Genomic DNA, 56,952 nt, shown 5'->3' on the forward strand with positions numbered 1-56,952 from the left:
CCATGAAGTTCGCACTCGTGGAAAACCACGCCCGCGGCAATCGCCGCATTATGCAGGTTGAGCCTCGTCTTGGCTTCAGCAGTCCCGAAACGGACATGAGAGAAGGTCAGATCGCCGGCAATGGTCGCGCCCATTAACGAGAGTTCGCCGCCGATCATCGCGGGCGCTTGCGGCGTCCCGGCGAGCTGGAAGCCGCCGCCAATCTTGGCTCCCTGTGCGATAAGCGCCAGCCGGTTGCCGGCGTCGACCGAAACGACCGAAAATTGAGCGCCGCCACCGATCGTGGCTTCGCCCATGCGGATGTTCCCGTTCGTCACCACGACATTTTGCAGACGCATGTCGCTTCGCAGGCGAATGTGCATCAGTTCGAGCAGCACATCCTCGGGATGCGAGTAGGCCTCGGGAAGCCCGTCGCGAACCGTTGGGAGCGCGGTGCGGACGAGTTCGACATTCTCGATCTGAAGCCCGTTGGCTTCGCTGTTATCAAGCCGCAGCGGACCACTTGCCCGGATATTGTAGCATGTGATTTCTTTGGCGATCCGCGCCTGCCGGGCATTTGCGCCCGCCTCGTCGCCCGAGAAATCGAGCGATTCGAGGATCAGGCGGCCTTCGAGGTCGCAGAGATCAACATTGAGCGTCCCGGCGAAGCTTGTCGTTGCCGATGCATGGCCAATCATAACGTCGCCGCCAACGCGGCAATTGTGCAGGACGAGAAGCTCGTCCGCGCCGGAAAAGGCGGCATCGAAGCATTGGATTTGCCGGCCGATGATCGACGAGCCGAAGCGGAGCGCGCCCTCAACTTCGAGTTTCTGCAATCCGTGCGAGGTCAGGCCGCTGATATCGAGGGTTTCACGAACCTGGAGCTGGTCGCCGACGATCGCCGGCTGCCCACAGCCATCGAGTTTTGCCGCCTTGATCGCCATCGCGCCGAAATCGGCGGAGTCGACGTGGATGCGCCCATGCGCGATAAACCGGCCCTTGCCCGGACACAATCTGACCGACCCCGCCACCCGCGCGCGCGCGAGATCGAGCGCTTTGGGTTCTTCGGCGTCGCGGCCATCGAGCTCGGCTCCATCGAAGAAGGCGCTGCCCCCCACATCGATCCGGTTCGCGACGAAGCAGCCGCGGGTCCGCACATCACGTGCGGCGAAATCGCCCTCGATAAGGGCATTGGTTGCGACCACTGCGCCCCGATCGTCTGAACCGGCAAAGCTGCTGCCGCACAGCGAGACGGTCCCGCCGACACGGCTTTCGCGCATCTCGAGCCAGCGTTTGACCTTGCAAAGCTCGATCGCGACGCTGTGATCGACGCGCATTTGCGGCAGGTCGATGCAGTCGAGGCGCGAGTTGGCGATGACCAGTTGCCGCCAGTGCGACGTGCGGGCGCGAAACTGACCGAGCCGGCAGCCGAGGATTTGAAGCGACAAGGGGCCACTGCTCTCGCCGATCTCGTCAAGCAACAGGTCGCCGTCGATCACCGCGTTGTTGAGGCCGATGACGAAGGGCGGGCCGGCGTGGGCGTTCGAAAAGAGCCGGGATTTGAGTTTCTCGGCGGGAATGCGCGCGCCCTTCCAGTCGACCGATTGGCCGGAAAAGACGAGGTCGAGCTTCGCATCGACAGCGCTTGCGGGCTCGCTCATGTCATTCCCCGGCCTCGTTCGAGCGCTTCAGGAATCGCCATATTCGCTTCATAGGCTTCCACATCCATCATCGGAAATTGCATGAAGAGCCTCCGCTCGCCCATGGATGGCACCGGCATATCGACCCAGCGAACCGCGTCACGAAACGGGTCCATACCCGGAATCGCGGCAAAGATCGCCGGGAGCATCGCCTCCGCTTCTCGGGCGTCGCGATAGAGGCGCCGGGGGACGTACACCGGCGTTTGCCCGCTATTCTCGTTGAAGAGCGCAGCCCCGGACGAAAATTCGCCTCCAGCAAGAAACAGCTCGAGGAATCGCGTATCCGTAACGAGGCAATCGTCGAACGCCCATTCGATGCCATTGCTCTGGTTCACGAGAACGAGCGGCACGATGCGCATCGCCGTGGTCGCCACGCCAATGCGCTTCACCGCTTCCTCGGGATGGCGCTCGATCCAGCGCGCCTTGCGCTGCGCCTGTTTGCACGCATCCTCCAGCTTGCGCAGATAGTCGAAGCGGTCGTTCGGCTCGGAAGGGCAGACGAGACATTTGATCTCGCCCACGATGCAGGTCGAGCCGACGCGGACCAGCAGATCGATCTCTTCTCCGGCCTCGCCGGCCGCGATCGACGACAGGCCGCTTTCCGGCGCCAGAATGTCATTTGCCGACAGCGCCGTTGCCAGCCGATCCCGGTAATCGGCTTCGAAGCGCAGCCCGAAACTCGTCGTCGAGAGGTCGGGGCCACCGGCATCCTGAAGCCAGCGTTCGGTTCGCCTGAGCGGCGATCCCCACATCAGAGCCCCCGCGACCGGCATCAATTTGCCATCGGCGGTCGCGATGAGCGGCCGATGCCAAAGTCCGGTGACGAACAACTGCTTGAGGGCACCGATCGGATCGACCGCGAGGACCCCCAGCACCGCATCGGCCAGTGCCGGGTTGATGGCGAGGGCATCGATCAGCAGGCGTAAGACGGCGTCTCGATCGAGCGCGCACCTTAGCATCTCGTGATAATCCGATGCGAAGGTCGCCGGATCGAGATCGTCTGGAAGCAGGACATGGAGCGCGTCCTGGAGAATGCAGATTGCGGATTCGAGCAGGCGCGGCGTAAGCCCGGGTACTGGACCGATCTGTTGATCGAAGAAGAGGCCGAGATAGGAATCCTCGACGACCTCGAGCATCGAGCGGTGCAGTTCGGCCTGCTCGGCCGTCGGGGTGCCGAGGCGCAGCGCGCCGGTCTCGTCGGCCCCGACGACGGTGCGCGGAAGGCGGGTCACCGCGAGACCGAGATGCCGTTCGAGGTTGCGGGCAACCAAGGAATATTGCGCTGCCAATGCCTTGTCGCGATGCTCCCAAGCCTGCCAGCGCCCCATGTCTTCCGGAAACAGCGCGACGAGATGAAGACGATCCTCGGTTTCGACGAGATGCCAAGGCTCCCATAGGACTTCCTGCCATATGTGTCGGTAGCTATGCTCGAGATTGAGCATCAGCTGGGCGCGAAGCGCGATCTGATCGAGCGGGAGCGTCGGCGTGCCTGGTTCGGGTGGCGCTTCCGCCGCGATACCGAACCAATGGGGCAGCGTGTCGATCAGATTGTTGTTTGCCTGGTCGATCGGAATCTCGGGTCCGCCGCCCGCCGTGGCGACGCCGATCTCGCCGAGCGACGAATAATAGCCGGGACGCCCGCTGGCCATCGCGGTCGCGACCGCTTCGTTATGTTGCCTGCGTAGAATCACCCAGGCGCGATTGGCGTCGGCAACTGCCAGGTTGATGATCGTTTCTCGCGCGACGCCCTCGAAGAGCGGCGCAAGGTAATTGGTTCGGAGCACCCCGAGGTTCGCGCCGATAAGCCGGGCGACACGCGCGATCGTCAGGTCACGCGTGTCGAGCGCATCGTCTGCGGCAATGCGTTGCCATTCCTCGAAACGGAAGGCACGGGCGGTAGGATGAACGAGCTTCGGTTGGAGGCGACCGGTCAGTCGCCGGAATAGTACGCAATCAAGAAGCAAGGTCGATAACATCGGCGCGGACTATCAGCAAATATGGTGCGCCACCAGTTCATGCGCCTTTCTTTCGGCACCATTGCGGCGGTAAGACGGCGCTCGATCCTATTGGGCTGCGGCGTCGAAAGGGAAAGAAAAGGACGTGTCGATGAAGGAGGAAATGGGAATCTGCGCGGCGCTCACCGAGCGTCACGAGGGAGCCGGACGGCATGTAACATCGAGCGGACTGCGCTGGCGGCGGATTGTGGAGAGCGGCGAGGGAAGGCATCCCGAACCGTTCGATCGCGTCGAGCCGACGGTCTAGCGGCGACGCGATCAATGGGGACTGCCAAACGCTACTATGAAGCGATGATGGAATCGGGGCGCATCGATCCGCGACCTGGCGTCTATGTCTCGGCCGCCTGCTTCGAAGATGGCGCGCTGCGCTCCTTCATCCGCAAATCCATCACCAACCAGCCTTGCTCCTATTATTGCGGGCGCGGCAAGGTGCCGAAGGGCGCGCCTTTCGATGTCGTGACCCAATTCATCTTCGAAGGTCTTTGCTCGCGCTATGACGATGCCAATCAGGGCGTCGGCTGGGCCGATGACGAATATGTCGGCGCATCGACCTACGACAGCCTCGAACTCTGCTACGACCATCTCGACCTGACCGAATTTGCGCGTGATGGCCTGATCGACGATATTGCGGGCGCACTGCCCGATTGGACCTGGAGCGAAACCGATCCCTATGCGGCGCGCGACCATGAGGTGCTCGCGTGGAGCTGGGATCGCTTCGTCGATGTCGTGAAGCATGAGCGCCGCTACTTCTTCGAGGGGACGGCGCCGTCCGACGATGAGGAACGGATCAGGCCCAGCGAACTGCTTGCCGCCGTGGCGAACAAATGCCGCCGGGCGCGCATGATCCGCAAGCTGAAGACCGGCACCGCATTCTATCGTTGCCGCTATCGCAAGCGAGGCGAACACTTCAAGGCGCCCGCCGATCTCGGCCCGCCGCCTAAGGATCGGGCCTCGCAAAGTCGTATGAGTCCCGCCGGTATCCCGATGTTCTACGGAGCGGTCGACGAAGCGACGGCGCGCGCGGAGACGCTCGCCTCCGATAAGGATCGTCACACGATGGCACTCTTCGGACTCGGCCGGGACATTCATGTTCTTGACCTGACGCAGTCGCTCTTTATGAGCATCTTCGATCCAAGACGTCAGCCGCTTTACGACTTCGCGATCTTCATGCGGAAGTTCCTCGGCGATCTCCGGAAAAGGGTCGAAAAGGATGACCGGGTCCATATCGAATATGTGCCGACGCAGATCGTCACCGAATATTTCCGGACCTTCCTCCGGACCGCCAAGGGAAAGCCGATTGACGGCATCCTCTATCGCAGCGCCACCGACGGAGGGCGCGACTGCATCGCGCTCTTTGCGGATGCCGGCGATGTCGCGCCGGCCTTGGTAAGGACGGTCGACAGTAGGAGCGGCCATCTCCTGCAAATGCTGTCGTCGCGTGAGCACGGCTAGAATCATCCGGCGGAGGACATATGGACACGGGCATCCTCGAAATCATTGCGAATATATCGGCCATCCTCACGGCGGCGGTCGCGTCATTGGCCTACACCCGCTTTCTCTGGGGCCAACGCCGACGTCGGCGAGCGCTCGAGGCGCATCTTCGCGAAGAAGCCATCAACGATAATGATGAGGGCAAGCGATCCGTCCTGCACCTGATGGCCCATCTTGCGATGACGGAGGCTGAAGTCCTGCAGGCGGGATATCAGAGCAAGACGGTGCGGGCTGTCCCCGGCCGGGATGACCAGGGCCGGGCGGCGCGGATCTACTTTCAATATGCTCAATCCGATCGTCCGGCTCCAAAGACGCTCTGATCGGCGCTTTGGGGATCGAGTGCTGGCCCTCCTTTCGGCTCAGCCGCGCAATGTCCTGGCGATCCAATCGTCGAGCTCGTCCCGATCGACCTTTCCAAGCTGATAGCGATCGCGCTCCACCCGCGCCAACGCGCCGCTCGTGAGGAACGAGGTGGTGACGATAATCGCCTTGCTCGCGCCATGTTCGATCCGCGTATCGGCGAGTTCGCGGACCATCGATAAGCCGACCTTCCGGTCGATACGATGCTTCTTCGCCTGCCACACCGACTTCAGCAGGCCGATGCCCTCGAGATTCTTGACCGCAACGACATCGACGCCGCCGTCCTTCGAACCCTGCATCAACTCGACCTGATACCCCTCGGCCTCGAGCATCTGTGCGATCAGCCGCTCGAAATCGCGCCAGCCCAACTCATCGATCCGGACAAGCCGTTGGCTGACCTTCTCCAGTATCCCTATGCTCGGCGCCAGCGGGCGAAGCCGGGATTGCGCTGCGGGCTGACCGAGGGCGTCACGTCCGAAGAGCTCGCGGTTGAACGTGAAGCGCGTGTCGACGCCGAGCGGCGGGGTATCGGTCGCAATAAAGAGGGCGCGCGAACCAGGAAAGCGGGCGAGCGCGTCAGCGGCGAGCATGTCCGCCCGCCCGGCATCCCATTCAACATCTTCGAACACCAGGAGCCACTTCGTTCCCGGAGATTGATCGGCCAACCAGTCATCGGGATTGGCGCTCAAGCCGGCATAGGTCGCGACCGTGATCCGGTCCGCGATGGATTCAAGCGCTCGGCCCTCGGCGGGGAGCTCTTTCCGCCATTGCTCCGCAAGCATGCGGGTGCCGGCAGCAAGGAGCACGCGGTCGATGGCCCCCTCGAGCAGCAACTGCATCGCCGCGATGCGTGCCATCGAAGTCTTGCCCGACCCGGGCGGGGCGACGAGCAAGGTTCGTGGATCATTGCGTTCGACGAAACTTGACAGAAAGGCACTCTGTTCAGGCGTAAGTCCATGGGGCTGTTCGCTCATCGCGGTATTCTAGCATCTGTCACGCATGTCGCACCTTGTTCTTTGCTCCCGTCCGCAGAGCCTCTATGTTCGGAAAGGTGAGTGATGCTCCCGATTCCGCTGACGAAAAACCTCCCTGGGAAGCGCTTGAGGGCTGGGATCGCACGTTCGCGCAAATGTGGCACATGACGTTTTTGCCCGAAATCGAACGCCGCCGCGAAGCGGGGGCCATCGGGGATGACTTCCGACTCTTCATTGCGCAGGCGCTGTTTCCGCCGGAAGGCCCGAACCGGGTTCTCTTCAACGATGAAGTCGGCGGGGAAGGCTTGCTGCGCGCCCCGCGCGCGTTCGAAGCGGGCGATGTCGTCCTTCAGTCGGACACCGCGTTCCTGGAACGCTACGAGCTGCCCGACGACCTGCTCGACAATGGCCATTTCACGATCGTCAACAGCGGCGATTCGTGGCGGATGTTCTTCAATTTTCTGAGCGGCCGGGCGAAGGCCAAGGACATGCTCGAACTCGCCAGCGAATTTCTTGCCGCCGCGCGCGTCAGTCATGGCGAAGGCAATGCGGGTCCTGCCGTCGACAATCTCTTCAGTGCGGCCGAACTCGTCTCGAAAGCCGAGCTCATCTTGAAGCGCAGCCGCGCCGTGCACTCGAAAAAACACGGGATGATCGCAAGCGAGATCAATGCCTGGGCGAAGCTTGGCAATATCGATGCGAGCTTCGTCGCCCTGTTCAACAGATTGAGTCAGCAGAGGCCACAGGCGCGCTATGGCGACAAGGCACACCGGCCATCGCTTCCGGAAGCCGACAGCCTCGACCTCGTCTCGGCGATGATCGATCGCGGTCTCGACCGGGTTCGCAAGGCCACCGACCCGCTGACCCAGGCTGGGCTCGCCGACTGACTTAATCTTGGCGCGAGGCTAGAGGCGGTAGGCGGCGCGTAGGCGGTCGACGACGTCGGCGCGGCTCATCGCCACATCGAATTGCTTGGGATCGAAATCCTCTTGTCCAGCCAGCGTGTCGACGAACGCCTTCATGTCCTCGGCGACGCTTGCGGGAAGCGTAACCGTGGTGTGAAGGCCGCCTTGCGGGACGGCGTTCCGGGGTGCTGATAGCCGCTCTTTGCGAGGAGCGGTGATGAGCGAGGATATCGGAGCGGCGGGAGCGAGTGCTCTTGTGACTGGTCATATGAGTGATCGTATGAGCAGTCGGATCGCGGTCGTTGGCGGCCGTCGCCGTTGGTCGGTGGATCAGAAGCTGTCGATCCTGCGCGAGGCATTTGGCCCCGACGGCTCGGTCTCGGCGACATGCCAGCGGCACGCGGTCGGCAGCGGGCTGCTCTATACGTGGCGCCGACAGGCCCTGGCTGGCGATCTGACGGGAGCGAAGCGCACGCCGGCACCCTCGTTCGCCGAGGTGGAGGTGTCCGTTCCGGCCCCGGCAACGGCAGGCAGCGGCCAGATCGGGATCGAGCTGCCGTCAGGCGTGCGGCTCACCGTCGACGCGGCGGTCGATGCCGATGCGCTGGCCCGGGTGATGTCCGTCCTTGCCCGATGATCCCGTTACCGCCGACGACACGGATATATCTGGCCTGCGGCGCCACCGATATGCGCAAGGGGTTCGACGGCCTCGCGGTGCTAGTGCAGCAGGTGCTGGAGAAGAGTCCGCACTCGGGCGCGCTGTTCGCGTTCCGCGGCAAGCGCGGCGATCTGGTCAAGCTGCTCTGGTATGATGGCCAGGGCCTGTGCCTCTTCTCGAAGCGCATGGACCGTGGCCGGTTCGTCTGGCCGATCACCAAGGCGGGCAAGGTCAGCCTCACCGCGGCGCAGCTTTCGATGCTGCTCGAAGGCATCGACTGGCGGCGTCCCGAACGCACCGCGGCACCCTTGCTCGCAGGGTAAAAAGCGGCGGATTATCGTTAGTTTTACTGGCATTGCGGAGCCTGTTTTGCTAGGCATCCGGGGTGTCGGAACCAGCCTCTTCCATCATCGACAAGGACGCCCGGATCGCCGAGCTCGAAGCCGCTCTCGCGGCCCGCGACACGCTGATCGATACCCTCCGTCACCAGCTTGCGCAGCTTCGCCGCATGACCTTCGGCCAGTCGTCGGAGAAGCTCGCGCTGCAGATCGAGCAACTCGAGCTCGCCCTCGAGGAGCTCGAAGGCGAAGCCGAGGTCGCGGATAGCCGTACCGCCGACAGAGCACCCGCCGAGCGACCCTCGCCGGTGCGCGCTCTGCCCGATCATCTGCCGCGCGCCGAACGGCGGATCGAGCCCGAGGCCGGCAACTGCACCTGTCCCGATTGCGGCGGCGCACTGCGCCCGCTTGGCGACGACAGCGACGAGCAGCTCGATATTGCCCCGGTCCAGTGGCGCGTTATCCGCACCGTGCGGCCCAAGTATAGCTGCCGCGCCTGTGAGAAGATCGTCCAGGCACCGGCGCCAGCGAAGGCGATAGCACGCGGTAAGGCGAGCTTTGCCACGCTCGCCCATGTCGTCGTGAACAAGTTCGATCATCATCTCCCGCTTTACCGCCAGGCAGAGATGATGGCAGCGCAGGGTATCGACATCGATCGCTCCACCCTCGCCGGCTGGGCGGGCCAGGCCGCGCATCTGCTCGACCCGATCGTCAGCCGCATCCGCGAAGAAGGGCTGAAGGCCGCCAAGCTGCACACTGACGACACGCCGGTGCCGATGCTCGTGCCCGGCAAGGGCCGCACCGCGCAGGCACGGCTCTGGGCCTATGTCGTCGATGATCGCGCATCGGGCGCCGCAACCCCGGCACTCGCCTGGTATCGGTTCACCCCTGATCGCAGCGGCATCCATCCGCAGAGCGAGCTCAGATCGTTCACCGGCCTTCTCCAGGCCGACGGCTATGCCGGATATGAGAAGCTCTATGAAGGCAACCGCATCCGCGAGGTCGCCTGCTGGGCACACTTTCGCCGCAAGATCTTCGAGTGCCACCAGACGAGCCCGACGCCGCTTACCACCGACCTGCTGACACGTATCGCCGGGCTCTACCGGATCGAAGAGGATGTGCGCGGCCAGCCGCCCGATATCCGGCGCCGACAACGACAGGAGCAAGCCAGGCCGCAGATCGATGCGCTTCGCGGCGCGATCGACGACGCCCTGCGTCGTCTGTCGCCCAAGTCGGCGATGGCGAAGGCGCTTGCCTATGGCCGCAAGCGTTGGGATGCGCTCACCCGCTACATCGATGACGGCATCGCGGAGATCGACAACAATATCGCCGAGCGCGCGATCCGCGCCATCGCGATCGGCCGCAAGAACTGGCTGTTCGCCGGATCGAAGGCTGGCGGCGAACGCGCCGCTGCCACCTACTCGGTCATCGAGACAGCCAAGCTCAACGGCGTCGAGCCGCAGGCCTATATCGCCGATGTCATCGAGAAGATCGCATCGGGCTGGCCCGCCTCCCGCTGGGACGAGCTCATGCCGTGGAACTGGACAGCGCAAAGCGCACCCGTCAGCATGGCGGCATGACCGACCAGATCGCACGGATTCGCATAACGCTCGAAGACATGAAGCCCGCCATCTGGCGCCGTGTCGAACTTCCCGTCACCAACAGCCTCAAGACCCTGCACCTCGCGATCCAGGCCTGCATGCTCTTCGAGAACTACCATCTGTTCCAGTTCGACATTGGCGATGCCGCCTATGGCATCCGCTTCGATGATGACGATGCTTTCATGGTCCGCACCCGCGACGCCGCCCATATGCGCATCAACAAGCTCGTCGAGCGCGGCATAACCAGCTTCACCTACACCTATGATTTCGGCGACAACTGGCGACATCGTATCGAGATCGAAGAGATCTCATCCACCATTCCCGGCACCAATTACCCCCGCTTCGTCGATGGCGAACGGCGAGCCCCGCCCGAAGATGTCGGTGGCACACCAGGGTTCGAAGAGTTCCTTGAGGCCATGTCCAAGCCGCGTCATCCCGAACGCAAATCCATGATCGAATGGTATGGCCGACCCTTCGACCCCGCCGATATCAGCCCCGACGAGATCAGCGCACGCATGGCAAAGCTCGCCAAGCGAAGGGCGCAGGGAAAAGCCGCCTACGCCGACGCTAAATCCCGCGACAGCTAATCGATGGCGGTTTCCTGACCACGCTTACCGGGAAGCTCGTAAGTGGTGCCTGCGGGCAGCAGTTGGAGCATGCGCGCGACATCGTTGCGATGCTTCTTGATATCCTTTTGGCTCACGTCTTCGCCTGCCGCCTTGCGTGCGGTGAGGTCGGTACAGGCGCGCGCCTTGAACGGGATGATCGCTTCTTCCTGGAGTACCGGGATTCCTTGGAGGTTGCGCACCATCGACTTCAAGAAGGCGTAATAGTCGGGATTGAGCAGGATGGCCGAAAGGCTCGCGGCGGTTTCTCCTATGGATAGACGGGCGAGCATGTCGCCATCCTTGATCGGCAAGCCTTCTGGCGCATTGGAGAAGAGCTCGATCATCGCAGGATAGTCGCCGGCGGGCTTTGCGAAGCGGTAGAGAATGCGATCACCTTCGCTGCGTTCGCGGATTTCATACCGGCCTGCCTCGATAAACGCCATGAATCGATCGGCAAAGGCCGGGTCGAGCGCTTCGACAATCAGGACGAGATCGAGGTCCTTGGTCGCCCGGAACGGAAGGCCCGCTTCGTCCATGATCAGTTCGCAAGCAGCGCCGCCGATCAGGACGAATTGATGCTCATGTCCCGCGAAATGATCACGAAAACGCTCGATACCGACTACCATCCAAGGGGCTCCAGAAGTTGTTCCGCCGCGAGCGCGACGCGTTCGTCGGGGTTGTCCCGCACCGACAGATACAGGGAAATCCGATCGGCTATCAGATGGTCGACCAGCGGTAGCGGGTTATATCGCCATGTTTCGATTTCGACCACGTCTTCCTCGCCGTCCCAGGCTTCTTCGACGGCGAGCTCGCGGACGAGGCCTTTCCACGACGTCGCATCGACCGCATATCGCTCGATGCGGGGCGGCGCGAGCATCGTATAGCTGGACAGCGCGCTGAGCCCGGCCAGCACAAGCTGATCCGAGGACAGTCGGCCGCGGACGGTCCGCAGCTTGCGGACAGGCGACCTCAGTCGCTGCTCGGTTGCGCGCCACAAATCGGCGCCTTCCGCGCGGAAGCGGACGCGGCGCTGGCGTGACTGGCGGAAGGTCTTGATCAACCCCAGCGTTTCGAGTTCGTCAAACGCCCGGCTCACACTCATCAAGGCCAGATCAAATCGTTTTGCCAATTCGCCGAGGCTGGCGCTGTCGATGTCCATGCCATGAAGACGGGCAATTGTGATGAGCTGCGCCGTGGGCGAGAGTTGATCGGCGGGCGGGGGCTTTGGCCTTTGGGGGTGCTCGCTCAGCGCCAGCAGCAGCTCGGGAACATAGATTTGGTGTTTCGGGCAAAGAAATGCGGCCTTGTGGGCGATCAGCCGGTCGCGAAGCGCAGCGGGCAGCGTTTCGAGCAGCAGGATGATCGGCATGCCGGACAGATGCTGGCGCGCCGTCCCTTGGTGCTTCGCAATGTCCCCTGGCGCTGCCCACGGCTCATCCGGCTGCATGAACAGCACGCGCTGCCCGAGTATTTCGGCATCCCAAAAACGGTAGCGATCAAGCAGGAAATGGGGGAGGTTGCGGGGTGCGGCTGGTGTGAGGTCGACGGGCATGTTGAAGGCACCGGCTAAATAGGCGGCGGCTTCGCTGGCGATCCTGTCGGCACTCTTCATGCTGATATCCTAACAATAGGATTAGTTCTTATCACTACAGATGTTAAGATACAATTCCAATGATATGCTGGCTGGCCAATCCTAAGCTTGGCTCATTGGCTCGACCAATGTGGGTCGTCAGGGGGCGGCATAGCCCACACGTCTCATGACATCGACGTCTGCGTCCGGTAAGCCGAGCGAGGAGGGAAGGACGCCAATGAAAGTCGTGAAATATCTGTCAGGGAATTGGGAGCGCGTGCTGTTTGCGCTGGTCGGCATCGCCTGCCTTACGTTCGGCTTTGTTTTCATCTTCGATGAGAAGATCACCAGCGCCTCGGCAGTTTTTGCGATCGGTTTCTTCAGCTTTCTCTATTCGAACCTCGCGCGGTTCAAACGCTTCAAAGGTCTGGGCTTCGAAGCCGAGCTTTGGGAGGACAAGCAAAGGGAGGCTGCCGATCTCATCGATCGGTTGAAGAATGTCGTCGCGATATACAGCCGCGAGGTGGTCATGGCACAGGTGATGCGCGGGCGCTGGAGCAGCGGCGCCGATTGGAAGGCAAACTGGCTGCTCTACGACGAACTCGTCGGACAACATGATGCGCTCGGGCAGAAGATCGACTTTGCGCCTTTGAAGCGAGACATCGACCAAGTCTTTCTGTTCGACATGAGCCATCATTTGGGGTCGGCGCTCCAGAAGTCGGTCGAAAACGCTCGTTCGGAAGCGCGAAAGAAGATCGAGACAGAATTCGGAAGCTCGGTCCGCGACAATGCGGGTCATAACGCGCACTACACCCAATTTCGCAAAATCCGGTTCGACACCAAAGATATGTATTCGCGACGTAGCGAGAATCTCGCGCAAGATTTGCTCGATCAGGCCGCGAAAGCGAAAGAGGCCTTTCAACGCGATTTTGGGATCGAGGTCCATTTTGACGACGAAGTGCTGCGACACCTTGCGCGTGTCTCGCAGTGGTTTGCGGAGCAGCCGCTGTCCGTCACCGATGAGATGATCGGCATGGCCGAGAAAGAGAGCGTTGATTGAGCGGGCGATTGCTTTGACGTGGGGGTGACATGGTTTGATTTTCCAGCTTCCACACGCTCGATCCGGTAGCGCACAATATCGTTCTGGACCTGCTTGCGAAAGCCGACGAACAGCCATTCGCGCGATATGCGTTTTTCAGTCGTTGCGCACGGGGAGGTGTGGGTGACAATCGTGCGCAGGATCGTCGACAGCAATTATTTGCGAACGCCGGAGCTTGAGGAATATCTTTCCACGTCGCCCCAAAACATGGTGGTGGTTACCGAGTTCGTCCTGCTCGAAGCCCATAAACGCGAGCCCCTGATTACCCTGCCATGCTCGATCGCCATCCTCTCGCGGTTCACGCGGCAGGTCGAAATACTGCGGTCGTCCGAAGACCTGATGCGGTTTCAGGGGCGGTCCGCGGGGTTGCAGCGGCGGCTGATCGATCGCCAGAAGTCTGCGGAATTCTCGCGCTTCTGCCGCCGCGTGCGACAAGCGGTGGACGGCGATGCTTCGTCCAACGCCCAAATTGAAGCGACAGCGGCACTGGCCGCGCGGCATATCGACAGCCTGACCGAAGCTGCTCCCACGATCATCACGCTGTTTCAAGGGCAGGCCGCGCGCTTCACGACCGGCGAAATCGCGGCGCTGCGGACGAAGCAGCCGCGATCCGCCGCCGTTCAGGCCAAGCTTTTCGACCTGATCTTCCGGAGCAGCATCGACATCGCGCAGAGCACGAAAGTTTTGCCCGAGCGCATGGCGCCGGGTGAAATCGTCAATCTCCCCGTGTTCCGCTATTGCCTGTGCATGGCCTTGCTCTTTATCCGCTGGGTCGAGGAGGGGCGCAGCGCCACCTTGCCCAAAGCGCGCATCGCCAATGATGTTATCGATGCGAATATCGCCGCCTATGCCACCTTCTTCGACGGGGTGCTCAGCAACGACCGAAAGCTTCGGGCGCTCGAACGCGAAGCCCGGTTCCTGATCGACGCGCTCAGGCAGCATCCGCCGCGTGCCTAGCTTGACCCGGGCGTCTCGTCGGCGTCTGGCAGTGTCGGCAATGCGATCGCACCCGGCCACACAAATCGCACTTGGGTTGCGTCGCGCGGCAAGACAATCCGGGCTTGCTTCGCGAGGCTCGCGGGCCAATCCACCGGGGCGTCGAGCTCGGGCGCGAGTTTGAGAAGCAATGTCTGCAATTCCTCGATCCACTCGGACGCACTGCGATCTACCCGTAAGATGGTCGTCGCAATCTCGAGAAAATCGGCAACGAGCGGTGCGGTCCCACCGACAGAAAAGCTCCTCGCGAGGCCATCACCGAACCAGCGCACCGTGACCGAAACCCATGCACATTCGCTTGTGCTCGCGCAGACCCTGATCGACCCGACGAGGTCATGCGCCAGAGCGACCCAGTCTTCCTGCTTCGCCGGCATCCCCGGCAGGAGGATCGGGCTGATGTTGACCACCGGGGATTCCCAATGCAGCAGCCCGAATCGATCCTGATCGGTGTAGGATCCGACCAGCTCGCCGAGCGGGCCGGGCCCGGCCTCCACGAATCTAATTGGTTGCCCGTCCCACTCGATAACCTCGTCGGGCGAGGCGGAGAGAGTCGGCGGTCCATCCCGCGCCGCTATTTCATAGCTGACATAGAATGCGAGCGCCGGCGTCTGCCGGTCGGCCGTTTCCCGGGGCGGAGAGGGAAGTGGGGTGTCTGCCTCGGACGGTGCGCCGAGATATTCGGGAACCAGCGGGTTGCCGCGGTAGAAATCGGACAGGACGCGTTTCCACTGCGGAACCGGAATTTCGCCGTCGAGCCGGAACAGCTTGTTATAGGATGAGCGTTTGCCGGCGCGGTCGATACGAAGATCGATGCGCTCGAGATAGGCGTCGCCCCCATAGGCCCTGATCGCGCCGTCGAAATGCGAGATATGACGGGCATCCGCATCATATTCGGCGTGGGCGTACCGGCACCCGAAATTGTTATCGCCGAGCCCGACACTCGGCTGCTCGATCAACTCTTCGATCTCAAACGTCCGGATTTGCGCTGCGCCCCGCCGTTCCGGATCCTTCCACCAGAGCTGTGTCTTGTCGATCTCGGAATATTCCCGCTCTCGCCCGCTGCTCTTGTGCTCCGTGACTCCTGTCGGGATCGTTGAGATATCGTCATTGTATGATGGGCCGTTCCACCATTCGAGTTCCATGATCGGACGCACGCTGCCGGGATGCCCCACCATATCGGGATCGAGGCGCAGGCGGCCCCGCACCTCCTCGGTTTCGGCCGCCGCGCAGAAGCTGCGCAGAACATATTGGTTGAGGCAGTTGCGTCTCGACAGATTTCGCCTGAAAAAGGGATGAGCGAACAGAATCAAATCGCGCGACCGCTCGTGAAACACGCCGGGCTCGACTTGTTCGGCAACGCTCAACAGGGCGTCCAGATCGATGAGGCCATCCTTGTCGACGATGGGGCTTTCCGGATCGAACAGGTCCGGAAATATCGCTGCGGCGAGCCCGGGCGCGCACAACGCGGCCGCCTCGCTGCATTCGACCTTGCAGTCGTCACCGGCGAAACCGACCAACCGATCCCGAAGCTCGGCAAGATGGGGGGTAGCGCGACGTTCCTCGGCATGCTCGCGGAAGGCTTCGCGCAATTTGCCGAATTGCTCCAGTTCCTCGGTCGTCTCGGCGCCGAGCATCAGCGCCACCTGCCGCGCCATATCTTTCGCGACATAGACACCCTTGGGCAGCGCCCAACCGATAAGCCGGTGCTTATCATGCGACATGTTGATGGGAACGCCTGCCGGGGCGCCCATTTTCAGACTGTCGAGCAACTGCGTCTCGATCATGCTGGCGAGCCCCGCAATCGCGAAGGCTGTCATTTGGCGGGTCACGGCGTCGGTCGCGACAACGGCAGGGTCTAATTTCATAAAATCTTCTCTAAGGATAAGAAGGCGAGGGCACCCGCGGCGCGCGACCTCGCCCACCAGGAATGTGGGGGAGGTCAGTGGCCGCAATCCTTAGCGGTTCAGCCGTGCCCTGCCGCGAGGCGGGCCAGCGTCTTTTCGGGCATCCTTGTCTGATGCCGGACCTGACATCATGGAAAATAGGCATCTGCCGGCGCCGTTCAAGGCCAAATTTCACGCGACCTTGCCAAACGGCAGCGACGCATATTCTCCCCAAAGCGGCATCGAAGCGAGTTGAACACGAAGGGGCGAGGTTCTAGCGAAGGCGCTATGGGGATGGGGTGGCGAATGGAGTGGCGAAATTGCCGACTCGACGTGGGCATGCGGTGCTGCGCGCGATCGACGAGGCGCTGACGATGGATAGCGATCGCCGCCCGCCCGACTTCATCGAACTCGACCGCCGCTTCGTGTCCCACACCCGTCATGACGAGGACGGCGACAGCATATGGGCCGAGGTTCTGGCGGATCGGGAGGAGCGCCGCGACTGGGCTTGGCTATTGGGCCATCGCACGGTGGCATTGCTCGCCGAGGCGGGCGCAGGGAAATCCTATGAGTTCCGAGCTCAGACCGATCGCCTCAATGCGGCTAGGCGCCCGGCCTTCTACCTGAGGATCGAGAGACTCCTTGGTGAGAGCATCGACGCAGCGTTTGAGTCGACGGCCCAGGGCAGCCTCTTTCAGGCATGGCGTGGTTCGGGACGCGAGGCTGTCTTCTTTCTTGATTCGGTCGACGAAGCCAAACTCCCGAAGGGCAAGGGTGCGGAGCCGCTGCGCGACGCGCTTGCGACGCTTGAACGCGCGGTCGGGAGCGATTTCGCCCGATCCAGCGTCGTCATTTCCTGCCGCGCGAGCGAATGGCACGGCGATACGGAGGAAAGCCACGTCAACGCCTTCGCCGCGCGGCAAGTTGCCGCCCGCAATCGCCTGAACCTCCCGCCTGACAAGAAGAATGGCCTAGCGAGCCTGACCTTTGCGCCGCTCGATCGCGATCGCGTGCGCATGATCGCGATCGCGATCGACAGCGAACAGAGCGCGAGCGAGCTGCTTTCGGCGCTCGATGCCGAACAGCTTTGGGACGAGGTTCGCACTCCGATGGATGCCGTGCATTTCGCGAGCCTTTTTGCCGCGGCATTGGGCGAGCCGGCCAAGCGGACGTTGCTTCGTTCGCGTACCGCGATCTTCGAAGCATCGGTCAACCGACGTCTTGTCGATGGCGCGGACAGCCGCAGCCGGATCGAACTTAGTCTCGATACGGCTTGGAAAGCTGCATCTCTCTTGGCTTTTGCCGTCGTTGTCATGGAAGCTCGCGACCTTGGGTTTGACAAGGGCGATGCCGGCGCACTCGACGCGACGGCGCTGCTTGCCGAACCGCCCCTTGCGCTTTCCGTTAATGATGTGCGGCAGCTGCTGGCCACACCGTTGTTCACCCCAGCGGGGCGTGGCCGTGTCCGCTTCTACCGTCCCGAGATCGAGTCGATGCTGGCCGCTCGCTTTCTCGAGCCCCAGCTCGGACTGGTACCGGCAACGAAGCTCTTCAAATCCTTCAGTGCCACGACGTTCGGGATGTCTTTCGTTCCGCAGAGGTTCGGAGGCATGCTCGCCTGGCTCGGAGCGCGTGACCAGACTATTCTTCGTTTGACGACCGCGGTCGCTCCGCATTTCATCATCGAGGATGGCGATCCGCGCGCGCTGGCGACCGGGGATCTCATTTCTGCCCTTGAACGCCATGTCGGCGAAACCCATCGCAATCTGGATCCCGGTTTCTATTTCGAGAGTGCTGCGATCGCACGCTTTGCCGAGCCTGAACTTGAGCCTACCGTAGTTGCCTTGGCGCAAGCGACCAAGGTCGCCGAAACGCGCATCCACTTGCTCCAGATGATCCGGATGGGGCGATATCGCTCCGCGGCCGACTGGGTCGAGCATATTTGCGGCGATGGCTTCACGCCTACCGACGTCCGCCTCTATGCTATTCGAGCCCTCATCGCCTGCGGGACGGGTGCTCATTTGCGCCGCTTGGCCGATACGCTTTTGACGTGGGGCGCCCCTCTCGCGGCGGGTCGGCATGCCGACTTCTCGCAGCGGCGCGAGGACGATATCCGTATCCAATTGATTGGCGCGGCCTATCCGCACGAAATCGGTGTCGACACCATGTTGCTGCTGCTGGCGCAGGTCCGGGGCCGCGAGTTTTCCCGCGACAGCGAGATCGTTGCGGCGCTTGCCGAGCGCACGCCCGAAGCCGACATATTGAAACTGCTCGCAGGCTTGGAGCGCTTGGCCTGGGCTTCGTTCCCGCGCGTGTTGTTCGGTCACGATTCTCCAGTTCTCACGCGGCGCGCAGCACTGGTTTTCGACGGGCTTTCGACCATCATCGCGCGAGCGGTCCGCTTGGTGCCCCAAGAGGTACGGGTCGAAAGCATCGACGCGTGCTTTACGGCAAGCCGCTACTCACGGCTCGATCGGGACCGCGAAGATTGGGATGCGCTCGTCGATGCGCTCGCCGACGCGCCCAGCATGCGCGCGCGCATGATCCAGGCCGCGGTCGATGCGGAGGGACCGCATCACCCGCTGTTCGGGGTCGCGGATCGGCTCGCGAAAGTTTGGCAGAACCACCCCGAAGCGCTCGAAGCCGATCTCCGGTTCGGTGTCGATGGCTATGCCGCTGCGCCGGAATCCCATCGCGGCCGCTGGGCCGAATTTCTGCTCAACTGGGTATCCCCTATCACGCGCGCGAGGCATCGCCGCTTGGCCGCCAGGCTGGTCTGGCTTGCGCTTCGACATCCCGCTGGGATCGATTCCGGAACCTTCAAGTCGGCGCGCTGGCACCCATTTACGGGCCTTGTTCGAAGATGGCGCCGCTTCCGGATGCGCAGCTGGGGCTATCGCCGCCGTCGCCTTGCCGAATTCTGGTTCGAGCGGAAAGAAGCCGTGGCGCGTCCGTTGCGCGTGCTGCGTCGCTGGAAACGCTTGGGCGAGGGGAAAGAGCTCGGGTTGCTTCTTTCCTATCTCTTCGAGGAGGATTTTGACGTCGTAGAGCAGGAGCGGCTCATCGAACGCCGCGGCGAACGTCTTGGTAATCAGCTTGTCGCTGGCACCAAGGCTTGGGTTCGCTCGATGTTGCCCGATATCCGTTATAAATATGAGATACGTCAATTGGTGGAATCGGGATTGCGGTGGCTCCATCGTTCCGATCCCAATTTCGGCAACGCGCTTACCGAGCCGGTGAAGCTATCCGCGCTTCAGCATTATCTTCGGGAGAGTGGCAGTCCCGATCCATGGGTCGCGGCGTTGGCGCAGACCGATATTGGCTTCTGGCAGCGCTCGGCCGCCGACATTCTCCTCGGCGAACTGGCTGTGCGCGCGCGCCTGGACCCCGAATACTCCAATACGTCGCTCGGTCAGCTGGATTTGCTCCCAAACAATCTCCAGGCGCTCATGGCCCCCACGCTGCTGGAATGGGCCGAAGCGAACCCCGTAATGGCGCGGCGCGATATCGAAACGCTGGCCGACGTTGTTGTCTCAGAGTCGGCGCTGTTGGCGAGGCTGGTCCGCCTAGCGCGTCGTGCCGCGCTTTCGTCGTTCTGGGAAGGCCAACTGCCCCGGGCGCTCCGGTGGCTGGTCGTCTGGGCGCAGCACGACGTCGCGGCCATCGACGAATATTGTGATTGGCTGGCACGCTTCCGCGGCGACGAAGCAGCCGAACATCAGATCATCATGGCCCTCGGCAAGCTACTCGGCGGTCGTCGGGGGCGCAACCTGCCGACGATCGCCGAGCTTCCGAGCGACAGGCGCTTGAAAATAGCGCTGCTCATCCACGAGATCGTGCGTTTTGAGGATGACGAGCCTATATCCGAAGGTGTTCAGACGATCACGCCCCGGCGCGAGCGCGAGGACGTTCGCCGCGCCGCACAAGATTATCTCGGAGCCGATTATACTGCCAATGGCCGTCAGGCCTTGCTGACCTTCATCGATACCGTCATCGAACCGCATAATCCGGTGTGGGCCCAGGACTGGCGGGCCGGTCACGCGCACGCAGCGGGCAAGCGTCCGCCCTGGACTCGCGACGAGTTCGGACAATTCATCGCGCGCCGCCTCATCCCTCCACGCAACGGTGACGAACTGGCGGCGAGAATTGCCGAGGAGATCGACGCGATTGCGGAAGCACTCGATCATTCCGAATTCGACCGCCGTGCCCTCCTAAACCCGAAGATCGGCGAGAGCGATTTTCGCGCCTGGCTCGGCCACGAACTCGACCAACGGATCCAGCCATGGGCTGCGATCACGCAGGAAACGGTCACGCGCAGCGAAAAGCGCACCGATTTGCGTATCGAGCTACGTCATGGGGACCGCGCGGTCCTCGTCGTCGAAATAAAGCTCGTCCATCGATGGTCGCGCGCGAACCTTCTCGACAAGATCGAGTCCCAACTCGCAAACCAATATCTGATTGGAAACTCCCGCATTAGGCATGGGATATATTTGCTCGCCGACGTCGGTGCCCCCCTGCGGGGCAAGCTTGCTGATCGCAGCAGGCCCGACCTCCCCGCCTTCCTTGCGCTGGCTCGTGCCGACGCCGCGAGGCTTAGCGTTGCGGGTGGCCGTCGGATCGAGGCGCAGCTTTTTTCGGTGATGCGACCGACCGCTGTTCCGTGATGTCTCCATCATCTCTTGCTGTCGGAAGCTACTGATCGTGAGTAAGGAATCCGGATCATTCCTCACGTTCCTGCAGCCTCCCGGAGCAGTCCTATTTAGCCTCGCTTGAGCCGCCCCGTAATTCTGCCGAGGAAACGATTATGCGCTAAGCCAGATGGCCGGGAGGCGGTTTGAATATCGCCCTCGACCCTTCGGTCCTCTCGATTCTGTCGTCTAGCGGCGCAGGAACGCGATACTCTCCAGTGCCGCCCTATCGAGTTGCTGCTTAAACCAGAAACCGCCGCGCTGTCCGCGCGACCAGCGTATGAGCGCGCGTCGGCGAAGGTCCCCGCCGGGGAGGATCAGGTCGATCTCGGTGCCGGGCCGAGCATGCGATCGTAACGGAAACCCGCGCCTTGCTGGGAGATGTCGACAAGGTGGATCGGGCGCGCATCGTCGCGCAGGGCCACGATCGCCTCGACATCGACCGGCACCGAAGTCGCTGAACGACAGCTTTCCGCTCGACCATCCTGAAAGCGGAAAGTCTGCAACCGTTGAGAGTTTCGGACGCCGCCAGGCGTCGGAAAGTCTTCGATGCCCGAACCGCGGTGGTCATGGTGTGAGCTATGGGGAAAGCTGTTTTGCGGAGATCGTGGGGTAGCTAGGTGCTGCCGAAAAGCGGACGTGCGCGATAGCGGACCGTCTGCATATGGGTCGCAAAAGCGGACGCCGAAAAGCGGGCGGACCGATTTTGGTGGTGCGACGTCTGCTTTTGGGCAGCCCCGTCGCGAGCGGGTCCGCTTCCAGGCGCGGGTCTGCCCTGGACGAGGAAGGCGACGGGCCGTGCCGGGTCACGGCGCCGGTGTCCCGGGTGCGAGGGATGGCGGTGGCGGCGCGCGGGACTGGTAGCGGCGCTCGAAGACCTCAATGATGATCATGGTACCGCCGCAGCACGGGCAGGTCGGTCGGGGCTCTGCATCGTCGGCGGGCTCGTCGGTCGGTGGGGGTGCGACATCGAGCAGGCGGCGGGCGCGTTCGAGATGATCCTTGCGGTGTGCGCTGGCGAGGAGGCCATAGTGGCGGATGCGGTGGAACCCGCGCGGCAGGGCGTGGAGGAGGAAGCGGCGGATGAACTCGTCGGCGCCGAGCGTCATGACCTGCTGCCGTCCAGCGCCGGCCTTGCGGTAATCCTTGTAGCGGAAGGTGACGCCTTCCTCATCGAACCGGAGGAGCCGACTGTTCGATATGGCGACCCGGTGGGTGTAGCGCGCGAGATAAGCGAGCACGGCCTCGGGACCAGCGAACGGCGGCTTGGCATATACGACCCAGCGCTTCTTCCTGACGGGAGAGAGGTGCCGCAGGAAAGCACGTCGTTCGCCAAGATGAGTGAGGCTGCCAAAGAAGGCGAGCTTGCCGGCATCGTGCAGCGCGCGAAGGCGGGTTAGGAACAAGCGTCGGAACAGGGCACCAAGGACGCGGACCGGGAGCAGGAAGGCTGGGCGTGCGGATATCCAGCGCGTTCCATCGCGGGAGATGCCGCCGCCGGGCACGATCATGTGGATGTGCGGATGATGGGTGAGCGCCGAGCCCCAGGTGTGGAGGACGGCGGTGATGCCGATCCGGGCACCGAGGTGCTTCGGGTCGGCGGCGATGGTCAGCATCGTATCGGCCGCGGCCTTGAACAGCAGGTCATAGAGGGGCGCCTTATTGTGGAAGGCGATCGCGGCAACCTCGGCAGGCAGGGTGAACACGACGTGGAAATAGCCGACTGGGAGCAGATCGGCCTCGCGCGCCTCGAGCCAACTGCGCGCCGCAGCGCCCTGGCACCTGGGGCAGTGCCGGTTGCGGCAGCTGTTATAGGCGATCCGCCAGTGCCCGCAGTCGGTGCAGGCCTCGACATGCCCGCCGAGCGCGGCGGTGCGGCAATGTTCGATCGCCGACATGATCTTGAGCTGGTGCAGGCTCAGATGCCCGGCATGGGCGGCGCGGTAGGTTGGCCCGGCAGCGCGGAAGATGTCGGCGACCTCGAGTGAGGCGCGCATCGACCTCAGCCGTCGGGCGCTTCCTCGCTGGGCGATGCGAGCGCGAGCCTGTCGAGCGGGCTGACGATCGAGCGAACGGTCCTCGTCGCAACCTGGGTGTAGAAGGCGGTGGTGTTTAGCTTGGCATGGCCGAGCAGCGCCTGGATGACGCGGATATCGACACCGTCCTCGAGCAAGTGGGTGGCGAAGCTGTGGCGCAGCGTATGCGGTCCGACGCGCTTGTCGATGTCTGCTGCTTCAGCGGCTTCGACGACGACACGGTAGAGCTGGCGGGTGCTGATCGGCGCCGCTGTGCTCTGTCCGGGAAAGAGCCAGCCGTCGGGGACGAGGATGCCCTGTTGCCGCCCGGCGCGCCACCAGTCGCGCAGTAGCAGGAGCAGCCCTTCGGGCAGCATGGCATTGCGGTATCGCCCGCCTTTACCGTGCTCGATCCGGAGCAGCATCCGCTTGCTGTCGATATCGCTGACCTTGAGCGCCGACACCTCGGCGACGCGCAAGCCCGCGCCGTAAGCGACCGACAGCGCCGCCTGGTGCTTCAAGGAGCGCGTGGCATCGAGCAGGCGCTTCACCTCGGCCATGGTGAGGACGACCGGGATCTTGCGTACCTGCCTGGTGCGGACCAGCTTGCGCGCGAGGTCGGGGCGGTCGAGCGTGTGCGTGAAGAAGAACCTCAGCGCGCCGACGATGCTGTTCATGGTCGGCGCCGGGACGCCGGCTTGTTGCTGCTCGATCTGGAACTGCCGGATATCCTCGGCGCTTGCGGTGTGCGGCGAGCGCCCGAGCCAGGTCGCGAACCTCCCAACGTCGCGCAGATAGTTACGCTGCGTCTCCTTCGAGAAGCGGCGCATGGTCATATCGTCGATCAGGCGCTGGCGCAGCGGGCTGATCGGGCCAATCTGGATAAGTTCATTCATCGTTCGACTCCTCAGGTGAAGGAGCCGAAAGGGTCTGCCTGCGGCAGCCCACGTTCAATCAGGCGATGCGCTCGAAGGGCTGCTTTACATCGAGGCTAGCGCCAATCCGCGCAGCGGTTCGTGCAACGGCCAGAGATGAAGAGTTGCATCCTGAGGGCACCGCATGTTGGGCGCAAGTCCTCCGACCCATATGTTCGCACAGGGTCACTAGGCTATTGAGTAGAATGGTCGTAAATCATTCCTGAACGCAATCTGCCATCGCATCATCGAGGCAGAAATCATGCGAGGCCACCCCCCAACCCTTTCACGCATTCTCTGGAACAGCGTTCGGAGAAATATCTTCCTGTCGGCGCAATCGAGCGCCCGACTTTCTCAGCTGTTCGCTTTCGGGGGTTGCCTACGGGCTTCGGCATATTTGCCGCTTGCGCAATGCGCCAGCGTTTTCGCGTTCGCGGTACTTGCGGTGCGCTCGGGCAATGGGGTTCGAAGGGCGCCTTTGCTGCAAGGTGCTTTTCTTCGCAACGCACCGTCCCAGATATTCGAAACCGTGGTTACGCTGGTGGCCCTTACGATGCGCCTGTCTCCTCTTGAGCGCGATCTTGTCGCGGCCAGCTTGCTGAGCCTTTTGTATCGATTCTGAAGGTCGGTGCCGCCAGCCTGCCAACTTGATGCGTGCGACATTCCGTCACCTCGCCCTGTCCTAAGGAATAGGTCTGCCTCGCCATCGGTCTGCAGCCGCTAGCCCCTTGCACGATAGGCGAGGGCCGGGCGGTCCGCGATGCTCGGGTCGATCTTCCCGGCGCCCGCTTCAGCGGGTTGGAGGAGGCCCCATTCAGCAAGGAGAGTCCCGTGGCACAGAAAATCGTCATTATCGGAGCCGGTTTCGCCGGACTGCTGGCCGCCCTTTCGGCGGCGCGGCTGCGTGATGAGAAGGGTGTCTCGCCAGCGGATTTGACCATTACCGTCGTCGCGCCCGAACCCGCGCTGATCGTCAGGCCGCGCCTCTATGAACGCAATCCCGCGTCGATGACGGCGCCCCTCCGCGAGCTGTTCGCCGCGACCGATATCGATTTCCGTGCCGGATGGGTCGACAAGATCGATGCAGAGAAAAGCGTCGTCAATTTGAAGGGCGTGGACGGCTCGGCCGAAATGCTGCCCTATGATCGTCTGGTCGTCGCCGCGGGAAGCCACGGATTTCAGCCGCCGATACCTGGCCTTGCCGATTTCGGCCATAGCGTGAACGATCGGGCGGCCGCGGTCGCACTCGATAAACATCTGCAAGCACTCGCCGATCGACCAGCATCGCCCGCGCGTGATACTGTGGTGGTGGTCGGCGGCGGCTTCACGGGGATCGAGGTGGCGACCGAAATGCCCGACCGGCTGCGCGAAATCCTCGGGCAGGATACGCCGGTGCGCGTGGTGATCATCGAGCATGGGCCGTGTGTCGCCGGCGACATGGGTGACGAGCCTCGTCCTTATATCGAGGCACGGCTGCGCGAGCTCGGTATCGAGACGATCGTCGGATCCGGCGTTTCCGGCCTCGACGAAGGCGGTGTCGCGCTCGACGATGGCGCGCGGATCGAAACCGACACGGTGATCTGGTCGGCAGGCATGCGTGCTTCGCCCCTGACCGCACAATTGCCCGGAGAGCGCGACACGCTCGGTCGCGTCCTCGTCGATCCCGATTTGCGGGTCCCTGGAGCGCCGCATATTTTCGCAACCGGCGATACCGCGAAGGCGGCCACCGACGATAAGGGTAATTTTTCGCTGATGTCATGTCAGCACGCGCGCCGCCTCGGCGCCTTTGCCGGGCATAATGCCGCCGCCGACCTGCTTGGCGAGCCAACCCTGCCATATGACCAACCATCCTATGTCGTGTGCCTTGATCTCGGTCCCGATGCCGCGATCTTCACCCGCGGTTGGTCACCCCGGACCGTCGAGATCACCGGACCCGAGGCGAAAAAGGTCAAGATGGAGGTCAATCGCGTTTGGATATATCCGCCCGCGGCAGAGCGCGCGGCAGCATTCCAGAATGCCTTCGAGGCGCGCACGGTCGATTTCTGAGGGGCGCTTTGCCGGGCTCCGCGATGGTCGTGCGCCTCACTCATTTTCGACCGACATTTTTCCCGCGGGCGCAATCGCGGCCCGTCGTCCCCTATCGAACAGGAACTCTCCATGACTGCTGTGCAAATGCCGCTTGATACGCCCTTCGGCCCGTTCACGACCGCCGCTGATGTCGCCGATGGCGTCGATCTTACAGGGAAGTCCGCGATCGTCACGGGCGGCGCATCGAATCTGGGCTTTGAGACGGTCAAGATACTCGCTTTGAAAGGCGCTCATGTTGTCGTGCCGGCACGCAATGCGAGCGCGGCCCGGCAAGTTTTCCACGATATGCCAAACGTCGAAGTCGCCGCGATGGACCTTCTCGACCCATTGTCGATCACAGCCTTCGCGTCCGGCTTTGAGGAGAGCGGTCGCGCGCTCGATCTCCTGATCCTGAGCGCCGGAGTCATGGCGACCCCGCTGTTTCGCGACCCCGCGGGGCGGGAAGGTCAGTTCGCGACTAATCATCTCGGTCATTTTCGTCTGACCGCCGCGCTCTGGCCGCGGCTTCGCGGTGCAGCCGGCGGCGCGCGCGTGGTCGTCCTGTCGTCGCGCGCGCACCAACTTGGCGGACTCGACCTGTCAGATCTCGATTTCCGGCGCCGCGCCTACGACAAATGGTTGGCGTACGGCCAGGCCAAGACGGCAAACGCCCTCTTCGCCGTCGCGCTCGACGCGCGCGGCGCGGAGCACGGCATTTGCGCCTTTTCCGTCCATCCCGGTTCGATACTGGGACCGCTTGCGCGTCACTTGAGCCGGGAGGAGATTAAGCAGTTCGGGGCGGTGCATCCGGACGGCACGGCGGTCGTCGATCCGGACCGCGACCTCAAGAATCCGCAACAGGGTGCAGCCACGACGATCTGGTGCGCCACGTCGCTCGCGCTGGAGGGTGTTGGCGGGGTCTATTGCGAGGACTGCGACATTGCCCCCGTCGAAGCGGACGGCGAACTCGGCGGCCCCGGTGTGCGCCCGTTCGCGATCGACCGCGAAACGGCCGAAGCGCTGTGGCGCGAAAGCGCCCGGTTGCTCGATATTCATCAGCCGGGATATTGCTGATGACCGCCGAACGGACACGGGGGCAGGCCCGCCAGCTTTGCGTATTTTCGGGTTCCAGCCCGGGAATTTCGCCCGCCTATGGAGCCGCCGCACGGAGACTTGGCGAGCAGCTGGCGCTCGGCGGAATAGACTTGGTCTATGGCGGCGCGTCCGTCGGCCTGATGGGCGCCGTTGCCGATGCCGTGCTGGCGCGCGGCGGCCGGGTAACCGGCGTCATTCCGCAGGCGCTCGTCGAAAGGGAAGTCGCTCATCCGGGGCTGACCGACCTGCGCATCGTGGCCTCGATGCACGAGCGCAAGGCTCTGATGGCCGAGCTGTCTGACGGCTTCATCGCACTTCCAGGCGGGATCGGAACGCTGGAAGAACTGTTGGAGATCTGGACCTGGGCGCAGCTCGGAAGTCACATCAAGCCATGCGCCGTGCTCAATGTATCGGGTTTCTATGAGGGGCTGCTGCGATTCCTCGATCATATTGCCGGGCAAGGCTTTTTGAAGCCTGTCCACCGCGACATGCTGATCGTCGAGGACGACCCCGCTATGCTCCTGCGGGCCATGGCGCAATATTGTGCGCCGGTAGCGAGCAAGTGGATCGGCCCGGCTCAAAGATAGGCTGACGCATCCTCGCTTGGGCGGGTTGGCGCTGCCGCGATCGCAAATTAGCCAGGACGAACGTGGCGGTTCGTCCCGGCCTCTATTTTAGCTCCGGATGAAATCGAGCATATCCCTGTTGATCACGTCGGCGTGGGTCGCCGCCATGCCGTGCGGAAAGCCTTCATAAGCCTTCAGCGTCCCCTTCGCGAGCAGCTTCGCCGAGAGCGGGGCGGAGTCCGCGAACGGCACGACCTGATCGTCGGTGCCGTGCATGACCAGCGTAGGGACCGCAATCTTCTTCAGATCTTCGGTGAAGTCGGTTTCGGAAAACGCCTTGATGCAGTCGTAGTGGGCCTTGGCGCTGCCGACCATGCCTTGCCGCCACCAGTTCTGGATCAGGCCCTGGCTGACCTTCGCGCCGTCGCGGTTGAAGCCATAGAAAGGGCCCGAGGCGATATCGAGGTAGAATTGCGACCGGTCCTCGGCCAGTGCCTTGCGGAACCCGTCGAACACCTCGACGGGAAGACCGCCGGGGTTGCTGGCCTTCTTCACCATGACTGGCGGAACTGCGCCGACGAGAATCAGCTTTGCGATCGTTCCGGCTTTGGCGCGTGCGGCATAATGCGCAGCTTCGCCGCCGCCGGTCGAATGGCCGATGTGTACCGCGCCCTTGAGGTCGAGCGAAGCGACCAGCGCCGCGACGTCGGCGGCATAGGTGTCCATCTCGTTGCCGTGATCGGTCTGCGTCGAGCGGCCGTGACCACGCCGGTCGTGGGCAATCACGCGGTAGCCCTGAGAGAGGAAGAAGAGCAGCTGGTTGTCCCACTCGTCGGCCGTGAGCGGCCAGCCGTGATGGAAGACGAGCGGCTGCGCATCGCGCGGCCCCCAGTCCTTGTAGAAAATCTTCGCGCCGTCACTGGCAGTGATATAAGTCATGGGATCGGCTCCTTTGTGAGCTTTCGGGGGGATTGTGCCAAGGCTGACAGCCGACCAGCCCAGGCCGCCTGCAAGCGTCGCCGCGCCACCGGCGGCGACGAGCGCCCGGCGACCGATCATGAAATCCTGAAGTATGGGCATGCTGTGATCCTTCGCGTCGAACCGATGCCGTATACGGGATGCCCGGGACGGGATCGGCCCACTTGGGATAAGGATTTCGGGCGGGAGCGCGATTATACGGGGGATGCGCTGCGACTATGCCAAGGTCGAGGCAGGTTGGCGACTAGTCGTCGCCGCCCTTCGCTATTGGAAGGGTGAAGGTGAAGCGCGCGCCGGTGGGTTCGACGTTGTTGGCTCGGAGTGGGCCGCCGTGCGCTTCGACGATCGAGCGGCAGATGGCGAGACCCATTCCCATGCCGTGCACCTTGGTCGTGAAGAAGGCTTCCAACGCGTGATCGGGGTCGGCAAGGCCTGGCCCCGTGTCGGTGATATCGATCCGTATGCGACCGCGCTCAACGGCTCCTTCCAGCCGTAACTTTCGGCTGCCCTCCGGGCTCGCAGCCATTGCCTCGATTGCGTTGCGCAGGATGTTGACGAGAACCTGCTGGATCTGGACGGCATCGATTGCGACGGGTGGAAGGCCGGGGGCGAGCCGAATGTCGAGCGATGTTCGACTTTGCGCGAAGGGCTCGGCGAGGAGGTCTCGCACTTCGCCGACGAGCGCGCCGAGGTCGGTGGATCGGCGCGGACCGGCGCTATTTTGGAAAAGGGCACGGATGTGGCTGACGATGTCGGCTGCGGATTCGGCGCTTCGCACGATCCGGTCAACGATGCCCCGCGCGCGGGCGATGTTCGGCTCGTCGCCGGCCAGCCACCGCTGGCAAGCCTGGGCGTTGGTCATGATGGCGGCGAGCGGCTGGTTGACCTCATGCGCGATCGATGCCGAGAGCTCGGCGAGGCTCGCCGCCTCGCCGGCTTTCGCGAGTTTATCCTGCGCTTGCCGGAGCTCATCCTGCGCCCGGATCTGGTCGTGGATATCGAGACAAACGCCGTTCCACTGCACGATTTCGCCGGCTTCGTCGCGCATGGCGGCGAGCCGCGTTTCGACCCAGCGAAACATCCCGTCGAAGCGGCGCTGCCGATGGGTGAGCGCATAGGGCTCGCCCGTGCGCAGCGAATGATCGAGACGCTCGTTTACGCGGTCGAGATCGTCGGGATGGATGATGGCGCCCAACAGGCTTTGCAATCGCGGAACATCGGGTTCGTCCTTCGCCGCGACGTCGAAGCCGAGGAATTCGCGCATGTGGCGGCTGAAGTAGATCGGCCGGCCCGAGGGCGTCATGCACCAGATAAGAGCGGGCGCAGTCTCGAGCAGTTCGCGCAGGGAGCGCTCGCTCTCGTGCAGGGCGGCGTCGGTCCGTCGGAAGACATCGACGTCGAAACCCGTGCCGTACCAACCCGTAACGCGGCCGTCGTCGGCGCGTGCAGGGCGGATCGCGAAGCGGTGCCAAACATATTCGCCGGTTGCCCGCAGCACGCGATATTCATAGTTGAACGGTGTTCCGCTGCGCATGCAACGGCGCAGCTCGGCAGAAGCGCTGTCATAGTCTGCCGGATGCACGCCCCTCTTCCAGCCAAGGTCACCGCCGTCGAGGAAAGCCGCATCGCTCAGCGGCTCGTTGAAATCGTCCAATGTCATCGCAAGCGATGTCTGGGCCATGGGGGTCGCATAGGTGAAGCGTCCTTCAGCGTCGAAGGCGAAGGCAGAGCCGTAGACGTCTTCGATGATCTTCGCGGCGTTTACCGCATCGCCGGTTTCCCCGAGCGAGGTGGCGAGCGCCCAGTCTTCGTGCGGGTCGTGAACCAAGGGGCGTACGGTGACATTGGAGGAATAGGCAGGTTCGGCACGATATTTGTGCCATCGCCATCCGTGCCTTGGCGAGCGCTGGCGGTAGCTGACGACCTGCGGCACGCCGCTGCAAAAGGCGCGTGCTTCTGCCTGTGCAATGGCTTGGCGGTCTCCGGGATGAATCGCCTCGTCCGCATGGATATGGGGTTGGGCATGGCGCCGCCATACAAGCGCGCCCATCGCGACGCCGATTGCCAGACCGGCGAACAGGCCAGCCGGCTCGATCATGATGCCTGACGCGCGGGCGGCAAGCGGACGCGAAATTCCGCGCCGCCCTCTGGATGGTTTGAGGCTGACACTCCGCCGCCGTGCGCCGCGACGATCGATCGGCAGATTGCGAGGCCGATTCCCATCCCTTGCGGCTTCGTAGTGAAGAAGCCGTCGAAGATTTGGCCGAGATGGTCAGGGTCGATTCCCGGTCCGCGGTCGCGCAAAGTGAGCACGGCTTCGCCTTTTGAGCCCGCCGTCGTTGCAATATGGATTTCCCTGTCGGCCTCGCACGATGCCTCGACCGCCTGCGCCGCATTGATCAGCAGGTTGACGATGACTTGTTGGAGCTGGATGCGATCGCCGACGATTTTCGGAACGCGGCGTGCATAGGATGTCGTCACGCGAATGCCGCGTGTTTCGATCTCGTGGCGGACGAAGAGGAGGCTTTCCTGCACGAGGTCGTTGAGCGCGATCGGTACCGGTTCGGGTGCCTGCTTGACGGCCATGCTGCGAATGCGGCGGACGATATCGTCGGCGCGGCGCGCGCTCGTCGCGATCCGCGTTGTCAGCTGCGCGACCTTGCCGATGTCGGGTTCGTCGCGCGCCAGCCAGCGAAGGCTCGTCTCGGCATTCGTCATGATTGCCGCCAGCGGCTGATTGACTTCATGGGCGATCGAACTGGTCAGCTCGCCGAGGGTCGAGATGCGCGCGGCGTGGCTAAAATCGGCCTGGAGTTGCCTGAGCTCGGTCTCGATGCGGAGTCGTTCCGTCACATCTTCGAGGCTGAAAATTGTCGTATCGAGTTCGAGCAGCGGTTCGGGATAGGTAACCGAAAAGCGGACGTCGAGCAGGCGACCGTCAAGCGCGCGTATCTTCATATATTCGCTGTAATTCTTGCGCCCGCTGAATCGCCCGATCATGACGCGGCGCAGCGAGTCCGGGCTTTCGGCGAACAGATATCCGACGGGCCGGATTAAGTCCTGTACGCTGGCACCGCCGACGAGTTCGATCGCGCATCGATTGACGTCGGTGACCGGAACGCTCGCCGCTGCGAATTCGACGAGTTCAGGGTGATCGTCGAGATGTCCTGCAAAGTCGGTGACACCGCGTGAGCGCAACTCGGCGTATATCTTGCCCATGTGGCTCGCATCGACCTGCCAGAGCGCGACCGGCATATAGTGAATGAGCTTGCGGTAGCGCGCCTCGCTGGCGCGCAGATAGAGGTAGGATCGATCGTCGTCGGCCACGCCGTCGACGGCAACGAATAACCGGTCCGGTCGATCGTCGCCCGCGCGCCACACGGTAACGAGCGGATCGCGCAGGATGCCGTCGGAGGCAAGGCGGCGCTGGACGCTGCGGCACTCGCGGTCGGCGCGTGCCTCGAGGATGAGATCAGCAAGGATCGTCCGACTTTCGAGAGGCCAGAAAGCCGCGACCGACTGTCCGGCCATCAGGGCCCGCCCGCGGTTGCCGCCAACCAGTCTCGCGGTCCGATCGTTGACCTCGACGATCCGCGCGGCATTGACGAGGCCGTGGAGAAGTTCATCGCGCTCGGACGTGTCGGCGCCGGGCGCGCGGGGGGCGAGACGAGCGAGGATGTTGGCGGCGGGCGCGACGTCGATTTCCCAACTCGCCGCCATCGACCGATCAGGGACTGGGTCGTGCGCTCCCGTCCAGCCTGGTGCCTCGGGCTCCGCGCGGGCATATTCGACGACGTCGCGCAGCGTTCCGGCGCCGTCGTAACGCAGATGCCGCCGGATCCTTGCGACCCGCACGTCGCCGTCGCGCGTGCGGCGCCGAACACGTCCCTCCCACGCGCCTTCCTGAAGCAATTGCGACCAGGCGTTCGCCTCGTCGCCTGGCGCGGGCGACAGCTGGGTGCCATCGGTCCCGCAAACGGCGAGTGCGGGCCAGCCGAACAGGCGCTCGGCGGCCGGGTTCCAATAGCGAATGATCCCGGCGGGATCGAGGATGACGATGCTCTCCGATGCGAGTTCCGCGATGCCCTTCACATCGCTCTCAAGCGGGTCGAGGAGGGTCGCCGTCACCGCTTTGAGCTCGAACCTGAACTTGCGATTGCCTGCGCGAGCGCTCCCAGCAGATGCTCGTCGGTGACGGGCTTGGTGAGCCACGCCTGCGCACCGATCGCGAGGGCATGGGAACGCGTCGCTTCGTCGAGCACCGACGATAGGACGATCACCGGCAGTTCTGCGCGCTCGTCGCGCAATCGTTCGATCAAATCGATGCCTGACATGCCCGGCATGCGAATGTCGGTCACAAGGCAATCGAATTGGCGGACGCGGCGCGCCGCAAGAAACTCGGCAGCGCCCTCGAAACATTCGCAGGCGAGCCCCGAGACCATCAGAAGGTCGCCCAGGGCTTCGCGAACGGCCTCGTCATCGTCCACGATCGCGACGGTCGGCATATGGGACAAGCGGCGGCATCCTCTTTCACGCGGCCTCGCTGGCCGATGGAGTCAATGTCGCGCAGCTTGTAAGCCATTATAACCATACCAAAGTCTAGGCCGGGGCCGGTTCGCGCACCTCCGCCGGCAATTTTTCCCACGCGCGGATCAGTTCGCCAACCGAAGCGGCCTGCATTTTACGCATCACATTGCTGCGGTGCAGTTTCACAGTGATCTCGGTTATGCCCAGATCGTAAGCGATCTGCTTGTTCAGCCGCCCCAGTGCGACTTCGCGCATGACCTGACTTTCCCGCGGCGTCAGCGTCGCATAGCGTTCGACCTGTTCATGGACGATTTGCGCATTGGCACGCTCGGCAATGTCGCGTTCGATCCCCGCGGTTACGGCATCGAGCAAGGTCTGATCGCGGACCGGCTTGGTCAGAAAGTCGACCGCGCCGGCTTTCATCGCCTGCACCGACATGGGGATGTCGCCGTGCCCGGTCAGGAAGACGATGGGTTTGGAAACACCCGCAGAGGCCAGATGCTGCTGGAGGTCGAGCCCGCTCGCGCCCGGCATTCGTACGTCGAGGACGAGACAGCCCGCGCGATCGAGAAGCGGCGATTCGATGAGGTCGCGGGTCGAGGCGCAGCATTCGGCCTCTATCCCTACCGATAACATCAGCTCGCTGATTGCGGTGCGAACGTCCTCATCGTCGTCGACGACCAGCACGAGCGGCGGCTGTTCCTCGCATGCCGGTCGGATCATCTTAGCCTATCCTCTGCTTGCGACGGGCGCGACCGCCGTCTTGCGAGTCGCGCGTCGAACCAGGCTTTGGTGTCGCCGCCGAACTCGGCGGGGGCCTTGCGCTCGAGCCGGCCGCCAATGTCGGCCAGCGTCTCGCTCGCCAGCGTGTCGCGCATTGCCTTTTCGGCCTTGAGCATGACCGCATGGATCGAGCAAATGCCGCGCGTCGCCCACTCGGGCGCGCCGTCCTCGAACAGAGCGCAACGCCCGCGTATGTCCTGACAGTCGAACAAGGGTTTGCGCCCCTCGATCGCATCGACCAGTTCGAGCACGCTGATCGCATGGGCCGGCCGCGCGAGCCGATATCCGCCGCGCACGCCTTCCGCTGCCGTCACGATCCCCGCCTTCTCCAGCTTGGCAAAAATCTTGGCCGCGAAGCTCGGCGAAATTCCCTGGAAGAGAGCCAGATCGCGGGCGCTGCGCGGCGCATCGCCCGCATCGATCAGGCCCAGCAGGCAATGCAGCCCATATTCCACGCTTACGGTCATGTGCGCCATAACGCGGATTATATTTGTCCGCGTTTGACAAGGCAAGACATTTCAGCCTTGCCTTGCCCGCCAAATTCAGTTTTCGGATGGGATGAGCGATCCTCAAAAATTCCAGGCGACGCCCGCCAGAACTTGATGCCGATCCCATTTGGTGCCGCCGCTGCCAAGGTCGCTGTAGCGATATTCGACGCGCGCCGAGATATGGTCGGTGACAGCCCGTTCGATGCCGCCGCCAACCGACCAACCGTCGAGATTGTCCTTGCCGCTGCGCGGACCTTCGAGATCGAGGATCTGCACCCTGGTGCGGATATTCTCATAACCGCCGCGCGCATAGACGAGGGTCTTGTCGGTCACGAGGTAACCGGCGCGGACGCCCAGGTCGAAACCATATTCGGGGTTGATCGCGGCCGATGCGTCCTTTTGCGCACGCGACAGGTCGTCGTCGAACCCGAAATTGACCGCCCCTTCGGCCGACAGCACGACCTTGGCGGCTGGCTGGAGATTATAGCCGAAGAAGATGCCGGCGGTCGCCGCATCGCGGCTGTCGTTGATCGTGGCGGTGCCAAGGTCGGTCGCGACCGAGCCCAGCCGATTCTGGCTCCAGCCGGCCTGCGCCCCGACATAAGGGCCCTCGAAGGTCTGGGCCGCCGCGGGCGCCGCCGTGCCAACTGCGATCAGCGCGCCGAGCGAGAGGGGGAAAGCAAGATTTTTCAACGCATGTTCCTTTCTGTCGTTTGAAAATTGGGGCGCGCGCGGCTGGGGGGGCGGGGCCGCGCGCGCCCCGCAGTCAGGCGCCCTTCCGGGGAGGGAGGAAGGCGCCATCGATGCCGCCCGGCCAAGGCGTCACCGTTTCACCGGCGACCATCCAGGTGCCGGAATCCTTGCGCATGCGAAGCTCGTACATCGCGGGCGGAGCGTCGGAGCTCATGCGGCGATAGAGGATCGCCGTCGCATGATCGCCCTGCTGCTCGACGTGAAGCACCCGATGTTCGGTCGAAAGCGGCGCTTCGCCCGCGTTGCGACGCGACCGGAATTCAGCGATCGAATCGTCGCGAAGAATTCGGGTCACCTCTCCGTCGCTGCCGAGGACCAGGAAAATCTGGTCGGGCGTGTAGAGCCTTTCCATGCCTTCGATGTCACAAGCGCTGCCGACATGGACGACGTCGTGGATCAAGGCGGCGATGGCGGGCTCGACGGGAGATTGGGTCATGCTTATTTCCTTCGATGTTTGGGGATGAGTCAGAGCAGCGCCATGCCGCCGTCGACGCGGAGGTTGATGCCGGTCACGAAGCTGCTGGCGTCGGACGCGAGGAACAGCGCAGCGCGCGCGAGTTCCTCCGGCCGGCCGAGCCGCGCGAGCGGGATTGCGCCCGCCATCATCTCGGCAAAGGCGCCACGCTCTTCGGGTGCCACGCCCAGCTTGCCGAGGATCTCGGTTTCGGTTGGCCCGGGACTGAGCATGTTGACGCGGATGCCGCGGTCCTTGAATTCGAGCGCCCAGCTTCGCGCGAACGCCGCGATCGCCGCCTTGGTCCCGGCATAGACGGCGTGGCCGTCGAGCACCTTGTCGCTCGCGAGCGAACCGACAAGGATGATCGAGGCTCGCTCCTGCAGGTGCGGCGCGATCGCCTGGACCCCAAAGAAAGTGCCGCGGGCATTGATTCCGAACTGGGTGTCATACTCGGCTTCGCACACCTCGCCCGATGGCGTGATCGTGTTGACTCCGGCGTTCGCCATATAGATGTCCGCACCGCCGAAACGCTCGCGAACAAGGTCCGCGACCGCGCGGTGGTGCGCCGGGTCGGCGACGTCGCCGCAGATCGCTACCGCAGCAGGGCCGATCGACCGGACTGCCTCGTCGAGTGCGGCCTGGCGCCGCCCGGTGATCACCACCTGCGCGCCCTGCTCGGCAAAGAGCTTCGCGCTCGCGAAACCGATGCCGCTGTTGCCGCCGGTTACTACGGCGACCTTTCCCTTCAAACTGTCCATAATTCACCTCTGTGGTTGAAGACGGAGATGGATTTGGCTTTTCCAGTTCGGAAAATTAGACTGGAGGCAGGCACATCATTTTTGCTAAAAACTATCGAATGACCGCTGGCCTCGAACCGACGACCGGACTTCAAGCCTTCGTGCGCGCCGTCGAGACGGGTTCGTTCAGCGCCGCGGCGCGTCTTGCCGGGACCACCCCCTCCGCGGTTTCTAAGAGCGTCGAACGGCTCGAACGACGCCTCGGCGTCAAACTTTTCCTCCGGTCCACCCGTTCGCTGACGCTGACTGTCGACGGGACCGCCTATTACGAGCGCATCGCCCCGCTGCTGCGTGCCCTCGACGAAGCCGGCGACGCCTTGAAGGGGGCTGAACGCGCGCAGGGGGTGCTGCGCGCCAGCATTCCCGGCGTGCTCGGTCCCGCGTTGATGGGAGCGCTCACCCGGGAATTCGTCCCGCGCTATCCCGAGATCAAGCTTGAGATCAGTATCACCGATCGCCATGTCGACCTGATCCGCGAAGGCTATGACGTGGCGTTGCGTGTCGGCGAAATGGGGAATGTCGACTGGATGGTGCGACGTCTTGCGACCCTGCCGCTCATCCTCGTCGCGGCGCCTCAATGGCTCGAACGCGTTGCCCATCCCGCGACGCGCGAAGCGCTCGCGCAATTGCCGCATATCCGGTATCGGCTTGGGTCGCAGGCCTATCCCATTCGCTTCGCCGACGGGACCGATCTGCTGCCCGAAGGGGCACTCGACACCGATTCGGGTCAGGCGATGCGGATTGCGGCGCTCGGCGGGGTCGGCATTGCGCAGCTGCTTCGGCTGGCGGTGGCGGACGATCTTGCCGCGGGACGCCTCGCCGAGATATTCCCGCACGATCCGCTCGCCTCGGTTCCCGTCCAGGCGCTGCACGCTTTCGGCCGCCTTGCACCGCTGCGCGTCCGATTGTTCACCGATTTTCTTGCAGACAGGCTTGCTGCGCATTCGGCCTGACGGACCATAAGCGTGCAGCGAGACGGGCTCGCACGGATGCCGCATTTCGAATTCCCTGGACTGGAGGGGGCGGTGTTCTGCCGGTTGGGGGCATACCGGCGCGATCGGTCGGTACGCCCCCGGGGGAGCCTTCGGCTGGAGATCAGAAATCCCAGAAGGCAGCGACCCAGCGGAAGGCGTCGCCATCGGCGGCGACGCGGCCCACCGAAGGGAAGGGCAAATGCGTCGCGACGAGATACTCACCGCTCGCGGCCGCTTGCTGCAACAGGCGAACGCGCACGCGCACCGATTCTTCGGGATCATGCTCGAAGCCGTTATGCCAGTCGGGATGGTCGAAACCGACGGGGAAGAGCGCGTCGCCCGCGAAGGTGAGGCGCTCGCCACCCGATGCGACATGGACGACGCAGTGCCCCGGCGTGTGCCCGCCGGTCAGCTTTGCGACCACGCCCGGCGCCACTTCGCACTCCTCGTCGAAGGCCATGATCTTGTCGGCATAGGCATCGATGAACTGCGTAGCCGTCTTGCGCAGAACCTCGGGAACGGGGTTAGGCATCGCCGTCTGTTCGAAGTCGGGGGTCTGCCAGAAGGCGATTTCGGTGGCCGTGACATGGATGCGCACGTCCGGATTCAGCCGTCGATTCACGTCCTCGACGAGCAGCCCCCCGACATGATCCATGTGCATATGCGTGATGATGATATCGGTGACTGATGCCAAGTCGATCCCCGCGGCCTGCAGCCGCTTGGGAAACTGGCCGGCGCGTGGGAAACCGGGGAACTGGCCGCCGAGGCCCGCATCGACCAAGATGGTCTTGTCGCCGCTGCGCAGCACGAGGACATTGAGAGCCCAGTCGAACATGTCGGGTCCGACGAACATATCCTTGAACCATTCGGCGCGGACCGCGGGGTCCACATTGGTGGCCATCGTTTCGGTGGGCAGCGGCAGCACGCCGTCGCTGACGACAAGCACATCGATGTCGCCGATCCGCAGCGCATAGCGCGACGGAACCAGCTCTTCGAAGCCCGAGGTGTCGGGCGTTGCAATAGTGTCGGGTTTCATGTCTCGATCCTCCTGAAAGCCGTGCAATCACGACGTTCAGCAAGCTAGGTGGCGGTCGGCTCCTGGTCGATTGGATCGAGGCATTGGTTGGGGCATACCTTCGGACAGGGACGATTGTCGGCATCGATAGCCGCAAAGCTGCTTTCGCTTGCTTTGCGGCGCTGACAAGGACCACGCCCTCTGGAAGCGAACGCTTTGGCCTGTCGCTAAACGTCCGCTATCCTCGTTTGCACGCTAAAAGCAGTCAGTCCGAAATCGTTGAGAGTTTCGGACGCCGCCAGGCGTCGGAAAGTCTTCGATGCCCGAACCGCGGTGGTCATGGTGTGAGCTATGGGGAAAGCTGTTTTGCGGAGATCGTGGGGTAGCTAGGTGCTGCCGAAAAGCGGACGTGCGCGATAGCGGACCGTCTGCATATGGGTCGCAAAAGCGGACGCCGAAAAGCGGGCGGACCGATTTTGGTGGTGCGACGTCTGCTTTTGGGCAGCCCCGTCGCGAGCGGGTCCGCTTCCAGGCGCGGGTCTGCCCTGGACGAGGAAGGCGACGGGCCGTGCCGGGTCACGGCGCCGGTGTCCCGGGTGCGAGGGATGGCGGTGGCGGCGCGCGGGACTGGTAGCGGCGCTCGAAGACCTCAATGATGATCATGGTACCGCCGCAGCACGGGCAGGTCGGTCGGGGCTCTGCATCGTCGGCGGGCTCGTCGGTCGGTGGGGGTGCGACATCGAGCAGGCGGCGGGCGCGTTCGAGATGATCCTTGCGGTGTGCGCTGGCGAGGAGGCCATAGTGGCGGATGCGGTGGAACCCGCGCGGCAGGGCGTGGAGGAGGAAGCGGCGGATGAACTCGTCGGCGCCGAGCGTCATGACCTGCTGCCGTCCAGCGCCGGCCTTGCGGTAATCCTTGTAGCGGAAGGTGACGCCTTCCTCATCGAACCGGAGGAGCCGACTGTTCGATATGGCGACCCGGTGGGTGTAGCGCGCGAGATAAGCGAGCACGGCCTCGGGACCAGCGAACGGCGGCTTGGCATATACGACCCAGCGCTTCTTCCTGACGGGAGAGAGGTGCCGCAGGAAAGCACGTCGTTCGCCAAGATGAGTGAGGCTGCCAAAGAAGGCGAGCTTGCCGGCATCGTGCAGCGCGCGAAGGCGGGTTAGGAACAAGCGTCGGAACAGGGCACCAAGGACGCGGACCGGGAGCAGGAAGGCTGGGCGTGCGGATATCCAGCGCGTTCCATCGCGGGAGATGCCGCCGCCGGGCACGATCATGTGGATGTGCGGATGATGGGTGAGCGCCGAGCCCCAGGTGTGGAGGACGGCGGTGATGCCGATCCGGGCACCGAGGTGCTTCGGGTCGGCGGCGATGGTCAGCATCGTATCGGCCGCGGCCTTGAACAGCAGGTCATAGAGGGGCGCCTTATTGTGGAAGGCGATCGCGGCAACCTCGGCAGGCAGGGTGAACACGACGTGGAAATAGCCGACTGGGAGCAGATCGGCCTCGCGCGCCTCGAGCCAACTGCGCGCCGCAGCGCCCTGGCACCTGGGGCAGTGCCGGTTGCGGCAGCTGTTATAGGCGATCCGCCAGTGCCCGCAGTCGGTGCAGGCCTCGACATGCCCGCCGAGCGCGGCGGTGCGGCAATGTTCGATCGCCGACATGATCTTGAGCTGGTGCAGGCTCAGATGCCCGGCATGGGCGGCGCGGTAGGTTGGCCCGGCAGCGCGGAAGATGTCGGCGACCTCGAGTGAGGCGCGCATCGACCTCAGCCGTCGGGCGCTTCCTCGCTGGGCGATGCGAGCGCGAGCCTGTCGAGCGGGCTGACGATCGAGCGAACGGTCCTCGTCGCAACCTGGGTGTAGAAGGCGGTGGTGTTTAGCTTGGCATGGCCGAGCAGCGCCTGGATGACGCGGATATCGACACCGTCCTCGAGCAAGTGGGTGGCGAAGCTGTGGCGCAGCGTATGCGGTCCGACGCGCTTGTCGATGTCTGCTGCTTCAGCGGCTTCGACGACGACACGGTAGAGCTGGCGGGTGCTGATCGGCGCCGCTGTGCTCTGTCCGGGAAAGAGCCAGCCGTCGGGGACGAGGATGCCCTGTTGCCGCCCGGCGCGCCACCAGTCGCGCAGTAGCAGGAGCAGCCCTTCGGGCAGCATGGCATTGCGGTATCGCCCGCCTTTACCGTGCTCGATCCGGAGCAGCATCCGCTTGCTGTCGATATCGCTGACCTTGAGCGCCGACACCTCGGCGACGCGCAAGCCCGCGCCGTAAGCGACCGACAGCGCCGCCTGGTGCTTCAAGGAGCGCGTGGCATCGAGCAGGCGCTTCACCTCGGCCATGGTGAGGACGACCGGGATCTTGCGTACCTGCCTGGTGCGGACCAGCTTGCGCGCGAGGTCGGGGCGGTCGAGCGTGTGCGTGAAGAAGAACCTCAGCGCGCCGACGATGCTGTTCATGGTCGGCGCCGGGACGCCGGCTTGTTGCTGCTCGATCTGGAACTGCCGGATATCCTCGGCGCTTGCGGTGTGCGGCGAGCGCCCGAGCCAGGTCGCGAACCTCCCAACGTCGCGCAGATAGTTACGCTGCGTCTCCTTCGAGAAGCGGCGCATGGTCATATCGTCGATCAGGCGCTGGCGCAGCGGGCTGATCGGGCCAATCTGGATAAGTTCATTCATCGTTCGACTCCTCAGGTGAAGGAGCCGAAAGGGTCTGCCTGCGGCAGCCCACGTTCAATCAGGCGATGCGCTCGAAGGGCTGCTTTACATCGAGGCTAGCGCCAATCCGCGCAGCGGTTCGTGCAACGGCCAACTTATCAATATTTTGTGCAAATGCGACTGGCGCCCTTGGCCGCGGCGGCGCAATTCTCCTGATACTGGCGCTGGCTGAGTGCGCGCGCATTCTCGAAGGCCTTCTCCCATGACGGAACGAAGCTCGACCCGGAAGAAGACGAGGGCGCGGCAGCGCTGCTGCAGACGACCGACTGGCGCTGCCAGCAGATCTCGCGCCGGATGTCGTCGCTGAGCGTCATGCCCGCGCTTTCATATTCTCCCTCAAGCCCTGCCGTCATCACATCGCGCTGCAGGAGGATAAGCGGGAGGCCGGTCAGCCGCCCCGCCTTAGCCTCGCGGATGCGGCCACGCACCTGCTCGCGATAGGCCTGCGCCGCGGCGGCCTGCGCCGCTTTCGCATCGACCTCAGCGCGTGCCTGCGCGGCGAAGCGGGCATTCTCCTCGGCCCTAACTGCGGCTACGAACTCCCTGGTTTCGGCCTTGCGCGCCGCGAGCACGGCTTCGGCGGTCGGAAAGGGCTTGCGGTGGAACGGATCGATCCAGCCTGCCGCCGTGCGCACCGCGACATCGCCATCCTTGTCGACATAGAGATCGAGATAGGCTTCGCCGACGGGCGGCGCCGCGAGGATCGGCTTTCCGCCGACATGCTGATAGAAGCGGACACCTTTCGGGGTGCGCCGGATGATCCACATCCAGGATCCGGCCTGAACCATACCGATGACATCGGCAGGATGCGTCTGCGGACGTAAGTCGCTGCCGATCGGGGTCAGGAGCGGCCCCGCACCCGGGCCCTTCACCTCGGCGGGCGGCGGGCCGCGCTTGACGAAATAGCCGAACCCGCTCGCGACCTTCACCATCTCCATGCCCGCGAACGGATCCTCGCCGCGCTCGTTGACGATCGCGCCGCCGATTTCGAGAAGATTATAAGGCACGGTGAGAACCTTGGTGCCACCGGAGAAGGGATTGAAATTGTCGACCCTGAGGCTGGTGTCGGTGCCGATCGGCGTGAGGATCGCGACATCATAGGGATGAATGCGCGTGTGCGGGAGCACGCCCATCAGCCAGGGCGGTCCGTCGGCATTATATGTCAAGGTCGTGATGATGCGCCGCCAAGGCGTTGGACGATATTCGCCCGTGCGGAGATCGATCAGAAAGGCGCGCTGCGATTCTGCGGTATCCTTCGGGTTCAGCGGGGCCTCTCCGACTGCGAGATTGCGGCCAACGGCATAGACGCGCTCGAAGCGCGGCGGTACGATCTCTCGCCCGCTCATGTCGGCGATCCCGACCAGCGGCAAATCCTTCTTCTTCGCGCCGGGCACCACCACCGCTCGGTAGAGCGGCTTCCCCTTTTCGTCGTTAAGGATCACTTGGCCATTGGACTGGGGCCTGTAGAGATAGTTGACCGCCGTCGGACAGCCATAGGGTACGAGCCCGGCCGCATCGAAGCAGGGCTGGGCAGTGGCTGCGACAGGCAAGCCGGTAGCAAGGGCCAAGGCAAGGAAAAAGCGCTGCACGGTCATGACATCCCCAATTTGCACGACCCTTTGCCATCGTAGCGATAGCTTCAGGTGAGCGGAAGACATGGAAGTCTTTCGGTCAAATCTCGATAGCGTCGATAGCGAGCGCTTTGGGACGTTGCAGCATGTCCGTTCTCTTTCTTTGGTCCCCAAAAGCGGCTGTCTCCAATTGCGCGCGCCGACGCCCTGGGATCCTGGGGCAGTGCCGGTTGCGGCAGCTGTTGCAGGCGATCCTCCATGCCCGCTGTCGGGACACGCCTCCATGTGGCCGCCGGAGCGCGGCGATGCGGCCCCAGAAATTACATCAGGAGAACTTTGGACATCGAGCGAGCCTCATTGTCGGTGCCAATAAAATCAGCCAGGCAAGCCGATGCGCCAAAAGCCGGATCAGTCGGCATATCTTCGATTGGCCTCATATGCCTCGAGTTCGAGCGGAGATTTTTCATGCCCATATTGAAGCAGTTCTGATACATATTGGCGCGCATAGGCGGCGAAGCCGGTGCTTCGCTCGATCTGCATCACATGCACAAGCTCGTGCGCAAGGCGCGGTCGATCGAGCGAGAAGCCATTGCGTATCCAGACCGAGTATCCAAAAGCCTGCGCATTGTTGGTAATCCCGGGACCGATGAAGCCGAATTTCTCGCCTGCAAGCTTGATTTCGGGATTGTCCGTTGGGAAGGGAACTTCATCGACAAAGACCAGGCGCACTCTTTCGGGATGCTTTATGCCGATTTCCAGGGCAAGGCGCGTCTGCTCCGGATCCAGAGGCGTTCCTGTCGATTGACCGCGCTCCTCTATTTTTCCCGCCCATCCTACATAATAGTCTAGAAATCTGCCCAGGAACTCATCTCGACCAGGCGAGATCGTGCTGTCACGACGTACCTGTTCTTCGGCCGCCAGCAGTCTGCCCGATGGGTTCAGGACGCAAACAATCAGTGCCGCCCCAACCATGGCTCGCCTGTGCATGGCGTAACGCCTCGACTGGCCTGCTGAACCGAGTCCGTACCTGATATGCTTCACTTCTTACATCCCTCGCTGTTCAATTTTCTGCGGCCGTCGCGCTGGCAAAATTGAGGTGCCGACGTTCACCAGTGAGGCGGCTGCTAAATGTTCTTCTTCGCTTCGTCGACGACTCAATCCGGTCGTAATGACAATCTTCAGATAGCCCAGGGTCAAAATATGGCCGGCGGACAGAGCTGGAACAGTTCGGCTTTGGACGTCTGGCGCCATCAATAACCCCGTTCGGGGGATGGCGCGTTGCCGTTTAACGGTACAAAGCCGATCATGACGCGACATGGACTTGGGGACAGGGATTGCTTGGCATGACGATACGCTTTCCACCGGCGGCGATCCTGATCGGGACCGTATTGATGGGCGTCGTGGCCGTCGTCGCCTTGCTGTATCTCACGATCCATCAGCCATGGCTGGGCGTCGCTATCACCGGCACGCCAGCCGGAGAAATCCGGATAGCCCACGTTCGCGCGGACGGACCCGCGCAGGGCATCACCGCGCCCCAGCGCCTCATTGCTGTCGAAGGAGCCGGTGAGGAGAGTGTGACGATCGAAGCGAACGACCTTGTCGACGAGCCCGACATAGCCGCCACCTATGATGAAATGGCGCGCTTCTTCGCCCGCCAGACGGAGATCGACCGGACGCTGCGACAAGCGACGGTGACGCTTCGCGGCACGGACAATAAGAGCGCCACCGTCACACCCTCGACACTGCGGCCGCTGGGAGACTTGCCGGGCGAGTTCTGGGTTCAGCTTTGCGTAGGGCTGGCGGCGTGGCTGGTGGGTGCATGGGTGTGGTCCTTGCGCCGCAGCGACCCCGCAACCGCATTGTTCGCGCTCGCCAGCTTTGCAATTCTCCTCGCCACCTTTCCCGCCGCACTCTATAGCACGCGCGAACTGGCGATCGACGGTGGCCTGTTTCGGTTCCTGTCGATCCTGAACCACGGCGGCGCGCTGATGTTCGCCGCTGCGATGATCGCGCTCCTCCTCAGCTATCCGGGACCGCTCGTTTCGGGGGGGTGGCGATATGCCCCCTTCTTCATCCTCGGTCCGTGGTGGATCGCCGATTCCCTGCAAATATTGGGCGGACCGCCGGTGGGGGTTCATCTGCCGATCCTGTTGTCGATGGCAGCCATCATAGCGTGCGCCGCCCTGCAATATTTGCGGGCATCGGGCGATCCGGGCGCAAGGGCCATCATACGCTGGTTCGGCCTTTCGATCACGGTCGGTGCAGGCAGTTTTGCTCTGACCGTCATCGCGCCGAGCCTGATCGGGCTGCCGCCGCTGCTGCCGCAATCCTACGCCTTCATCTTTTTCCTGCTCATTCATGTCGGGCTGGCACTTGGCGTGGCTCGCTATCGATTGTTCGACCTTGATCGCTGGGCGTTTCGCATCCTGTTCTACATGACGGCGGCGGCGCTGCTGCTGCTGGTCGACGCCATGCTGATCTCGTGGATCGCGATCGGCCGTGCCCCCGCGTTCGGCTTGGCACTGCTCTTGGTCGCCATTTTTTATCTGCCGCTGCGTGACACGCTGGCACGCCGGCTTTCTGGGCGCAGCGAACCGCGACAGGAGGCATGGTTTCCCGACATGATCGAAGTGGCGCTCGCCCCGTCCGACAAGGATCGCGATTTGCGCTGGCAAGCCCTGTTGAATACGGTGTTTCGCCCGCTACGGATTTCGCCGGGGCCGGATCGCGGCGCGCCGACCTTGCTGGAGGAAGGGACGGCACTGGTTATCCCGGCTATCGGGGCGCTCCCCGCGCGGCGACTCGACCATGCCATGCACGGCCGCCGACTCTTTTCACCGCGCGATGTATCGCGCGCCGCCGAGCTCTGTGCAATGCTGGCCCACGCGTTGGACAGCCGCATCGCCTATGAACAGGGGGTGGCGGCGGAGCGGGGTCGCATCACGCGCGATATGCACGACAATATCGGCGTCCAATTGCTCGGTGCCTTGCACAGCCGCGACGCTACACGCAAGGACGCACTTATCCGCGACACGCTCGTCGACCTGCGCGAGATCATCAACAATAGCGCCGGGCAGGGCCTTACGCCGGACGAACTCATGGCCGAACTTCGCGCGGACATGGCCGACCTTCTGTCGAGCGCCGGACTGACGCTGGTCTGGAACATGGAGATGGTGCCCGACTTTCCGGCCCGCGCCGTTCCGGCGATGCGGTCGATCCTGCGAGAGGCGGTAGGCAACGCGCTCCGCCATGCCGACGCCGCGACGATCCGCGTTACGCTGGTGCGTGCGGGTGATGGCCTGGTGCTGACCGTCGAGGACGACGGCCGCGGCTTTGTTCCCGACGCCGTCGTGCCGGGGCATGGACTGGAGAATATGCGTGCGCGCGTCGCGGCGCTGAAAGGTCGACTGGCGATCGAGCCCGCAGCGCCGGGAACGCGGATCACGGTCCATGTTCCGGTGGAAGCATGACAATGCAGCGCATTCTGATCGTCGAGGACATCTCTGAAACCCGCTGCTGGCTGGCCGATGTCGCCGCAGAGGCGTTCGCCGACTGCGATATCACCGTCGCGGCCAATATGCGTGAGGGTATCGCGGCGGTTGCGCGCGGCGACTTCGACGTCGCGCTGATCGACCTCGGTCTGCCGGATGGTTCAGGCTTGGAAGTCATGCGGAACATCCGGTTGCTACGGCCTGAAACCATCTGCGTCGTCACGACGGTGATGGCCGACGATGCCAATATCGTCGCCGCCCTGTCTGCCGGGGCCGACGGCTATCTGCTTAAGGAGCAAATGTCCGCGAGCGTCGTGCGCCAACTCCGCCAGATTTCGGAGGGCGTGCCCGCGCTGTCGCCCGCTGTCGCGCGCCGGATCATGGCGCATTTCCGCCTGACCGGACCAAGTGCGGAACCCGATGAAAGGCTGACAGCACGTGAAAAGGACGTGCTGGCGCTGATCGGCCGGGGCATGCGTAATGTCGACGTCGCCGCGGCGCTCGGCCTCGCTGAAAGCACGGTCGCGAGCTATATCAAGACCATCTATCGCAAGCTCGGCATATCCAGCAGGGCGGAGGCGTCCTGGCACGCGACCAAGCTGGGCCTCGGCGTGCCATCCAGCGAGTGAATACCCCTGTTCAGGGGAGAGATCGCGCCCTGCCAAAGCTGTAAGCGGCCGTTGTCCCGGCACCGCATCTGCGACCCGTGCGGTGCCGGAACATCGTGGCGGTAGGAGTGGGGCAGGGACGGATCATGACGAAAACCGGACAGAATCTGGGATATTCGGCGTTGTTTGCCGGAGCGGTGCTTTCGGGCGCAGCGCCTGTGCAGGCGCAACTCCCAGCCCCGGTCGCAAGCAAGCTGGCGGACGCCATCGACCTGTGCGGCATCGGCATAAGGCTCGCGATGGCCAACCTCCCTGAGCGCGCCGCGAAGGAAAGGGGCTTTGCCTACGACTCTGCTCAAAGCACCTGGAAATGGGGACAGGGCAGCGACATGGTGGTGGTAAAGGCGCGGGGCCCCGATTGCGACATCCTCCTCATCGGGCCGGGCGCGAGGGCCGAGGTGGTCAGCGATCATGTCGCGGCCTGGGGCCAGGCGAACGGATTCGATCTGGATCGGTACAACCCCATATTGGGGATGGATCTCCTGTTGGATGGATCAAAGAGCGGAACCTCGCTGGAACTGAAAAGGGCGCCGAACGGCATATTGATCCTGACTCTGTCCCGCGAGGGCGTTTAGCTGTTCGTGGAACGACTTTGGGGGATGGGCGATGTTTGTGACGACGATCGCGCTACTGCTGGCAAGCCATATCGACTTGCTCGGCAACAAGGACGACGTCCGTATCTGCGCTGCGGGTTTCGACCTGCTGGCCGACCGGGCGGCGGCGAAGGGCGCTGATGACATCAATGTCCGGGTACTGCGCGAATTTTCCGCGATGTTCGCCGAGCGGCTCGATGAACTCGGCGGGCGCGACGATGCGGCCGTGGCGGAGGTGAAGAGCCGCTTGCCGGGCGGAGATGCGGAACAGGCCATGATGTCGAAATGCGGTGCGATCATCGGCGCGTTGCGCGGCAACGACACATTGCTGGATGCCGCACGCAAACTGGACGCGGGATCGACCGTCTCGCATCCCGATACCGCCAATCACTGATAGTCTGTCTTAAAGGGTCACATGGATGGCATCATATGGGTTGAAATTCTGCACCGCCGTCGCGGCATTCTGCGCCCTGGCCGGCACGGCCCGCGCCGAAGAGCAACCGATGACCCCGGAGGAGCGTAGCTTGCTATCCTGCGCCATGCAGGCCGTCACGAAAGCTCGCGAAGCCGTTAGAACCTCGGGCAAGCTGCTTGCCGGGGTGCCGCATATGAAGATCTACGACCGGATCGAACGCCGCATTTATGAAGTACTGACGGCAAAAGGCTGGACTGAAGACGAGGTATCGGAACTGCTGGATGAATGGTATGATGTCGCGGATTACGGCAATGCCGCCGCGTCGATGGCCGACGTATGCAAAGGCATCGACCCCGCGTTGTGGCAATGAAACTCTTTCCAGGTCTCCTGGGCGCCGCGGGCGCGGGATTGCCGGTAGGGGATCGTCCCTAAATCGGCACGGAAGCGAGCCTTCGGTCCAGACGCGGACGGGCGGTAGGCATGCCGCACGAAACGGGACGATTGCTGCGGGCGAGCGTGTTCGATGAGTGAACAAGGTCGCACCCCTGTTCAGGGGGGCGCGGGCCGCAAGACTCCGTCTTAGATCAAGGTGACTCTGTTCCAAACTGGAGGTCGTCTTCATGCGTCACACCATTCCTATCCTGCTGGCCACCTCCATCTGCGTGGGTGCCAGTGCCCAGGCGCTTGAACAGTCTGAACAGGCCGGGCAGATGGTCGGTGCCCTGAGGACCCCGATCGAACTTCCGTCTGCCCCACCGCAGAAATTTACACGCAATGTCTTCGCAGGCGACAAGGTGCGTCAGCGCATATTCATTCCATCCTATCGCGTGTCGTTCCTGATCAGTGCCAGCGCATCCGCGCGCACGACCGATACGCGCGCCAACGTGGAAACGGTCCTGTCGGGAGCGGAGCCTGCCTTGATCCAGGCGATCACCGACCGCGCCTATGCAGATCTCGTCGAGCGGTTGACCGCAGCAGGCTTTTCAGTCGTGCCCCAGGGGGAATGGAGCAGCACGTCCGGCGCGACTTCGCTGAAGGCGAAGCCCGGCGAGATTGAAATCCAGAAGATGTCATCCAATGGCGCGCGGCAATCCTATGCGCTGGTGCATCCCACGGGCCTCGCCGCCTGGCCGGAAAGCGCGATGCCGGTCAATCTTGGCGCGGTCCGCACCATGACGCGGGAACTCGACGCGACGATGGTCGCCCCGCGCTTCACTGTGAACTATGCCTATGTGCAGGCCAAAGGCGGCGGATCGATGGCGATGCTGTCGCGCGGTGCGCAGGCTTCGTTCCGGCCGATGATCCACGGCGGACCGGTTATCGGCGGCTTCTCGATGGAGCCGTGGCGCGTGCGCGTCGGCCAGCATGGCGGCTTCATGGAATATAAGGTTGACGGCTCGTTGGAGGCGCCTGGTGATTTCGGTCTTGTATCCGGCCGGGGCGGCGATGCGCGTGCGACGAGTACAGGCGGTGCCGGCGTCGATACCTGGGAGGGGCGTCTCGGCTATAACAGCCAGCTCACGGCGACCGGCCGTTTCGAGGTCGATCCGGAAGCTTATGCGCGACTGGCGCTTCAGGCGCTGGCCTTGCAGAATCAGGTTGCGGTCGACGAACTGAGAAAGGCTCGGAGGTGAAGCAGGCGGCCGTCGTCCTCGCGGGTGCAGCGGTGCTCGGCGGCACATGGCGGGCGTCAAAACCTTGCATTTTCAACTGTTCGCCGGCGGCCTCCAGCGAAGTCGCTGCGCAGGTTCACTGGCCGGTCGCCGAAGCGGCGCCCGGCGCCATGCGCGGCAGCATGTCCCGCGAAGCTAAGCGTTACATGGAGGGGGGCCAGGAAATGAAAAGGCGTTCGATAATCGTGGTCGGCGCATTGATCGGAACGATCCTGACGGCGGGTTTGGCGGGGGCCGCCGAAGCCCTGGCGCGCTACTGGATCGACAAGGCCGCAGGCGTTTCGATCGCCTTTCCCACAGGCGATGATCCAATGCGTAGCTTTACGGCCAATGACAGGCCGCTGACCGGCGACCAGCTCTTTGTGCTGACCCGGCCCATGCTGATGAATAACGACTCGGCATTTCCTGTATTGGCAGGGGTCACGACCTGCGTGATGCGGCGCCGCTATGAAAACCAGGGCGATCGGCTAAGGGGGCTTCTCACCGCCAGCCGCGCGAGTGCTGATGGCGGCAAGGTCGATGGACGAGCACGCTGCGAGGCGGCAATCTATCCGTCATCGGCCACTGACATGACCTTTTATGGCGCCTTGCTGGAGAATGCGCCGCTCGGTCCGCGGGAGGTCTGCGTCGCGGCCTACACCTTGCCCAGCATGGAAAAATTCCCGCGCATCATATCCCAGATGACAACATTCGCGGCGGGAAAGCATGGATATGAGATGCAGTGCACGATGGCGGTAAAAAGCCAGTCGGCGGCGAACGTCTATTGGCCGGGGCAGGCGCGCGATTTCAAGGCGATCAATGACAGCATCGCAATCGCTCCCGCAACGCGCTGAACCTCTGAGGGGAGATTTATGATCGAAAAGGAAAAGCTGTCTTTGAACCGCAGCCGTGGAAAGGGGGCGGGGAGGTTCATCGCCGTGCTGTCGGCGACACTGTCAGGGATCGGCCTGGCCGCCGCGCCCACTCATGCCCAAGCGCTGGGTCCCACCGAAAGGGCCGTCCTTTCCAGTTTCAATGTCTGCTGGTCAGCGGAGGAGGGAGGCAATCTCGCGCGGCTGGCGACGGATGCGGGGTTTTCCCCTTCGCCGCAGCAGACAGGCGCGAATTTCTATCGCGACGTGATGGGCTCGGTGCTCTTCCTCGCCGCCGATTTCGGGCCGGGCTCGGACGGCAGGCCCGAACCCGCCTGCCGCATCACCATACTCAAGCCGCAACTCGACACGCCCTATGCCCCACGTCAGGCGATCCTGCCCGCAGCCGGAGACTTGATCGATGTCATTGTCCGGGAAGCACAGGCCATGGGGTTCGGCTATCGCGTCGTGATCCTGCGCCAGCCGCATCCCGGCCGCCCCGGCCGCAAGCGTACGCTGCTGCGGGCGGAGCAGGGACAGCGCGCGCGCATGATCTATGTCGAGGAAGGCGCGCGGGATTATGAATTCCTCTATGCCCATGGCGCTCGTGTCGTGATCAACGATCCAGCGACAGCCGACCTTGGAACCGAACCATCGGGGCGAAGGGACATACAGGCATTTGTCAACGGCCGCTGGGAAGCCGCCTTCTGCGACCTCAATCCCCATGCCTGTCTGACGCCGCAGCAGCAGCGGCAACTGGATCAGGCCGCAGCGGCACGGGCGCGGGATTCGACGAACTGGACCCTGCCCTTTTCCGGCGTCGGCGCGGCCGCCCGGAATGGCGATAATCGCAGCAACGAACAAAGATTGAAGGACAAGGCATGGTGGGACAATTATCATCGCTGCGGCAGCGGCAAATGCTGAGTTCCGCGCTTAATCTGGTCGTCGGTGGCTGCGCGCTGCTGCTTTGCGCGGCAGCGCCGGCGCGGGCTCAGGACGATGCGCCCAGCCTTGGCACCTTCGTGCTTGCCGGGTTGGGTGATGTCTGCGTTCCCGTGATCGAACGCGGGGAATCGCTGGCCGAAACCGCAAGCGCAGCTGGCTTCCTGGAAGTCACGGGCGACAACCGCGCCGCGCTGGGGGGAGGCGCAGGAATGTCCTGGTGGCTGTTCGAGTTTGCCGAGGCCGTGCTGGTTGTCGGCCGTGACCTTGGTGAGCCGGGTTCGGCCTGCCGGGTAGCGGCGAGCGTCCCGATCGCACGCATCGGGGAGCTGGAGAAACAAGTCGGCGCATGGGCGGCGAAGGCTTCGCCCGCGTTCCAGCAGATCGCGGCTCCCTCTTCCGCCAAGACGCGCGACGCCCAGTGGGTGTGGGAACGGGCGGCGGGCGGAGCCGTCCAGCGGCTGCGGCTGTCACTGACGCAGCACAAGGATGGCACGGCGACATCCACCCTCCAATTTGGCCTGCTGCCTCGGCAAGACCGCTGACACTCCGGGTGAATGGCAGGTCTTCGGTCTGGTGGAGCCTTGCCCGGACGGCGGCGATCATCGTGCCGTCGGGTATGGCGCTCTATCTGCTCATAGCATGGCTGGCAGAACAGCCGCGCGTTCAATATTGGTGGGCGATCCTTCTCGCCGGGCCGCTGAGCATCTTTCTGGGATATTATCTGCTGGACGCTATGGGCGACGGGCTGATCGCGGTCGGACGCCGACCCATCGAGCGTGCACGGCAGCCCGCCGCCTATTGGACGTCGATAGCGTGGTTCGCCATCATGGCCGCGTTATTGGTCGCCGTTTGCCTTTATGCGGGGGTTCGCCTGGTCGCGGATTGACCGGTACGTCAATCAACCGCCACAGGGCAGCGATAATGGCGGATCGCCCGTGCCCAGTCTGCGCGGCCAACCTGCGTCGGCGCAAGGTCGAAGCTGTCGGCATCCACTTTGCGCGCGACGGGACCGGGGCCGCCCTCGACCGGCCACCATGGATGATTGCCTGCGAACTGCATCACCCGAAAACGCGCTGTCGATTTCGTCCCATCGCCCCGCGTTACGGAGCGAACGACTTCATTGCTGGGGCCTGCCTCGATCCGAACCGCGCGCGCGCAGTCCGGCGTTCGCGTGGACAGCGTCTCAAACCTGTCCGCAGGCGCCGGACCGGTCGCCCATCGCCCGGCAAAGAACGCCATGTCTGCCGCCGAGGCGGGGGCGGGTGCGGCCTGAACGGGGGTTGCAGCCCACAGGCAAGCTAAGCAGGCAGTAGTGGCCGTCATCCTCGTCACGGGCTCTCATCCTCCAACCACCCGGCCGCATCGCCCTCGATGTCATCGCCGGACCGCTCGAAATGCGCCTCGCGCTGGCGCTGAAAAGCCGTCGTGAGTCGCTTGCGCAAGCGCTCGCGGTCCGTGGCGTTGACCATGCGCCCCGCGGTCATGCGCACGAAACGGGCTTCCAGAATCGTCGAACCGGACTCTTCCTGATCCCCGCCCGCCTCGACATAGCGGGTGATCGCAAGGTCGCAGCCTGCCCGATATGAAGGCGCTGCGACGATGGAGGACGGCCCCCAGTCCTGCACGTCCGGATAGAGGCCGATCTCGTCCCACAACTGCGAAAAGACCCTTATCGTCCAGTGGTTTATGCCCAGTCCATTCCCCTGCGCATTCCAGGTCGCGACGATATGTTCCATGGTTCCGTCGCCGTCGAGATCGGCGGTCGCCACATGATAGGCATCATATCGGCCCGCCATGACGCTGTCTTGCCAGGCACGTGTCCATTCGCCGTCGCGCACCAGCAGCAGCGCGTCGGTCCACTTGTCCCACATCGGCTCCTGCCCGTCGGGCGTTTCCACGGCGCATCGCCAAAGAGTCGCGCCCTGCTCTACCGTCAAGGGCACGCCCGCCACGCAGTCGGCCGCATTAGGTGGCGCGGGCCGCATCGCCCGGGCCTCGCCGCCCTGTGACGGGCGCTCAATTCGGACAGACCTACATGGCTCGGCTGCCGATAAAGCCGGGCCGGCGAGACACAAGCCAAGCGCCGGCAGGATGGAGAGAATCTTCCCATTGCTCAATTGACCGGCCCCCGGACTGTCGATCGAATGTGGTCATATTGCGGAACCTTCTCACGCGGAACCCCCGGAACAGGGGAGGCGCAGTCGAGCATGCTATTGCCGATCGGGCTCGCCGGCTTGCCGGGGCCGCAGACCACGCGTCGAGCCTGACTGCACTGCATCGATTTCACTGAGCGCTATGATACGCAGCCACAAGCTCTTCTCTGTGCGGGATCAATGCGGCATCGATGTGTCGGGGACCGGGGGGCAATTCGAAGGGGCCTACTTCGTTTCCGATGACCTCTCCCGTGGGAGTGTCCGTGCCGGGACTCGCTCATCTCCCTGCTGCATCCCGACAGGAGTGGATGGATGAAAGCTCCTTTGAGGTGAAACGGCCAAAGTGGTCCAGACGTAATGTTAGTATTTCCGGCGGATTTTCCTTGAAGAGGAGGTTCGTCGATGACGAAGCAGCGATTTTCCACGGAGCAGATCGTGTCTGTTTTGAAGCAGGCGGAGATGGGGCTGCCGGTGAAGGATTTGATCCGGCAGATCGGGATAGCAACGAGCGGCAAGACTGGGAGAGAAAAGCGCTTCAAACAAACCTCCTCATCCCCGCGTAGCAGAGATCAAAAGGCAACGCTTGAGCGCACGCTGCGCTTGTCCGGGAGGTTGCTTCGCCCCGGTTCGAAGACGCGTATGTCGGCCAAGATGAATTAGCAAGGCGGTTCAGTTTGATCGGCCTAAACGGCAGCTATTCGCGATCGAGTGCCAAGAGCGGACGGTCTGCAACCGTTGAGAGTTTCAGACGCCGGGAGGCGTCAGAAAGTCTTCGGTGCCCGAACCGCGGTGATCATGAGCCGAGCTATGGGGAAAACTGTTTTGCGCAGGTCATGGTGCTGGACGTTGCTGCCCAAAATCGGACGTATCTGAGATCGGACCGTCTGAATTTAGATCGCGAAAGCGGACGCTGAAAGTCGGACCGTCCGATTTTGCGGTTCCGGCGTCTGCTATTGGGCAGCACCGGCGCGAGCGGGTCCGCTTCCAGGCGCGGGTGCGCGCTGGATCGTGTCGGTGCCAGGCCGTGCCGGGTCACGGCGCCGGTATCCCGGATGAGACCGCAAGCGGTGGCGGCGCGCGGGGCTGATAGCGGCGCTCGAACACTTCGATGATGATCATGATGCCGCCGCAGCACGGACAGGTCGGTCGGGGCTCTGCATCGTTGGCGGGCTCGACGGTCGGCGGAGGTGCGACATCGAGCAGGCGGCGCGCGCGTTCGAGATGGTCCTTGCGGCGTGCGCTGGCGAGGAGACCATAGTGGCGGATGCGGTGGAACCCGCGCGGCAGGGCGTGGAGGAGAAAGCGGCGGATAAACTCGTCGGCGGCGAGCGTCATGACCTGCTGCCGTCCGGCGCCGGCCTTGCGGTAGTCCTTGTAGCGGAAGGTGACCCCGGCCTCGTCGAAGCGAAGGAGGCGGCTGCTCGATATGGCGACGCGGTGGGTGTAGCGCGCGAGGTAAGCGAGCACGGCCTCGGGGCCCGCGAACGGCGGCTTGGCATAGACGACCCAGCGCTTCTTCCGAACGGATGAGAGGTGCCGCAGGAATGCACGCCGCTCGGCAAGATCCGACATGCTGCCGTAGAATGCGAGCTGCCCGCGATCATGGAGGGCGCTCAACCGAGCTAGCAAGCTCAGTGGCAATGTCACGCTAAACCGACCGGTCGGACAGTCAGCGGGATGCGCAGTACGATGTATGTAATGCAGTTAGCTGGGAGACTCTACGTCGCCGTCTCGGGGCCAGCTAGCACCCCGCACCGAGACCTCGCTACCTGCAGTTGCTGCCGGATCATCGCCAAGTGAAATAGCAACAGCGAACGTCTCGTTTCGACAACCTGAGCCGGAAACCGGACTGTCTCCAGACGGCCAGCATCCGTTTAGGAGGCCCACGCTGGCAGGTCATCGCAATTGGTGAGGCCATCGTTGATAACCGATCGCCTGTTCGAAATCACCCAGATCATTTTGCCAAGGGCGATCGATTTCCCCGTATAGATCCGAGAGTGTCCGTTCATAATCGGCGCCTGCACCCACGAGGCCGCCCTTGGCAATGGAAGAGATGGTCACCTGCCGTAGTCGGCCGAGCCCTCCCTCGCGCGGAAGGTCGCGAAAAGCCCGGATTGCTACTTCGAGCAGATTGCCCTTTGTTTCATAATCAACTCGGTCCGAAGGGATCACGCGACGCAACGCAATCCCGAGAGCGAGCGCAGCGGACTTCGGGATATTGCCATTGTCATGGTCCACCCGGTCATTTTCCGGTTCGGCATGCTGCGACCCTATTGGGACTTTGGCGGCCAGCTGGACCCAGTCGGAAAGCGCGTCGAATGCTGCGTACAGGAGGTAGCTTGCGCGTGTCCGATATTCGCCGAATTGCGGTGTCTCGGATTCTACCAAATCATAAATTTTCGTGATCTCTTCGACGAGCGACGGAATATAATAAAGCCACATATGCCACGCCACGCCCTGACATGCCGCCGCCTGCACCATGATGTCGAAGTAGCGGATCGACATATAGGTAGGATCACGCCAGCGGCCGTGATCGTCCCAGTGCCGATCGCGAAGCGAATTAAGAGAGGCGCAATAGGCCGCGTCGTTCACCGGGTTGAGTCTGGCGATCGCATACTCTCCGACGGGCTGGTATACCGCGAGGCGCTCCGCAATATTGGCATCCGAAAATAGACTGTGCAGGATCACGTTCCGCTCGGGGATATAGTAGCCACAGCGATCGAAGTTCTGGTTGTTGGCAACCTCGCGATTGTCCGTCGTCAGAACATTTGGCGCAACTCGTGGCGTAAATTAGCGGAGAGCGGGCCTCGTCTTGGGATTGATATTAGGCGGCGAGCTTTCGGTGCTGCAAGCGCCGATATTCGATAGTCTGTCGTTTGATCCTTTCGCGCTGTTTGATGATGGCGGGTGCCCTGCCGAAGTAGGCGTCAGCAGGCGTCACGTTGCCGAGGCTCTCGTGGTATCGGCGGTGATTATAATGGTCGATGAAGGCCTCGATCTGGGCTTCAAGTTCGCCAGGCAGGAAGTAGTTTTCGAGCAGGATGCGGTTTTTGAGGGTCTGGTGCCAGCGCTCGATCTTGCCCTGGGTCTGCGGATGCATCGGGGCACCGCGGACATGGGTCATCTTGTTGGCCTCGATATATTCGGCCAGTTCCCCAGCGATGTAGCTCGGGCCGTTGTCGCTGAGCAGTCGGGGTTTGTGCAGCACCGTGGCGCTGTCACATCCGGAAGCCGCCAGGGCGAGGTCCAGCGTGTCGGTGACGTCCTCGGCCCGCATGGTGGTGCACAGCTTCCAGGCAATGATGTAGCGTGAGAAGTCGTCGAGCACGGTTGACAGGTACAGCCAGCCCCACCCGATGATCTTGAAGTAGGTAAAATCGGTCTGCCACATCTCGTTCGGTCGGGTGGTCTTGGTGTGGAACGCATCGGCGGCCTTGACCACGACATAGGCCGGACTGGTGATCAGATCATGGGCCTTGAGCAGGCGGTAAACCGTGGCTTCCGACACGAAGTAGCGCCTCTCGTCGGTGAACCGCACCGCCAGTTCGCGAGGGGATAGCTCGGTCGTCTCCAGCGCC

General features: G+C 63.3%; 52 protein-coding genes and 3 pseudogenes (2 of these 55 running past the window's edge). 25 read left to right on the forward strand and 30 right to left on the reverse strand.

The window, feature by feature from the left end; genetic code table 11:
* Positions 1-1,640, reverse strand: partial view of a hypothetical protein gene (locus ACVENA_RS06090; RefSeq protein WP_449328044.1) — the 5' portion only. Its footprint begins 1,066 nt before the window's first position; the window shows 1,640 of its 2,706 coding nt (coding positions 1-1,640); its start codon is at positions 1,638-1,640; its stop codon lies off the left edge, out of view.
* The gene (locus tag ACVENA_RS06095; protein ID WP_449328045.1) at positions 1,637-3,655 is read right to left on the reverse strand and encodes a hypothetical protein; all 2,019 of its coding nucleotides are present in this window, start codon (positions 3,653-3,655) and stop codon (positions 1,637-1,639) included. The genes ACVENA_RS06090 and ACVENA_RS06095 overlap by 4 nt, the downstream gene beginning before the upstream one ends.
* 21 nt (positions 3,656-3,676) lie before the next feature.
* Between ACVENA_RS06095 and ACVENA_RS06100 the strand changes: the two genes are divergently transcribed.
* Both ACVENA_RS06100 and ACVENA_RS06105 read left to right on the forward strand, forming a co-directional pair.
* Positions 3,677-5,146 (forward strand): HEPN-associated N-terminal domain-containing protein, encoded by a 1,470-nt coding sequence (locus tag ACVENA_RS06100; protein WP_449328046.1) that lies wholly within the window; start codon positions 3,677-3,679, stop codon positions 5,144-5,146.
* A gap of 20 nt (positions 5,147-5,166) precedes the next feature.
* Complete coding sequence (locus tag ACVENA_RS06105) at positions 5,167-5,505, forward strand: hypothetical protein (protein ID WP_449328047.1); 339 nt, start codon at positions 5,167-5,169, stop codon at positions 5,503-5,505.
* A 39-nt stretch (positions 5,506-5,544) separates the two neighbouring features.
* On the opposite strand, the gene ACVENA_RS06110 is transcribed toward ACVENA_RS06105, so the two are convergent.
* Complete coding sequence (locus ACVENA_RS06110; protein ID WP_449328048.1) at positions 5,545-6,519, reverse strand: restriction endonuclease; 975 nt, start codon at positions 6,517-6,519, stop codon at positions 5,545-5,547.
* A 164-nt stretch (positions 6,520-6,683) separates the two neighbouring features.
* On the opposite strand from ACVENA_RS06110, the gene ACVENA_RS06115 reads away from it, so the two are divergent.
* From ACVENA_RS06115 to ACVENA_RS06135, 5 genes are all read left to right on the forward strand, one after another.
* The gene (locus ACVENA_RS06115; protein ID WP_449328049.1) at positions 6,684-7,406 is read left to right on the forward strand and encodes a hypothetical protein; all 723 of its coding nucleotides are present in this window, start codon (positions 6,684-6,686) and stop codon (positions 7,404-7,406) included.
* A gap of 298 nt (positions 7,407-7,704) precedes the next feature.
* Positions 7,705-8,061, forward strand: a complete 357-nt coding sequence (tnpA, locus tag ACVENA_RS06120; RefSeq protein ID WP_052182212.1) for an IS66-like element accessory protein TnpA — start codon at positions 7,705-7,707, stop codon at positions 8,059-8,061.
* On the forward strand, positions 8,058-8,405 hold the full coding sequence (gene tnpB, locus ACVENA_RS06125) for an IS66 family insertion sequence element accessory protein TnpB (protein WP_006963110.1): 348 nt from the start codon (positions 8,058-8,060) through the stop codon (positions 8,403-8,405). Before tnpA ends, tnpB begins: the two co-directional genes overlap by 4 nt.
* 62 nt (positions 8,406-8,467) lie before the next feature.
* A complete protein-coding gene (gene tnpC / locus ACVENA_RS06130; protein WP_449326736.1) occupies positions 8,468-10,000 on the forward strand; it encodes an IS66 family transposase in 1,533 nt (510 codons plus the stop codon).
* A complete protein-coding gene (locus ACVENA_RS06135) occupies positions 9,997-10,608 on the forward strand; it encodes a plasmid pRiA4b ORF-3 family protein (RefSeq protein WP_037513771.1) in 612 nt (203 codons plus the stop codon). The genes tnpC and ACVENA_RS06135 overlap by 4 nt, the downstream gene beginning before the upstream one ends.
* Here ACVENA_RS06135 and ACVENA_RS06140 read toward each other — a convergent pair.
* Positions 10,605-11,165, reverse strand: a complete 561-nt coding sequence (locus tag ACVENA_RS06140) for a hypothetical protein (RefSeq protein WP_449328050.1) — start codon at positions 11,163-11,165, stop codon at positions 10,605-10,607. The genes ACVENA_RS06135 and ACVENA_RS06140 overlap by 4 nt on opposite strands.
* An 83-nt stretch (positions 11,166-11,248) precedes the next feature.
* Positions 11,249-12,241: a hypothetical protein gene (locus ACVENA_RS06145; RefSeq protein WP_449328051.1), complete on the reverse strand. Its 993-nt coding sequence runs from the start codon at positions 12,239-12,241 to the stop codon at positions 11,249-11,251.
* A 196-nt stretch (positions 12,242-12,437) separates the two neighbouring features.
* Between ACVENA_RS06145 and ACVENA_RS06150 the strand changes: the two genes are divergently transcribed.
* Together ACVENA_RS06150 and ACVENA_RS06155 are read left to right on the forward strand one after the other, a co-directional pair.
* On the forward strand, positions 12,438-13,259 hold the full coding sequence (locus ACVENA_RS06150; RefSeq protein WP_449328052.1) for a hypothetical protein: 822 nt from the start codon (positions 12,438-12,440) through the stop codon (positions 13,257-13,259).
* Positions 13,260-13,421: 162 nt separating this feature from the next.
* On the forward strand, positions 13,422-14,255 hold the full coding sequence (locus ACVENA_RS06155; RefSeq protein ID WP_449328053.1) for a hypothetical protein: 834 nt from the start codon (positions 13,422-13,424) through the stop codon (positions 14,253-14,255).
* On the opposite strand, the gene ACVENA_RS06160 is transcribed toward ACVENA_RS06155, so the two are convergent.
* The gene (locus ACVENA_RS06160; RefSeq protein WP_449328054.1) at positions 14,252-16,078 is read right to left on the reverse strand and encodes a hypothetical protein; all 1,827 of its coding nucleotides are present in this window, start codon (positions 16,076-16,078) and stop codon (positions 14,252-14,254) included. The genes ACVENA_RS06155 and ACVENA_RS06160 overlap by 4 nt on opposite strands.
* 410 nt (positions 16,079-16,488) lie before the next feature.
* On the opposite strand from ACVENA_RS06160, the gene ACVENA_RS06165 reads away from it, so the two are divergent.
* Positions 16,489-20,841: a hypothetical protein gene (locus ACVENA_RS06165; RefSeq protein ID WP_449328055.1), complete on the forward strand. Its 4,353-nt coding sequence runs from the start codon at positions 16,489-16,491 to the stop codon at positions 20,839-20,841.
* Between the two features lie 341 nt (positions 20,842-21,182).
* Here the strand turns inward: ACVENA_RS06165 and ACVENA_RS06170 are convergent, their stop codons facing one another.
* The 3 genes from ACVENA_RS06170 to ACVENA_RS06180 form a co-directional block, all read right to left on the reverse strand.
* Complete coding sequence (locus tag ACVENA_RS06170) at positions 21,183-21,314, reverse strand: hypothetical protein (RefSeq protein ID WP_449328056.1); 132 nt, start codon at positions 21,312-21,314, stop codon at positions 21,183-21,185.
* 357 nt (positions 21,315-21,671) lie between these two features.
* Positions 21,672-22,862 (reverse strand): IS91 family transposase, encoded by a 1,191-nt coding sequence (locus tag ACVENA_RS06175; protein WP_257546699.1) that lies wholly within the window; start codon positions 22,860-22,862, stop codon positions 21,672-21,674.
* A 5-nt stretch (positions 22,863-22,867) separates the two neighbouring features.
* A complete protein-coding gene (locus ACVENA_RS06180) occupies positions 22,868-23,776 on the reverse strand; it encodes a tyrosine-type recombinase/integrase (RefSeq protein WP_257546696.1) in 909 nt (302 codons plus the stop codon).
* 849 nt (positions 23,777-24,625) lie between these two features.
* Here ACVENA_RS06180 and ACVENA_RS06185 point away from each other — a divergent pair.
* The 3 genes from ACVENA_RS06185 (at position 24,626) to ACVENA_RS06195 (ending at position 27,543) form a co-directional block, all read left to right on the forward strand.
* Positions 24,626-25,840 (forward strand): NAD(P)/FAD-dependent oxidoreductase, encoded by a 1,215-nt coding sequence (locus tag ACVENA_RS06185; protein ID WP_449327823.1) that lies wholly within the window; start codon positions 24,626-24,628, stop codon positions 25,838-25,840.
* A 126-nt stretch (positions 25,841-25,966) separates the two neighbouring features.
* Positions 25,967-26,935: an SDR family NAD(P)-dependent oxidoreductase gene (locus ACVENA_RS06190; protein ID WP_449328057.1), complete on the forward strand. Its 969-nt coding sequence runs from the start codon at positions 25,967-25,969 to the stop codon at positions 26,933-26,935.
* Complete coding sequence (locus tag ACVENA_RS06195) at positions 26,935-27,543, forward strand: LOG family protein (protein WP_449328900.1); 609 nt, start codon at positions 26,935-26,937, stop codon at positions 27,541-27,543. The genes ACVENA_RS06190 and ACVENA_RS06195 overlap by 1 nt, the downstream gene beginning before the upstream one ends.
* A gap of 87 nt (positions 27,544-27,630) precedes the next feature.
* Here the strand turns inward: ACVENA_RS06195 and ACVENA_RS06200 are convergent, their stop codons facing one another.
* The 9 genes from ACVENA_RS06200 to ACVENA_RS06240 form a co-directional block, all read right to left on the reverse strand.
* Positions 27,631-28,461: an alpha/beta fold hydrolase gene (locus ACVENA_RS06200; RefSeq protein ID WP_449327825.1), complete on the reverse strand. Its 831-nt coding sequence runs from the start codon at positions 28,459-28,461 to the stop codon at positions 27,631-27,633.
* A 283-nt stretch (positions 28,462-28,744) separates the two neighbouring features.
* The gene (locus ACVENA_RS06205) at positions 28,745-30,598 is read right to left on the reverse strand and encodes a PAS domain-containing sensor histidine kinase (RefSeq protein WP_449328058.1); all 1,854 of its coding nucleotides are present in this window, start codon (positions 30,596-30,598) and stop codon (positions 28,745-28,747) included.
* Positions 30,595-32,628: an ATP-binding protein gene (locus ACVENA_RS06210; RefSeq protein ID WP_449328059.1), complete on the reverse strand. Its 2,034-nt coding sequence runs from the start codon at positions 32,626-32,628 to the stop codon at positions 30,595-30,597. The genes ACVENA_RS06205 and ACVENA_RS06210 overlap by 4 nt, the downstream gene beginning before the upstream one ends.
* Positions 32,625-33,005, reverse strand: coding sequence for a response regulator transcription factor (locus ACVENA_RS06215; RefSeq protein ID WP_449328888.1), 381 nt, complete (start codon positions 33,003-33,005; stop codon positions 32,625-32,627). The genes ACVENA_RS06210 and ACVENA_RS06215 overlap by 4 nt, the downstream gene beginning before the upstream one ends.
* Before the next feature lie 94 nt (positions 33,006-33,099).
* Positions 33,100-33,750: a response regulator transcription factor gene (locus ACVENA_RS06220; RefSeq protein ID WP_449327828.1), complete on the reverse strand. Its 651-nt coding sequence runs from the start codon at positions 33,748-33,750 to the stop codon at positions 33,100-33,102.
* Positions 33,747-34,265 (reverse strand): RrF2 family transcriptional regulator, encoded by a 519-nt coding sequence (locus ACVENA_RS06225; protein WP_449327829.1) that lies wholly within the window; start codon positions 34,263-34,265, stop codon positions 33,747-33,749. The genes ACVENA_RS06220 and ACVENA_RS06225 overlap by 4 nt, the downstream gene beginning before the upstream one ends.
* 114 nt (positions 34,266-34,379) lie before the next feature.
* The gene (locus tag ACVENA_RS06230; RefSeq protein WP_449327830.1) at positions 34,380-34,991 is read right to left on the reverse strand and encodes an outer membrane protein; all 612 of its coding nucleotides are present in this window, start codon (positions 34,989-34,991) and stop codon (positions 34,380-34,382) included.
* Positions 34,992-35,064: 73 nt separating this feature from the next.
* On the reverse strand, positions 35,065-35,487 hold the full coding sequence (locus tag ACVENA_RS06235) for a hypothetical protein (RefSeq protein WP_449328060.1): 423 nt from the start codon (positions 35,485-35,487) through the stop codon (positions 35,065-35,067).
* Between the two features lie 29 nt (positions 35,488-35,516).
* Positions 35,517-36,266: an SDR family NAD(P)-dependent oxidoreductase gene (locus tag ACVENA_RS06240; RefSeq protein WP_449327831.1), complete on the reverse strand. Its 750-nt coding sequence runs from the start codon at positions 36,264-36,266 to the stop codon at positions 35,517-35,519.
* A 98-nt stretch (positions 36,267-36,364) separates the two neighbouring features.
* Between ACVENA_RS06240 and ACVENA_RS06245 the strand changes: the two genes are divergently transcribed.
* A complete protein-coding gene (locus tag ACVENA_RS06245; RefSeq protein WP_449327832.1) occupies positions 36,365-37,258 on the forward strand; it encodes a LysR family transcriptional regulator in 894 nt (297 codons plus the stop codon).
* A 142-nt stretch (positions 37,259-37,400) separates the two neighbouring features.
* Here the strand turns inward: ACVENA_RS06245 and ACVENA_RS06250 are convergent, their stop codons facing one another.
* From ACVENA_RS06250 to ACVENA_RS06280, 7 genes and pseudogenes are all read right to left on the reverse strand, one after another.
* Positions 37,401-38,315 carry an MBL fold metallo-hydrolase gene (locus ACVENA_RS06250; protein WP_449327833.1) on the reverse strand — a complete coding sequence of 305 codons (915 nt, stop codon included), beginning with the start codon at positions 38,313-38,315 and terminating at the stop codon, positions 37,401-37,403.
* A gap of 555 nt (positions 38,316-38,870) precedes the next feature.
* The gene (locus tag ACVENA_RS06255; RefSeq protein WP_257546699.1) at positions 38,871-40,061 is read right to left on the reverse strand and encodes an IS91 family transposase; all 1,191 of its coding nucleotides are present in this window, start codon (positions 40,059-40,061) and stop codon (positions 38,871-38,873) included.
* Between the two features lie 5 nt (positions 40,062-40,066).
* A complete protein-coding gene (locus tag ACVENA_RS06260) occupies positions 40,067-40,975 on the reverse strand; it encodes a tyrosine-type recombinase/integrase (protein ID WP_257546696.1) in 909 nt (302 codons plus the stop codon).
* A gap of 137 nt (positions 40,976-41,112) precedes the next feature.
* On the reverse strand, positions 41,113-42,564 hold the full coding sequence (locus ACVENA_RS06265) for a hypothetical protein (RefSeq protein ID WP_449328061.1): 1,452 nt from the start codon (positions 42,562-42,564) through the stop codon (positions 41,113-41,115).
* Positions 42,565-42,771: 207 nt separating this feature from the next.
* A pseudogene (locus ACVENA_RS06270) lies at positions 42,772-42,879 on the reverse strand (transposase zinc-binding domain-containing protein); the annotation flags it as partial.
* Positions 42,880-42,993: 114 nt separating this feature from the next.
* Positions 42,994-43,572: a hypothetical protein gene (locus tag ACVENA_RS06275; RefSeq protein ID WP_242777692.1), complete on the reverse strand. Its 579-nt coding sequence runs from the start codon at positions 43,570-43,572 to the stop codon at positions 42,994-42,996.
* A gap of 57 nt (positions 43,573-43,629) precedes the next feature.
* Complete coding sequence (locus ACVENA_RS06280) at positions 43,630-43,836, reverse strand: hypothetical protein (RefSeq protein ID WP_449328062.1); 207 nt, start codon at positions 43,834-43,836, stop codon at positions 43,630-43,632.
* Positions 43,837-43,928: 92 nt separating this feature from the next.
* Here ACVENA_RS06280 and ACVENA_RS06285 point away from each other — a divergent pair, with 92 nt between their 5' ends.
* The 10 genes from ACVENA_RS06285 (at position 43,929) to ACVENA_RS06330 (ending at position 52,107) form a co-directional block, all read left to right on the forward strand.
* Positions 43,929-46,055: a sensor histidine kinase gene (locus tag ACVENA_RS06285; protein WP_449328063.1), complete on the forward strand. Its 2,127-nt coding sequence runs from the start codon at positions 43,929-43,931 to the stop codon at positions 46,053-46,055.
* 2 nt (positions 46,056-46,057) lie between these two features.
* Positions 46,058-46,705 (forward strand): response regulator, encoded by a 648-nt coding sequence (locus tag ACVENA_RS06290; protein ID WP_242777698.1) that lies wholly within the window; start codon positions 46,058-46,060, stop codon positions 46,703-46,705.
* A gap of 125 nt (positions 46,706-46,830) precedes the next feature.
* Positions 46,831-47,319 (forward strand): hypothetical protein, encoded by a 489-nt coding sequence (locus ACVENA_RS06295; protein WP_242777700.1) that lies wholly within the window; start codon positions 46,831-46,833, stop codon positions 47,317-47,319.
* A gap of 31 nt (positions 47,320-47,350) precedes the next feature.
* Complete coding sequence (locus ACVENA_RS06300) at positions 47,351-47,731, forward strand: hypothetical protein (RefSeq protein WP_242777702.1); 381 nt, start codon at positions 47,351-47,353, stop codon at positions 47,729-47,731.
* 25 nt (positions 47,732-47,756) lie between these two features.
* Positions 47,757-48,122, forward strand: coding sequence for a hypothetical protein (locus tag ACVENA_RS06305; protein ID WP_242777704.1), 366 nt, complete (start codon positions 47,757-47,759; stop codon positions 48,120-48,122).
* A 250-nt stretch (positions 48,123-48,372) separates the two neighbouring features.
* On the forward strand, positions 48,373-49,386 hold the full coding sequence (locus tag ACVENA_RS06310; protein WP_449328064.1) for a hypothetical protein: 1,014 nt from the start codon (positions 48,373-48,375) through the stop codon (positions 49,384-49,386).
* The gene (locus tag ACVENA_RS06315; protein WP_242777707.1) at positions 49,383-50,258 is read left to right on the forward strand and encodes a hypothetical protein; all 876 of its coding nucleotides are present in this window, start codon (positions 49,383-49,385) and stop codon (positions 50,256-50,258) included. The genes ACVENA_RS06310 and ACVENA_RS06315 overlap by 4 nt, the downstream gene beginning before the upstream one ends.
* A gap of 18 nt (positions 50,259-50,276) precedes the next feature.
* Positions 50,277-51,200 carry a hypothetical protein gene (locus ACVENA_RS06320; protein WP_449328065.1) on the forward strand — a complete coding sequence of 308 codons (924 nt, stop codon included), beginning with the start codon at positions 50,277-50,279 and terminating at the stop codon, positions 51,198-51,200.
* Positions 51,194-51,763: a hypothetical protein gene (locus ACVENA_RS06325; RefSeq protein WP_242777710.1), complete on the forward strand. Its 570-nt coding sequence runs from the start codon at positions 51,194-51,196 to the stop codon at positions 51,761-51,763. The genes ACVENA_RS06320 and ACVENA_RS06325 overlap by 7 nt, the downstream gene beginning before the upstream one ends.
* Positions 51,764-51,771: 8 nt before the next feature.
* Positions 51,772-52,107, forward strand: a complete 336-nt coding sequence (locus ACVENA_RS06330) for a hypothetical protein (RefSeq protein ID WP_449328066.1) — start codon at positions 51,772-51,774, stop codon at positions 52,105-52,107.
* Positions 52,108-52,115: 8 nt separating this feature from the next.
* On the opposite strand, the gene ACVENA_RS06335 is transcribed toward ACVENA_RS06330, so the two are convergent.
* Positions 52,116-52,283, reverse strand: a complete 168-nt coding sequence (locus ACVENA_RS06335) for a hypothetical protein (RefSeq protein ID WP_242777713.1) — start codon at positions 52,281-52,283, stop codon at positions 52,116-52,118.
* Positions 52,284-52,549: 266 nt separating this feature from the next.
* On the reverse strand, positions 52,550-53,338 hold the full coding sequence (locus tag ACVENA_RS06340) for a hypothetical protein (RefSeq protein ID WP_449328067.1): 789 nt from the start codon (positions 53,336-53,338) through the stop codon (positions 52,550-52,552).
* 438 nt (positions 53,339-53,776) lie between these two features.
* On the opposite strand from ACVENA_RS06340, the pseudogene ACVENA_RS06345 reads away from it, so the two are divergent.
* Positions 53,777-53,878: pseudogene (locus ACVENA_RS06345) on the forward strand (transposase); the annotation flags it as partial.
* Positions 53,879-54,406: 528 nt separating this feature from the next.
* Here ACVENA_RS06345 and ACVENA_RS06350 read toward each other — a convergent pair.
* From ACVENA_RS06350 to ACVENA_RS06360, 3 genes and pseudogenes are all read right to left on the reverse strand, one after another.
* Positions 54,407-55,000: pseudogene (locus ACVENA_RS06350) on the reverse strand (IS91 family transposase); the annotation flags it as partial.
* Positions 55,001-55,270: 270 nt separating this feature from the next.
* Positions 55,271-56,062, reverse strand: coding sequence for a hypothetical protein (locus tag ACVENA_RS06355; RefSeq protein WP_449328068.1), 792 nt, complete (start codon positions 56,060-56,062; stop codon positions 55,271-55,273).
* 136 nt (positions 56,063-56,198) lie between these two features.
* Positions 56,199-56,952 (reverse strand): IS3 family transposase gene (locus ACVENA_RS06360; RefSeq protein ID WP_257546647.1); it runs 610 nt beyond the window's last position. Within the gene, positions 56,199-56,952 belong to an annotated coding region that runs on past the window's edge; the region does not span the whole gene.

The organism is Sphingopyxis sp. 550A (genome assembly GCF_053569535.1).

Excerpts from the sequence above, each read along its gene's own strand:
- ACVENA_RS06200 (WP_449327825.1), bottom strand. The coding sequence starts at position 28,461 with ATGACTTATATCACTGCCAGTGACGGCGCGAAGATTTTCTACAAGGAC.
- ACVENA_RS06235 (WP_449328060.1), bottom strand. The coding sequence starts at position 35,487 with ATGACCCAATCTCCCGTCGAGCCCGCCATCGCCGCCTTGATCCACGAC.
- ACVENA_RS06150 (WP_449328052.1), top strand. The coding sequence starts at position 12,438 with ATGAAAGTCGTGAAATATCTGTCAGGGAATTGGGAGCGCGTGCTGTTT.
- ACVENA_RS06180 (WP_257546696.1), bottom strand. The coding sequence starts at position 23,776 with ATGAATGAACTTATCCAGATTGGCCCGATCAGCCCGCTGCGCCAGCGC.
- ACVENA_RS06260 (WP_257546696.1), bottom strand. The coding sequence starts at position 40,975 with ATGAATGAACTTATCCAGATTGGCCCGATCAGCCCGCTGCGCCAGCGC.
- ACVENA_RS06275 (WP_242777692.1), bottom strand. The coding sequence starts at position 43,572 with ATGCACAGGCGAGCCATGGTTGGGGCGGCACTGATTGTTTGCGTCCTG.
- ACVENA_RS06240 (WP_449327831.1), bottom strand. The coding sequence starts at position 36,266 with ATGGACAGTTTGAAGGGAAAGGTCGCCGTAGTAACCGGCGGCAACAGC.
- ACVENA_RS06100 (WP_449328046.1), top strand. The coding sequence starts at position 3,677 with ATGGTGCGCCACCAGTTCATGCGCCTTTCTTTCGGCACCATTGCGGCG.
- tnpA (WP_052182212.1), top strand. The coding sequence starts at position 7,705 with ATGAGCAGTCGGATCGCGGTCGTTGGCGGCCGTCGCCGTTGGTCGGTG.
- ACVENA_RS06175 (WP_257546699.1), bottom strand. The coding sequence starts at position 22,862 with ATGCGCGCCTCACTCGAGGTCGCCGACATCTTCCGCGCTGCCGGGCCA.
- ACVENA_RS06310 (WP_449328064.1), top strand. The coding sequence starts at position 48,373 with ATGCGTCACACCATTCCTATCCTGCTGGCCACCTCCATCTGCGTGGGT.
- ACVENA_RS06320 (WP_449328065.1), top strand. The coding sequence starts at position 50,277 with ATGATCGAAAAGGAAAAGCTGTCTTTGAACCGCAGCCGTGGAAAGGGG.
- ACVENA_RS06250 (WP_449327833.1), bottom strand. The coding sequence starts at position 38,315 with ATGAAACCCGACACTATTGCAACGCCCGACACCTCGGGCTTCGAAGAG.
- ACVENA_RS06160 (WP_449328054.1), bottom strand. The coding sequence starts at position 16,078 with ATGATCGAGACGCAGTTGCTCGACAGTCTGAAAATGGGCGCCCCGGCA.
- ACVENA_RS06195 (WP_449328900.1), top strand. The coding sequence starts at position 26,935 with ATGACCGCCGAACGGACACGGGGGCAGGCCCGCCAGCTTTGCGTATTT.
- ACVENA_RS06110 (WP_449328048.1), bottom strand. The coding sequence starts at position 6,519 with ATGAGCGAACAGCCCCATGGACTTACGCCTGAACAGAGTGCCTTTCTG.
- ACVENA_RS06295 (WP_242777700.1), top strand. The coding sequence starts at position 46,831 with ATGACGAAAACCGGACAGAATCTGGGATATTCGGCGTTGTTTGCCGGA.
- ACVENA_RS06140 (WP_449328050.1), bottom strand. The coding sequence starts at position 11,165 with ATGGACGAAGCGGGCCTTCCGTTCCGGGCGACCAAGGACCTCGATCTC.
- ACVENA_RS06255 (WP_257546699.1), bottom strand. The coding sequence starts at position 40,061 with ATGCGCGCCTCACTCGAGGTCGCCGACATCTTCCGCGCTGCCGGGCCA.
- ACVENA_RS06290 (WP_242777698.1), top strand. The coding sequence starts at position 46,058 with ATGCAGCGCATTCTGATCGTCGAGGACATCTCTGAAACCCGCTGCTGG.
- ACVENA_RS06095 (WP_449328045.1), bottom strand. The coding sequence starts at position 3,655 with ATGTTATCGACCTTGCTTCTTGATTGCGTACTATTCCGGCGACTGACC.
- ACVENA_RS06105 (WP_449328047.1), top strand. The coding sequence starts at position 5,167 with ATGGACACGGGCATCCTCGAAATCATTGCGAATATATCGGCCATCCTC.
- ACVENA_RS06285 (WP_449328063.1), top strand. The coding sequence starts at position 43,929 with ATGACGATACGCTTTCCACCGGCGGCGATCCTGATCGGGACCGTATTG.
- ACVENA_RS06305 (WP_242777704.1), top strand. The coding sequence starts at position 47,757 with ATGGCATCATATGGGTTGAAATTCTGCACCGCCGTCGCGGCATTCTGC.
- ACVENA_RS06205 (WP_449328058.1), bottom strand. The coding sequence starts at position 30,598 with ATGATCGAGCCGGCTGGCCTGTTCGCCGGTCTGGCAATCGGCGTCGCG.
- ACVENA_RS06325 (WP_242777710.1), top strand. The coding sequence starts at position 51,194 with ATGCTGAGTTCCGCGCTTAATCTGGTCGTCGGTGGCTGCGCGCTGCTG.
- ACVENA_RS06145 (WP_449328051.1), bottom strand. The coding sequence starts at position 12,241 with ATGAAGAGTGCCGACAGGATCGCCAGCGAAGCCGCCGCCTATTTAGCC.
- ACVENA_RS06300 (WP_242777702.1), top strand. The coding sequence starts at position 47,351 with ATGTTTGTGACGACGATCGCGCTACTGCTGGCAAGCCATATCGACTTG.
- tnpB (WP_006963110.1), top strand. The coding sequence starts at position 8,058 with ATGATCCCGTTACCGCCGACGACACGGATATATCTGGCCTGCGGCGCC.
- ACVENA_RS06220 (WP_449327828.1), bottom strand. The coding sequence starts at position 33,750 with ATGATCCGACCGGCATGCGAGGAACAGCCGCCGCTCGTGCTGGTCGTC.
- ACVENA_RS06245 (WP_449327832.1), top strand. The coding sequence starts at position 36,365 with ATGACCGCTGGCCTCGAACCGACGACCGGACTTCAAGCCTTCGTGCGC.
- ACVENA_RS06215 (WP_449328888.1), bottom strand. The coding sequence starts at position 33,005 with ATGCCGACCGTCGCGATCGTGGACGATGACGAGGCCGTTCGCGAAGCC.
- ACVENA_RS06190 (WP_449328057.1), top strand. The coding sequence starts at position 25,967 with ATGCCGCTTGATACGCCCTTCGGCCCGTTCACGACCGCCGCTGATGTC.
- ACVENA_RS06280 (WP_449328062.1), bottom strand. The coding sequence starts at position 43,836 with ATGGCGCCAGACGTCCAAAGCCGAACTGTTCCAGCTCTGTCCGCCGGC.
- ACVENA_RS06115 (WP_449328049.1), top strand. The coding sequence starts at position 6,684 with ATGACGTTTTTGCCCGAAATCGAACGCCGCCGCGAAGCGGGGGCCATC.
- ACVENA_RS06135 (WP_037513771.1), top strand. The coding sequence starts at position 9,997 with ATGACCGACCAGATCGCACGGATTCGCATAACGCTCGAAGACATGAAG.